Source organism: Isoptericola sp. NPDC056578, from assembly GCF_042793275.1.
Taxonomy (GTDB): domain Bacteria; phylum Actinomycetota; class Actinomycetes; order Actinomycetales; family Cellulomonadaceae; genus Isoptericola.
Window position 1 is genome coordinate 66,399 of the sequence record NZ_JBHTVC010000002.1, and the last position, 55,388, is coordinate 121,786.

The following is a 55,388-nucleotide window of genomic DNA, read 5'->3' on the forward strand; positions in this document are numbered from 1 at the left end:
ATCCCGCGGCGCCGCTGTGTGTGTCGGCTTCTCTGCGCCCCCCCCGGGGGGGGGGCGCGGCGGGGCCCCCCCCCCCCCCCCCCCCCCCCCCCCCCCGCCGGGATCCGGCAGAACGGGCACTGCGCCACCGAGCCGTCGGCGGGCTTGTCCTGACCGCCGATGTAGACCATGCGGTGCGGGGTCCACAGGCGCTGCAGCCCGTCCTCGGGCGGGCCGAAGCCGGCCGCCGGGACGGTCGTCGAGCCGGGTTCCTCGCCGTGCTCCTCGTGGTGGCCGGTCATGCGCCCCCCGCTCAGACCTGGGCGCGGTCGCGCACCGCCGCGACGATGCGCTCGATCGCGTCGGCGACGGGCACACCGTTCTCCTGGGTGCCGTCGCGGAACCGGAACGACACGGCCCCGGCCTCGACGTCCTCGCCCCCCGCGATGAGCACGAAGGGCACCTTCTCCTTGGACGCGTTGCGGATCTTCTTGCCGAAGCGGTCGTCGGACAGGTCGACCTCCGCGCGGATCCCGCGCGCCGTGAGCTGGGCGACGACGTCCTTGAGGTAGTCGTCGAACGCCTCGGCGACGGGCACGCCGAGCACCTGCACGGGCGCGAGCCACGCCGGGAACGCGCCCGCGTAGTGCTCGATGAGCACCCCCATGAACCGCTCGATCGAGCCGAACTTGGCGGAGTGGATCATCACCGGCTGCTGCTTGGTGCCGTCCGCCGCGGTGTACTCGAGGCCGAAGCCCTTGGGCTGGTTGAAGTCGTACTGCACCGTGCCCATCTGCCAGGTGCGGCCGATCGCGTCCTTGGCCTGGACGGAGATCTTGGGCCCGTAGAAGGCGGCGCCGCCCGGGTCGGCGACGAGCTCGAGGCCCGAGGCGACCGCGACCTCCTCGAGCACCGCGGTGGCCTTGGCCCAGTCCTCGTCGGTGCCGACGAACTTGTCCTTCTTCTTGTCGTCGCGCGTGGACAGCTCCAGGTAGAAGTCGTCGAGACCGAAGTCGCGCAGCACCGAGAGCATGAAGTCCAGCAGGTGCTTGACCTCGGCCGGCGCCTGCTCCGGGGTGACGTACGAGTGGGAGTCGTCCTGGGTCAGGCCGCGCACGCGGGTGAGGCCCTGCACCACCCCGGACTTCTCGTACCGGTACACCGACCCGAACTCGAAGAGGCGGATCGGCAGCTCGCGGTAGGAGCGGCCCCGGCTCGAGAAGATGAGGTTGTGCATCGGGCAGTTCATCGCCTTGAGGCGGTAGCGGCCGTGGTCGCCGACGTCCTCGAGGTCCAGCGGCGGGAACATCGTGTCGCCGTAGTACGGCAGGTGGCCCGACGTGTAGAACAGCTCTTCCTTGGTGATGTGCGGCGTGCCGACGTAGGAGAATCCCTCCTCGATGTGCCGCTGGCGGACGTAGTCCTCCATCACCCGCTTGATCACGCCGCCCTTGGGGTGGAACAGCGGCAGGCCCGACCCGACCTCGTCGTGGAACGAGAACAGGTCCATCTCGGAGCCGATGCGGCGGTGGTCGCGGCGCTCGGCCTCGGCCAGGCGCTCGAGGTACGCCTTGAGCTCGTCCTTGCTGGGCCAGGCGGTGCCGTAGACGCGCTGCAGCATCGGGTTCTTCTCGCTGCCCCGCCAGTACGCGGCCGCGTTGCGCATGAGCTGCACGCCGTTGCCGATGAGCCTCGTGCTGGGCAGGTGCGGCCCGCGGCACAGGTCCTTCCAGACCACGGTCTCGCTCTCGCGGCCGGCGCCGCGGACGTTGTCGTAGATCGTCAGCTCGCCGCCGCCGACCTCGACCGACGACCCGTCCTCGTCCGACGAGCCGCCCTTGAGGCCGATGAGCTCGAGCTTGTAGGGCTCGTCGGCCAGCTCGGCGCGCGCCTCGTCCTCCGTGACGACGCGACGGCGGAAGGTCTGGCCCTCCTTGATGATGCGCGCCATCGTCTTGTCGAGGGCCTTGAGGTCCTCGGGGGTGAACGGCGTGGCCACGTCGAAGTCGTAGTAGAACCCGTCGGTCACGGGCGGGCCGATGCCGAGCTTCGCGTCCGGGTTCACCTGCTGCACGGCCTGGGCCAGCACGTGCGCGGCGCTGTGGCGCAGCACGGCGAGCCCGTCGGGCGAGCCGATCGTCACCGGCTCGACGACGGTGCCGGGCGCCAGCTCGCGCGAGAGGTCCAGCAGCTCGCCGCCGACGCGCATCACGACGACGTCCTTGCGGCCCGCGAAGAGGTCCGTGCCCGTCGTCGGCGTCTGCACCGTCACCGTGTCCTGGATCTTGTCCTGCGCGGCGTCGTCGGGGTTCGGTGGCATCGGCGAGGCGACGTCGGACACGTGCTGCTCCTTGCGGGTCGTGGGCGCTGCGGACGGGCACGGGCAGCACCTGGGCGGGACCGCCCGGGGCTGGGCGCCGGGCACGGTCGTGGGGCGCCACCATCGGTGACGCCCCACGATCGTACTCATCCGCGGGCCCCCGGCCCGCGCCACGCGCCGTCGGGCCCGCGCAGACGCCCCGGTCAGACGCCGGGGCGGGCGGCGGGGCCGTCGTCGTTGCGCTTCTTGGCCTCCGCGGCCGCCTTGTCGACGTAGCCGTCGACGTTGTCCGGCGTCCGCTTCTTCACCTCGGCCGCCGCCTTGTCGATGTTCTCGTCGGTGGCGAGGTCCTTGATCTTCTCCTTGGCCTTGTCGAACAGGCCACCCAGGCCCGAGCTCTCGCTCATGCTGCTCCCCCTCCGGCGCCGGCCGGCCCGGTGCCGTCCGGCCGCCGTCCAGACCACCACGGTCGTCGCGCACGCGCGACCCGGGCGGGCCGTCGTCCGAGCATCGTCGTGGGAGCACCGTCACCCGGGGAATCTTTGTGAAGGACTTCACAAGAATCGTCGGTGCAGGTCAGGCGATGTGGTCATACCATAGAGACAGCGCCAGACCCGGCGCAGTCCAGACCGGCCGCGGACCACGCGACCCGGCACCCGGAGGGGACCATGACCACCACCCGCACCACCCAGCGACCGGTTCGCATCGTCGGCCTCGTCGCCCTGATCGCCGGCATCCTGATGATCGGTGCCGGAGCCGCCACGTGGGCGACGGTGAGCACGCAGCTCGCCGCCCAGGACATCACCGTCTCCGAGGACGCCGCGTTCCTCGGCGGAGCGACGGTGGACGGCCCGCTCACGGCGTACGCCCAGGCGCAGGTCATCGACAAGCACGCGCTCGAGGCCACGGGCGGCCAGACCTACGCCCAGCTCGAGCAGGACGACCCGCTGCGCGCCACCGCGATGAACGCCTCGTTCCTGCGGGCCTCGCTGTTCACGTCGGTCGTGGCCTACGGCGTGAGCGCCCTGGTGATGGGCCTCGGCGTCCTCTTCGGTCTCATGGGCTGGTCGCTGCGCCGCCTCGCCGCGGAGCCGGCCGTCGCCACCGCGACCGTCCCCGCCGCCACCGCCAGCCCGGCGCGCGGCCGGCTCAACCCGGCCGTCTGACCCGGCCGTCTGACCCGGTCGACCTCGCCGCCCGCGGCGACACCCCACGGCCCGCCCTCCCGACCCCGGGACGGCGGGCCGTGGTGCGTCGGCGTCACCCGCACCGTCGTGGGCCACGCCGTCGTGCGCCACCATGGACCGGTGCCCGTCGTCCCGCCACCCGACTCCCCCGACTACCCGAGTGCCGCGCGCACCGCGCCGACGCTGGCGGCGCTCGACGCGCACCTCGTGGAGTGCCGGGCCTGCCCGCGCCTCGTCGCCTGGCGCGAGGAGGTCGCCCGCGAACGGCGCGCCGCGTTCCGCGACGAGCACTACTGGGGGCGCCCCGTCCCGGGCTTCGGCGACCCCGCCGCCCGCGTCGTGGTCGTGGGGCTCGCCCCCGCGGCCCACGGCGCGAACCGCACGGGCCGGATGTTCACCGGCGACCGCAGCGGCGACTTCCTGTTCGCCGCCATGCACCGCACCGGGTTCGCCAACCAGGCCACGTCGGTCGCGGCCGACGACGGCCTCGAGCTGCGCGACATCCGCGTCACCGCCCCCGTCCGCTGCGCGCCGCCGGAGAACAGGCCGACCCCCGAGGAGCGGCGCCGCTGCGCGCCGTACCTGGCGCGAGAGCTGGAGCTCGTGGGCTCCGGCGTGCGCGTCGCCGTGGCGCTCGGCGGCATCGGCTGGCAGGCGCTGCTCACGACGCTCGCGGAGCAGGGCTGGGACGTGCCGCGACCCCGGCCGCGGTTCGCCCACGGCGCCGAGGTGACGCTCGGACGCAGCGCGGACGGCACCGCGGCGCCGGGCGCGGGCCCCACCCTCACCGTGCTGGGCTGCTTCCACGTCTCGCAGCAGAACACGTTCACCGGTCGCCTCACGCCGGACATGCTGGACCACGTGCTGCGTCGTGCCCGCGAGCTCGCGGACGCCTGAGCGGCGACCAGTTCGTGCGGGGGTCGTGCGGGAGGCGTGCGAGCGGTCGGGGCGCGCGAGAAGACGGGGCTCGTGTCCGGGGCTCCGGCTAGGGTCGCGGCGTGACCGTGACCATCCTGACCGGGCCGCCCGGCGCGGGGAAGACGACCGTGGCCGCGCTGCTCGGCGCCGCGACGGACCGCCCCGCCGTGACCCTCACCACCGACACGTTCTACCGGTCGATCACCACCGGGTTCGTGCCGCCGTACCTCTCGGGGTCGCAGCGCCAGAACGAGGTCGTCGCCGAGGCGCTCGTCGCGGCGGCGACGGCCTACGCCCGGGGCGGCTACGACGTCGTGCTCGACGGCGTCGTCGGCCCGTGGTTCCTGCCCCCGTTCCGGACCGCGGCCGCGCGGGAGGGCTGGGACCTCGCGTACGTCGTCCTGCGGCCCGCCCTCGACGCCACGCTCGCGCGCGCCACCGGCCGCGCGGACGCCGAGCTGCGCGACCCGGCCGCCGTACGGAGCATGCACGCCGCGTTCGCCGACCTCGGCGACCTCGAGCCGCACGCCCGCGACACGACCCACGAGGAGCCCGCGCTCACGGCCGCGGCGGTGCGCGCGGCCCTGGACGACGGCGCGTACCGGCTCGCGCCCGACGCGACGCCCGACGAGACGCCCGACGACCGTGTCGACCCGCCCCTGCGGGCGGACGAGGCCACCACGCTGCGGGCGTACCTGGGTTACCACCGCGACACGCTGCGGCGGAAGACCGCCGGGCTCACCGCCGCACAGCTGCGCACGCCGCTGCCGCCCAGCACGATGACGCTCGGCGGGCTGCTCAAGCACCTCGCGTACGTGGAGTCCAACTGGTTCGTCGAGGTGTTCGACGGCGCGCCGGCCATGCCCCCGTTCGACACCGCCGACTGGGACGCCGACCGCGACTGGGAGTGGCACAGCGCGGCGGACGACTCGCCGCAGGACCTGCGCGGGCTGTTCGACGCCGCCGTCGCGGCGGCCGACCGGTCGATCGACGCGGCGCTCGCGACCTCCGGGCTGGAAGGCACGTCGACCCGCGAGTCGAGGCGGCCCGGCGAGGGCGCGTTCAGCCTGCGCTGGATCCTCGTGCACATGATCGAGGAGTACGCGCGGCACAACGGTCACGCCGATCTGCTGCGCGAGGCGCTGGACGGCACGACCGGCGAGTGACCCGCCCCGCCCGCCGGGTCAGGCGGGCGCGGAGCGGGCCCGCTCCCGGGCCTCGCGGCGCGGCCGCAGCAGGAACTGCTCGGTCGTGTACCCCACGACGACCGCGACGATCACGACCGGCGCCATCCCCGACGCACCCGACCCCAGCAGCATGACCACCAGCACCGTCGAGGAGACGGGGAACGGCAGGGTCGCCGCCGTGGCCGCGCCCATGCCGGCCGCCAGGGCCGGGACCGCGCCGTACCCGGGCAGGTCGGCGGCGAGCACCCCGGCGGCGGCCCCCAGCAGGACCGCGGGGAAGATCGGGCCGCCGCGCAGGGTGCCGAGGGACACGGCGTAGGCGACGCCCTTGAGCACGAGGAGCGCCACCAGCGCCCCCGCCCCCCAGGCCGCCGGGTCGGCCGCGAGCGTCGGGAGCAGCGCCTGCCCGGAGAGCGCGACCTCCTCGGGCGAGCGGCCGGTGGCCAGCGCGTAGGCCGCCGCGCACACGGCGACCACGAGCGCCCCGAGGACGGCCGCGGGGAACGGGCGGGACGCCGCCCGCCTTGCGACCCCTTCGCCCAGGCGGTGCACGAGCCGCACGACGACGGCGACGAGCACGGCGACGGGCAGGGTCCACAGCACGTCGCCGACGTCGGGCCGGGCGGGGGCGTCGACGTCGGGCAGCGTCAGCGACGCGATCTCGAGGCCCGTCCACGTGCCCATGCCGGTGAACACGAGGGCGCCCACCCCGGAGGCCGCCAGGGAGGGGAGCACGACGGCCGCGAGCCGCGCGCCGGCCAGCCCGGTCAGCGCCGAGGCCTCGACGACGAAGACCGCCCCGACCACGGGGCTGCCGAAGATCGCCGACAGGGCCGCGGCGGAACCCGCCACCGCGATGACCTGGCGCGCCGGGTCGCCGAGCTTGTCGTCCCACGGCCGCACCAGGACCAGGGCCAGCGCGGCGCCGATCGCCAGCAGCGGCGCCTCGGGGCCGAGGGCGACGCCGAGCGGGAGACCCGCGAGCGCCGCCAGGAGCACCCCGGGGACGTGGGACGCGGGCACGGGCCCCAGGCTCAGGCCGTCGACGGGCACGTGCCCGCCGTGCCCCGGCAACGAGCGGACCGCGACCCCGACCGCGACGCCGGCGACGGCCAGCCACGGCAGGGGCCACCACCAGGGCGGTCCGTCGAAGCCCCACGCCTCCGGGAGCGTCTCCCACACCAGGTGGGTCAGCTCGTGCAGGACGGCGAGGAACAGGAAGGCCGCCACCGACACGGGGATGCCGAGCAGCGCGCAGACGCCGAGGAACCGCGCCCACGGACGACGCGTGGTCGGGTTCTCGGCGTTGGCGTCGGCGGCGGTCACGGTTGCTCCTCGAGGTGCGCGGGTCGCGGGCGACGGCGCTCGCTCAACCGAGCAGCTTGGCCTTGGCCGCGGCGAACTCGGCGTCGGACAGGATCCCCGCGGCCTTGAGGTCGCCCAGCTGCTTGAGCTTCGCGATGAGGTCGTCCTCCGCGGGCGCGGCGGGCGCCGCGGCGACCTGCGCCTGCTGCTGGGCGTAGGCCTGCTGCTGGGCGTACGCCTGCTCCTGCGCCTGCTGCGCCTGGTACTGCTGGGACTCGTACTGCTGCTGCTCGCGCGAGGCGGCGCGGCGGTTCATCGCCCTGCTGGTCGCGTTCGCCGTCCCGGTGATCACGGCCGTGCGGGCCATCGTGCCGATCAGCCCGGGCCGGCCCATCCGTCGCAGAGGGGGCATGTCAGTTCTCCTTCTCGATCTCGTCGGTGAGCGCGTCGATCGCCTCGGCCGGCACACGCGTCCAGTCGAGCACCTGCCCGCCGGCGCCGCGCACGGCGGCGCCGAGGCCGCGTGCCCACGCGTGCTCGAACACGAGCATCCCGACCGCGGAACCGGGGGCGAGCTCGTCGGCGATGTCGTCGACGTCCTCGGCGGCGAGCAGCCCGGCGGGCTCTCCCACGATGCGCGCCAGCTCCTCGGCGCCGCTCTCGCTCGCCTCGAGCCACTCGACCGAGCCGTCGTCGCCCTTGCGCACGACCAGCGCGTCGAGCACGTCGATCGTGCCGGCGTCGACGAGACGCCCCAGCTCCGCGAGGATCTCGCCCTTGAAGTCGCTCCGGGGGAACTCGATGAGCACGAGCTCCACGGGTCCGGTGGGTCGCATGTCCTGCCTCTCGGTCGGCGTGTCGGCGAGGGTGCGGACTCGCCGACGCCGCCACCCGTGCCCGTCCTGCGGACACTGTGGCACCGCTGCGGACGGTCCGCATGCCGGGCGGCACAAGTCACCCCGCGTCACCTTCCCGTGGCCGAAGTCGCAGGTCATCCGACCCGGCGGGCCGGATCGCGGCGACCGTCAGGCCGTGCCCGCGCCGCACGACCCCCGCACCGTGAGCCGCGGCAGCAGCGCGACGTGCCGGGGCGACCCCTGCACCCCGGGCACCTCGCCGCCCTCGTCCCCCACGATCCGTCCGACGAGCACGCGCAACGCCTCCCGGCCCAGCTCGCGGCGGGGCGGCGTGACCGTCGTGAGCGGCACGACGGCGAGCTCGGCGTTCTCGTCGTCGTACGCCACCACCGCCAGGTCCTCGGGCACGCGCACGCCTCGGTCCAGGGCCGCCTCGACCAGGCGCGCGGCGTGGTCGTCGGTGTGCACGAGGACGGCGCGCGTGCCCGTCTCGCGGCACCGGTCGAGGAACGCGGACAGCTCGCGCCCGAGACCGGCCGGGTCCCCCTCTCCCTTGGGCAGCGACACGTCCGGGCCGGGCTCGACGCCGAGACGGGCGACCGCCGTCGCGAACCCCTCGCGCACGTGCGGGGCCGTCGGCGTCCGGTCGTAGACCGCCAGGCCGATCCGGCGGTGCCCGAGCCCGGCGAGGTGCTCCACCGCGAGCACGGCCCCGTGGGCGTGGTCGGACCGCACCTGGTCCAGCTCGCTCAGGGCGGTGAGGGCGTCGACGCGCCGCTCGACGACGACCACCGGCACGGGCACCGACCGCAGCCAGGCCGCGAGCTCCTCCGGCGACCGGTCCCGGGTGGTGGGGGCGACGACGATCCCCTGCACGCCCAGCCCCACCAGACGGTCCACCTGCGCGGCCTCCACCTCGGGCCGGTAGTGCGAGACCCCGAGCACGAGGCGGACGTGCAGGCTGGGGGCCAGCGCCTCCATGCCGCGCACGAGCGGTGGGAAGTGCACCGTGGAGCTCGGCACGACGACGCCGACCAGCACGCGTGCGGCCTGCGGCTCGCGCGCCGAGCGCAGCGCCACCGCGCCGCCGTGCACGCGCGCCAGCCGCCCCGCGCGGTCGAGCTCGACGATGTCGCGGCGGATCGTCACCTCGGCGACGCCGAGCGCGGCGGCCGCCTCTGCCGAGCGCACGCTCCCCCGCAGCTCCAGCTCGCGCAACAGGTACTCGTGCCGGGCCGTGGGCAGGTGCATGGGGCCTCCTTCGTCGTCGAGCGGGTCGGTCGGGCAGCAACCTAGCGGACGATCCGGCGCCCGATGTCCGGGGATGATCGAAAATGACCGGACCTTCCGTGAGCCGTCGCGCCTGGGCGAGGATGCCGAGGTGACACCCGCCGCGACGCCGCCCCGCACCTTCAGCACGACCGACGCCACGACGGGAGGGACCACGGGTGCCCCGGCGTCCGACCCGCGCCTCGCGCCCGCGCGGCGCTGGACGCGTGACCGGTGGCTCGCGACCGCCGACGGCCTGCTCGACGCCGTCCGGCCCTACGCCTCCCCGGGCGGCGCGCTGATCGCGCTGCCCGGGCCGGTCAGCGCGTCGGGCGTGTGGAGCGACGGGCTCGAGGGCTACGCGCGCACGTTCCTGCTCGCGGCGTTCCGGCTGCGCGGCGAGGACGGTCGTGACCCCGCGGGCCTGATCGAGCGGTACGCGGCCGGGCTGCGGCACGGCACCGACCCGGCCGGCGACGAGCGCTGGCCGCGGGTCGACGAGCGCCGGCAGGCCGTGGTGGAGGCCGCGTCCGTGGCGATCGGGCTGTCCGAGACGCGGCCCTGGCTGTGGGACCGGCTCGACGACGGCACCCGGCAGCGCACGGTCGACTGGCTCTCCGGCGTGGTCGGGACCCGCGGGTACACGAACAACTGGCTGTGGTTCCAGAACGTGATCGAGGCGTTCCTGGCGAGCGTCGGCGGCCCGTGGGCGCAGTCCGACCTGGACCACAACGCCGAGACGGCCGAGTCCCTGTACGTGGGCGACGGCTGGTACTCCGACGGGCGCGGCCGCGGCGGGCGGCGCCAGAACTTCGACCACTACGCGGGCTGGGCCTGGCACGTCTACCCGCTGCTGCACGCGCGGATCCAGGGCCGCCCGCTCGAGCGCGTGCACGCCGACCGCCTGCGCGCCTACCTCGACCAGGCCCGGCACCTGGTCGGCTCGCGCGGGGCGCCGATGCTGCAGGGCCGCTCGGTGACCTACCGGCACGCCGTGCTCGCCCCGTTCTGGGCGGGCGCGGTCGCCGACGCGACGCCGCTGTCCCCCGGCGCGACCCGCGCCCTCACGGCCGCGGTGGCCGAGCATTTCGACGCCGCGGGCTCCGTCGACGACCGCGGGCTGCTGCCGGTCGGCTGGCACCGCCGCTACGACCGCGTGCGCCAGCTCTACACCGGCGGGTCGTCGCCGTACTGGGCGAGCAAGGGGTTCCTCGGCCTGCTGCTCGGCGCCGACCACCCGGTCTGGACGGCCGCGCCCGAGCTCCCCGAGGCCTGGCAGGAGCCGCACGCCGTGGCTCTCCGGGCGCCCGGGTGGCTGGTGAGCGCCACCCCCGCCGACGGCGTCGTGCGCCTGCTCAACCACGGGTCCGACCGCGCGATCGAGCACGCGCTGACCGTCCGCGGCGACGACCCGTTCTACCGGCGCCTCGCCTACTCGGGGGTCACGTCGCCCCAGCTGGCGGCGGGCGACGTCGCCGCGCCGCTCGACTCGCACACGGCGCTCCTCGACACGGGCGGCCTGCCGTCCCACCGCGACACCGTCGAGCGCGTGCACCTGGACGACGCCGTGGCCGTGTCCCGCTCCCGGGTCTGCTGGCTCGACGTCCCCGGCCGCGGTCCCGACGGCGAGGGCCCGGACGACGGGCAGGGCGACGACGCCGGGTGGGCGGGCCTGCGGCTCGGCCCGGTGCTCACGACCGCCTCGGTGGTGCGCGGGCCGGACGAGGTGCGGCTGGCGTGGTGGACTCCCGCGACGACGGCGGCCCCCGGCCGGGCGCCGGCGCCGGGCACCACGGCCGAGGACCTCGACCGGGACGCCGCGTGGCCCGTCGACGCCGGCCCCTGGCGGCTGCACGTGGGCGGCTGGCCGCTCGCCGCGGCGAAGGACGGGGCGCTGCACGTCGAGCGGAGCGCCGACCGCTCCGGCACCCTGGTCCGGGTCGTCCGCGACGACGGCACGTCCTCGCACGTGCGCGCCCTGCGCGTCGCGGTCGAGGACGGCGGCGCACCGGTCCCGTCGCCCGGCACACCGGCCGAGACCTCGCTCGACGTCGTCGGCGCGGTGCGCCGGGCCGGGTCGGACCCGCTCGGCGCGGCGTCCGCCGTGCCCTGGCTGCGCACGTCGGCACCGGTCGCGGCGGGCGAGGTGGTCGCCGCCCTCGTCGTCCTCACGGGCGAGGACGGCGCCCGGCACAGGCCGGCGCCCGCCGTGCGGGTGCGTCGCGGCGCCGACGGCGGCCCGCCCGCCGCCGTGGAGGTGCGCTGGCCCGACGGCCCTGTCGACGCCGTACCGACGGGCTCGGCGTCGTGACGCGGCTGCGCGCCGCCTTCGCCATGCGGCACGCCGACCTCGTGTCCGAGCTGTTCGACGACGCCGCGGTGGCCAGGCTGCGCACCGTCGCCGACGTGGCCGAGGGCGTGCTCACCCCGGACCTGCTCGCCCGGGCCGGCGAGCGCGGGCGGGGACCGACCGGCGGAGTCCTCGGGGACGTCGACGTGCTCCTCACCGGCTGGGGCGCACCCCGGCTCGACGACGCGCTGCTGCGGCGCGCGCCCCGGCTGCACGCCGTCGTGCACGCCGCCGGGTCGGTGAAGCCGCTCGTCACGCCCGCGCTCTGGGCGCGCGGCGTGCGGGTGTCCAGCGCCGCCGCGGCCAACGCGCGCCCGGTGGCCGAGTACACGCTGGCGACGGTGCTGCTGGCGGGCAAGCGCGTGCTCGAGGCCGCGGACGCGTTCGGGGCCCACCGCCGGTTCGACGGCTGGGACCTCCCCGACCCGCTCGGGAACCACGGCCTGACGGTCGGCGTCGTCGGCGCGTCGCGGATCGGCCGGCAGGTGATGCGGCTGCTGGAGCCGTTCGACGTCGACCTGCTGCTGCACGACCCGTGGGTCGACGCCGACGGGGCGCGCGCCCTCGGCGCCACGGCCGTGTCGCTCGACGACCTCGCGCGGGCGAGCGACGTCGTCACCGTGCACGCCCCCGACCTGCCGGAGACGTACCGCATGATCGGCGCGCGCCAGCTCGCTCTCATGCCCGACGCGGCGACGCTGGTGAACACGGCCCGGGGGCGGCTCGTCGACACCCCGGCGCTGACACGGGAGGTGGTGTCCGGCCGGCTGCGCGCCGTCCTCGACGTCACGGACCCCGAGCCGCTGCCCGCCGACCACGCCCTGTGGGACGCCCCCGGGGCGCTGCTCACGCCGCACGTCGCCGGGTCGTTGGGCAACGAGCTGCGCCGCCTCGGCGACCTCGCCGTGGGAGAGGTGGAGCTCCTCGCGGCCGGGGCACCGCTCGGGCACGAGGTGCTCCCGGAGCAGCTCGGCACCACCGCCTGACCGGGCACGCCCGAAGGATCGCCGGGCCGTCGGGTCCGGTTTTGCACGTTTCACGATCGGTTGCTCGCTCTCCTCGCACGATGGGCACGTCCACCGACGGACAACGCACCCACCGTCACGAAGGAGTGACCCATCGTGGTCGACGTCAGCCGCCGTACCGTCCTCACCTCCGCCCTCGCCGCCGGCGCGGTCGCCGCGCTCAGCGCGCGCACCGCGAGCGCCGCGCCGGCCACGGCCGCGGTCCCGCTCGTCCCCACCGGGCACGACCCGGTCGACGTGCGCTGGCTGGAGGGCGGCGCCCCCGCCGCCCTCGCCGGCGGCGCCACCTGGGGCGTGCCCTGGCCGCGCGGCGCGCTGGCCGGCGACCAGACCTTCGCCCTGGCCACCGCGGCCGGAGAGTCCGTGCCCGTGCAGACCTGGCCCACCGCGTGGTGGCCCGACGGGTCGGTGAAGTGGACCGCGCACGCGGTGAGCGAGTCCGCGCCGCGGGCCGACACCTACCGGCTCGCGCCGGGCACCCCCGCGCAGGGCGCGCACACGATCACCGTGCAGGAGAACCCGGGCCGCGTCGTGGTGGACACCGGCGTCGTGCAGGTCGAGTTCGGACGGCAGGGCGACAAGATCGTCCGGGCGATCCGTCGTGGGCGCGACGTGATCGCCAAGGACGGGCGGCTCGTCGTCCAGCGGCAGGACTCCCCCGACACCGACCGTGGCGCGAAGCTCGGCTTCGAGGAGTTCGCCGGAACGGTCGAGAAGGTCACCGTCGAGCAGTCCGGCCCGGTGCGCGCCGTGGTCAAGGTCGAGGGCAGGCACCGCAAGGGACGCCGCGACTGGTTGCCGTTCGTGCTGCGCTTCGCCCTGTTCGCCGGGTCGGACGGCATCCGGCTGGTGCACACGTTCTTCTTCGACGGCGACGAGGACAAGGATTTCGTCACCGGGCTCGGCGTGCGGTTCACCGTGCCGATGCGGGGCGAGCTGTACGACCGGCACGTCCGCTTCGCCGGCCCGGACGGCGGCGTGCTCGCCGAGGCGGTGCGCGGTGTCACGGGGATGCGCCGCGACCCGGGCGAGGCGGTGCGCACCGCCCAGGTCGAGGGACGGGCGCTGCCCGACCCGGCCACCTGGGACCAGCGGGTCACCACCCGCCTGAAGTGGATCCCCGCCTGGGGCGACCACAGCCTGTCGCAGCTGACCGCCCACGGGTTCGAGATCCGCAAGCGCACGGGTGCGGGGCACTCGTGGATCCGGTCCGACTCCGGCACGCGCGCGCCCGGTCTCGGCTACGTCGGCACGCCGTCCGGCGGGCTCGCCTTCGGGATGCGCGACTTCTGGCAGCTGCACCCCACGGAGCTGGAGATCACCGGCGCCGCGACGGACGAGGCCGACGCCACGGTGTGGATGTGGTCGCCGCGCGCCGAGGCGATGGACCTGCGCTTTTACCACGACGGCATGGGCCAGGACACGTACCCCGAGCAGCTCGACGCGCTCGAGATCACCTACGAGGACTACGAGCCGGGGTTCGGCACCCCCTACGGCGTCGGGCGCACCACCGAGCTGATGTTCTGGGCCCTGGCCGCCACGCCCACCGCCGCGCGGTTCGCCGAGCTCGCCGCGGCGACCGCCACCCCGCCCCTGCCCGCGAGCACACCGCAGCACCACCACTCCGCGGGCGTGTTCGGGTCCTGGTCCCCGGTCGACCGGTCCACGACGGCGAGGTCGACCATCGAGGACCGCCTCGACGCGATCCACCGCTACCACCTGGAGCAGGTGGACCAGCGCTCCTGGTACGGCTTCTGGGACTACGGCGACGTCATGCACTCCTACGACGGCGACCGGCACCAGTGGAAGTACGACGTCGGCGGCTACGCCTGGGACAACTCCGAGCTGTCGACGGACCTGTGGCTCTGGTACCACTACCTGCGCACCGGCGACGCGCAGGCCTTCCGCTTCGCCGAGGCCATGAGCCGGCACACCGGCGAGGTCGACCAGTACCACCTGGGCGAGTGGAAGGGGCTGGGCACCCGGCACGGCGTGCAGCACTGGGGCGACAGCGCCAAGCAGGTGCGCATCAGCAACGCGAACTACCGGCGCTTCGCCTACTTCCTCACGGGCGACGAGCGCTCCGGCGACCTGCTGCGCGAGCTGGTCGACTCCGATCGCACCTACCTGGTCCTCAACGCGGGCCGCAAGGTGGACGGCTCCACGGGCGAGTACGACCCCGACCCGACGGCGCTCCCGCTGAGCAAGACCACCGACTGGGGCGCCATCGCCGGGGCGTGGCTCACCGAGTGGGAGCGCGGGGGCGACCCGCGGGCCCGGGAGCGGCTGCTGGCGAGCGCGCGGTCGATCGCCGCGCTGCCCAACGCGTGGGTGCAGGCCGGCTCCACCTACGACCTGGAGACGGCGACGTTCAGCTCGGGCCCGGAGAAGGCGGTGGAGGTCGGCAGCCTCAGCTCCGTGTTCGGCCTGATCGAGGTCATGACGGAGCTGCTGGACCTGGTGGACGAGCCGGAGGTCGAGGCCCGCTGGGTCGAGTTCTGCCGCCTGTACAACGGCTCCAAGGCCGAGCAGAAGGAGGCGACCGGCTCGGACTGGGGCAGCCTCAACCTCAAGCAGTCGTACTCCCGCGCCACCGCGTACGCCGCCGTGCGGCTCGACGACGACGCGCTCGCTGCGCGCGCCTGGAAGGAGCTCGCGACCGGGCACGCCGGCTACCCCGACGACATGGACTGGGGCACGCACCGGGTGGAGCCGCCGGCCGTGCTCCGCGCGGTCGACGAGGCCGGCTTCTCGTCCAACGCGTCGGCGCAGTACGGGCTCGCGGCGATCCAGTGCCTCGCCCTCGTCGGGGAGAAGCTGTCGTGAGCGCCGCACCGCGTGGACGCCGCGCCGCGGCGCTCCTGCTCGCCGCGGCCGCCGTCGTCACGGGAGGCCCGGCCGCCTCGGCGAGTCCGGCGGCCGACGCCGGGCGGCCGGGCCTCGGCGGCCCCCGGCCAGACGCCGCGCTGCTCGAGGCGTGCACCGGCACCGCCCCGGTCGTGTGCACCTACCCGGACCTGCCGCCCGGCCACTACGACGTCACCGTGATGCTGGGCGACCGGCACGGCCCGGCCGGCACCGAGGTGCAGGCCGAGGCCCGGCGCCTCATGGTCCCCGCCGTCGACACCGCCGACGGCGAGCTCGCGAGGCGCACGTTCACGGTCAACGTGCGCGACCCCGAGAGCCAGCAGAACCAGCCCGCCGGCGAGGGCACCCCGGGCCTGACGCTCACGTTCACCGGCGACGCGCCGCACGTCGCCGGGATCGGGATCCGGTCCGCCGACGTCCGCACCCCGCGACTCGCCCTGCTCGGCGACTCCACCGTCACCGACCAGGGCGGTGCGCCCTACACCGGGTGGGGCCAACGCCTGCCCGCGCACCTCCGGCTCGGGGTGAGCGTCGTCAACCACTCCGGCTCCGGCGAGAGCACGGTCTCCGTGCTCGCCAAGCCGGAGATGTTCGACGCCCTGGTGCCCCAGCTGCGGCCCGGCGACGTCGCGCTCGTGCAGCTCGCGCACAACGACAAGACCACGACCGCCGAGCAGTACCGCGCCAACCTGACCGAGATCGTCACCCGGGTGCGAGCCACGGGAGCGACTCCCGTGCTCGTCACCCCGATCGTCCGGCTCCGGTTCGACGGCGACCAGCTCGACTCCGCCGGCCTCATCGAGACCGCCGCGGGCAGCCTCCCGCAGCACGTCCGTGACGTCGCCGCCGACCTCGACGTCGACCTCGTCGACCTCACCGCGCTGAGCGAGGAGCTGGTCGAGGGGCTCGGACCCGTCGACGCCCAGCCGATCTACCTGGTCCGGCAGAACGGCGACCGCACCCACACCTCGTGGTACGGCGCCGGCGTCTACGCCGACCTCGTGGCGCGCGAGCTGCGTCGGCTGGGGCTGGTGCCGGAGCGGTACTGGCGCTGAGCCCTCGTGCCCACGTGGCTCAGATCCGCCCGCGCACCGGCGTGGTCGCGGCGTCCGTGCCGTCCTCGGGCATGACCATCTCGGCGCGCACGCCGAGCAGCCGCACCTCGCGGCCGGGCTCCAGCCCGGCCGCGAGGTCGAGCACCGCGGCGGTCACCTCCTGCAGGGAGCGCGTCGGCGCCGGCAGCTTCCGCGACAGCGTCCTGGTGAAGAACGGCGCGTAGCGCACCTTCAGCCCCACCCGGAAGACGGCCCGCCCCTCGGCCTCGGTGTCGGCGTGCGCCTGCGCCGCCAGCTCCCGCAGCGCCGCAGCGACCTGCTCGGGTGTCGTGAGGTTGCGCTGGTACGTCGTCTCGCGGCTGTGCCCGCGGGCCACCCACGGGGTGTCGTCGACGACGGCGGAGCCCTGCCCGCGGCCCAGCTCCCCGTACCAGGCGCCCAGGCGCGGCCCGAGCTCGCCGACCAGGACGGCCTCGTCCGCGGCGGCGAGCCGCGCGACCGTGTCGATACCGTGCGCCGCGAGCCGCTTCGACACCTTCGCTCCCACGCCCCACAGGTCGACGGTCGGTCGCTCCCCCATCACGTCGAACCAGTTCTCGGCGGTGAGCCGGTACACGCCCGCCGGCTTGCCGAACCCGGTCGCGATCTTCGCGCGGACCTTGGTGTCGCCGATACCCACCGAGCAGTGCAGCGAGGTCGCGTCGAGCACCGCCCGCTGCACGAGCCGGGCGAACCCCTCCGGGTCCTCGCCGTCGTACCCGAGGAACGCCTCGTCCCAGCCGAGGACCTCCACCACCGTGCCCAGCCCGCGCAGCGTCTCCATCACGTGGGCGGAGGCCTCCTCGTACACCGGGCGGTCCACCGGCAGGAGGACGGCGTCCGGCACCTTGCGGACCGCCGCACGCAGCGGCATCCCCGACCGGACGCCGAACGCCCGCGCCTCGTACGACGCGGTGGAGACCACCGCGCGCTCCGTCGGGTCGCCGCGCCCGCCGACGATCACCGGCCTCCCCGCGAGCTCCGGACGCCGCAGGATCTCGACCGCGGCCAGGAACTGGTCGAGGTCGACGTGCAACACCCAGCGGAAGCTGCGCGGGCCCATGCCCCGAGTCTGCGTCACCGCCCTGCGGGTGACGAGCGGGCGAAAACCGCGGCCCCGCGCATCCGGCGCCCCGACGACGCCTCTCTCCCAGGGCGACCAGCCCCGGGTCGCACCACCCCCTGGAAGAGAGCACCACCATGTCCGTCTCCACCCCGACCCACCGCCCGACCCACCGCCCGACCCACCGCCCGACCCACCGCCCGACCCACCGCCCGACCGCCGGCGTCCCCGCCCCCGGCGCCCCCGCCGACCCGGCCGCGCGCCGCCTCCCGAACGCGCTCGCCGAGCAGGTGGCGCTGCGGCTCGACGTCGCCGTCACCGCCCTCGCCCGGTTCCTCACCCGGTGGTCCGTCCCGGCGCTGCGCGTCGCGCTCGGGCTCGTGTTCCTCGGCTTCGGCGTCCTGAAGTTCTTCCCCGGCGCCAGCCCCGCCGAGCAGATCGCGGGCCGCACCGTCGAGACGCTCACCCTCGGGCTCGTCCCCGCCGCGACCGCCGTCGTCCTGGTCGCGGTCATGGAGACCTTCATCGGCCTCACCCTGGTCAGCGGGCGACTGCTGCGCGTGGGCCTGGTCGTCCTCGCCGTCGCCATGGTCGGGATCCTGTCGCCCGTCGCACTGTTCGGCGACGAGCTGTTCGGGCACGGCATGACCCTGCTCGGGCAGTACGTGCTCAAGGACGTCGTCCTCGTGGCCGGTGCGGCCGTCGTCGCCTCGTGCGCACTCGGGGCCCGTCTGCGGCTCGAGGCGTGAGCGGACCGCCGCACCCGCCCCGCGTCATCGTCGGAGGGCCGCCGACCACCGGTCAGCGGCCCTCCGGCACGCCGTCCTGCGCCGCCCGGCCGTCCCCGCGCCGCCGGTCGTCCGCGCGGCGGTGCGCGTCGATCGTCGGCCCGTGCCGCTCGCCCCACCCCGCCAACGCCGCCAGCGGCACCAGGAGCGACGCACCCAGCCCCGTCATCGCGTACTCGACGCGCGGGGGCACCTCCGGGTAGACGGTCCGCGCGACCAGCCCGTCCCGCTCGAGGCGCCGGAGCGCCACCGCGAGCAGCCGGTGGGAGATGCCCTCGACCCTGCCGAGCAGCGTCGTGAACCGCACGGGCCCGTCGCCGAGCTCGGCCAGCACCGTCAGCGACCACTTGTCACCCACGCGGTGGAAGAGCTCCCGGACCCTGCGCCGGTCGTCCTCGCCCGCGCACGCCGAGCCCGCCGCACCGTCCCAGGTCCCCGCGCCGTCCCAGATCTCCGCGCCGTCCCCGATCTCCGTGCTCGCCATGCTCGCTCCGTCCCGATCCGCACCCCGGGGTGCGTGACGCACTTCATGGTGCGGGTGGCCGACCGGGCATAGGGCACCGGTCACCGGAGGTTCCCGCCATCGACCACAACACGTCGGGGCGACCGAGATCGTCCCGACCCGACGGAAGGCGCACCATGACGACGATCGCGATCATCACCGGCAGCACCCGACCCGGCCGCTACAGCGAGCGCGTCGCGCGCTGGGTGCTCGACGTCGCGGGACGGCGCGACGACGCCCGCTTCGAGCTGGTCGACCTCGCCGAGCAGGACCTGCCCCACCTCGACGAGCCGGTCCCCGCCTCGGGCGGGCAGTACGCCGGCGAGCACACCCGGCGGTGGGCGGCGACCGTCGCCCCGTTCGACGGCTTCGTGTTCGTGACCCCCGAGTACAACCACTCGGTGCCCGGGGTCCTCAAGAACGCCCTCGACTACCTGTACGCCGAGTGGAACGACAAGGCGGCGGGGTTCGTCGGCTACGGCGTCCTCGGCGGCGCGCGGGCCGTGGAGCACCTGCGCCTGGTCGCGGCCGAGCTGCAGCTCGCGACGGTCCGCACGCAGGTGGCGCTGTCGTTCCACCACGACTTCCGCGAGTACCGCGAGCTCGACCCGGAGCCCCGGCAGCGCGCCGCGCTCGACGAGCTCCTGGACCAGGTGGTGGCCTGGTCGGACGCCCTCGCGCCGCTCCGCGCGGCGCGGGCGGCGGCCGCCGCGGCCTGACCGACCCGTCGGGGAGGACGCGGCGCGGTCGACCGTGGACCGCGCCGCGTCCGGATCGTGAGAATTCTCGGGAGCAGCCTGGCGTTCTGCGAAACGGCTGCTATACCTCCGCCCCAGGTCAAGAGCCCCAGCGCGAAGCCCCGGCTGGCTGGGCAGCAACCCCACGTCACGGCGGGGTGCTCCGGAGGATGACCAGGCCGCCGGCCGGCCCGTCCGCGGGCCGAGACGCCGCGCGGCAAGCGTGATCGACGGACTTGCGAGGTACACCCGATGACCGAACCCACCCGCCCCTCCGCCGCCTCCGTGGTGGTGGTCTCCGGCAACCCGCGCGAAGGCTCGCGCACCCTGGCCGCGGCCGAGGCCGCCGGGCGCCGCGTCGCCGAGCTGCTCGGCACCACGGACGTGGCGACGATCGAGCTCGCGGCGTTCGCGGGCGAGATCCTCACGGCCGCGCACCCGGCCGCCGACGAGGCGAAGGACCGCCTGGCGCGCGCCACGGTCGCCGTCGTCGCGACCCCCGTCTACAAGGCCTCCTACACGGGTCTGCTCAAGGCGTTCCTCGACCTCTACGGGCCGGACGGCCTGGCGGGCGTCGTGGTCGTGCCGCTCGTCGTGTCCGGCAACCCGGCGCACGCGCTCGCCGGCGAGGCGCACCTGCGGCCCGTCCTCGTGGAGCTGGGTGCCGTCGTGCCCACCCGCACCCTGACCCTCACCGAGGCGCAGCTGCCCGACCTCGGCCAGGCGCTCGACCCCTGGTTCGCCCGCTGGGCGACGCCGCTGCGGCGCGCCGCCGGCGTACCCGCCGCGCCGGCCGCCACCGCCACGGCCGCCACGACCACCACCACGACGGACGCCACCGCCGCCGAGCTGACGGGAGCCGCCCTGTGACCACGGAGCACACCCACGCGCACACCGACCTGTCCGCCCTGTCCGAGATCGAGGAGCTCCTGGCCCAGCAGGACGAGCCCCAGCTGTCCCCCGACGAGTTCAAGACGGTCTTCCGCCAGCACCCGGCAGGCGTCGCCGTCGTCGCGCTCGCGCACGAGGGCCGCCCCGTCGGGTTCACCGCCACGTCCGTGATCTCCGTGTCCGCCGCGCCGCCGCTGCTGGCGTTCTCGCTGGCGTCCACCTCCTCGTCGTGGCCCGCCGTCTCGGAGGCCAGCACGCTCGCGATCAGCTTCCTCGCCGACCACCAGGACCACCTCTCCGCCCGGTTCGCGACGAGCGGCATCGACCGCTTCGCGGACGGCGGCTGGACGGCCCTGCCCTCGGGCGAGCCCGTGATCGACGGGGCGGTCTCGTGGGTGCGGGCCCGGGTGGTGCAGCGGACGCCGGTCGGCGACAGCTACCTGGTGTCCCTGCGCGCGCTGCAGTCCGGGTCGGACGACGCCTCGCCGCTCGTCTACCTCGACCGGACCTACCACCGGCTCGGCGACGAGTCCCAGATCTGAGAGGCGGCCCCCCGCACCATGACCACCCTGACCTCTCCCTTCCTCGTGGGGCTCGACGTCGACGGCGCGGGCGCGCACCCCGCGGCCGTCACGAGCACGGGGATCGCCGTGACCGAGCTCGTCTCCGCCGCACGGCTCGCCCGCACGGTGCGGCGCGCCGAGCACGCCGGCGTCACCTTCGCCACGTTCGCCGACGCCCTGCTGCCCGCGGTCGCGGGGTCGCCCGCCTCCGCGCGGCTCGACGCCGTCACCCGCGCGGCGTTCGTGTCCCGCACCACCACCGCGATCGGCCTGGTGCCCCAGGTGCCGACCACCTACCCGGAGCCGTTCCACGTGGCGGCCCAGCTCGCGTCCCTCGACATCGCGGCCTCCGGCCGGGGCGGCTGGCTCGCCGGCACGACCCGCACCCCGGAGACGGCGGCCGCCTACGGCCGCGACGACGTCGCCGACCTCGCCCGCGAGGCCCGCGACGTCGTGCAGGTCGTGCGCGACCTGTGGGACTCGTGGGAGGACGACGCCGTGATCCGCGACGTCGCCACCGGCCGCTACGTGGACCGCGACCGGCTGCACCACGTCGACTTCGTCGGCGAGAGCTTCGCCGTCAAGGGCCCGCTCATCACGCCGCGCCCGCCCCAGGGTCAGCTCGTGGTGCTCGCGGCGGCCGCCGACGTCGCGCCCTCGGTGCGCGCCGAGCCCCTGGTCGACGTCGCGCTCGTCGGCGGCACCGACGTCGCCACCGCCCGCGCGGCGGCACGCGCAGCGACGGCCGCGGGGACCGGCGGGCCCGACGGCGCCGCCCGGGCGGTGCTCGACCTGGAGGTGGTGCTCGACGCCGGCGACCGCACCGCGACCGCCCGGCTCGCCGAGCTCGACGCCGCCACGCCCTCGGAGGCGCGCACCGGCTGGGGCACGGGCGCGCTGCGGTACACCGGCGACGCCCCGGGCCTCGCCGGCCTCCTCGCCGAGCTCGCCGCGTCGGGCGACGTCGCCGGCGTGCGGCTGCTGCCCGCCGTCCTCGACGCCGACCTGCCGGTGCTCTCGGGCGACGTGCTGCCCGCGCTGCGCGCCGCCCGGCTCACCGCGGCGCCCCGCGCGGGCACCACCCTGCGGGAGACGCTCGGGCTGCCGCGCCCCGCGAACCGCCACGAGACCCGACCCGACGCCGGCACCCGGGCGCGGCGCGCCGCCCCGACCGCCGTCGCGACCGCCTGAGGAACTCCGATGACCACACCGACGACACTGCACGCCCCCGACGCGCCGATCACCCGCCCCCGCGCGCAGGTGCACTTCGGCGTCTTCTTCCAGGGCGTCAACCACACCACCATCTGGTCCGACCCGGAGTCCGGGTCGCAGACGGACTTCGCCTCCTTCGAGCGCGTGGTCCGCACCGCCGAGCGCGGGCTGTTCGACGCGTTCTTCCTCGGCGAGGGCCTGCGCCTGCGCGAGACCCGCGGCCGGATCCACGACCTGGACGTCGTGGGCCGCCCCGACGCGATCACCCAGCTCGCCGCGCTGGCGGCGATCACCGAGCGCATCGGCCTCGTCGCCACCCAGAACACGACGTATCACGACCCTGCCGACCTGGCCCGGCGCCTCGCGAGCCTCGACGTCCTGTCCGGCGGGCGGGCGGCGTGGAACGTCGTGACGACGGACAACGCGTGGACCGGCGAGAACTTCCGCCGCGGCGGCTACCTCGACCACGCCGACCGCTACGAGCGGGCCGCCGCCGTGCTGGCCGTCGCCCGCGGGGTCTGGGACGCGTTCCCGGACGGCCCCGACGGCGACGTGGCGCGGGTGAACGTGCCGGGCGCCGACCTGCGCACCCCCCGCGACCTGGTGCTCGACGTCACCACGCCCCGCAGCCCGCAGGGCCACCCGGTGATCTTCCAGGCGGGCGACTCGCCCCAGGGGCGCGACTTCGCCGCCGCGCACGCCGACGTCATCTTCTCCCGGCACGGCGCGGTGCTCGCCGACGCGCTGGAGTTCGCGGCCGACGTGCGCCGCCGCGTCGTCGCCGCCGGACGGCCGGAGGACGACGTGAAGATCTTCCCGGGCACCGCGATCGTCGTCGGCGACACCCCGGCCGAGGCCGAGGAGAAGGCGCGCTGGGTGCGGCACGCCCAGGTCACGCCTGCCACCGCGCTGTCGATCGTCGGCAACATCTGGGGCGAGGACCTCTCGTCGTACGACCCGGACGGCCCCCTGCCCGCGCACGACCCGGTGGTCGAGGAGCTGGGCGGCGAGCGCGGCTCCGCGACCACGGGGGCGCGCACGCACGAGGTCGCCCGGCAGTGGCGCGCCCTCGCCGAGGCGGAGCACCTGTCGATCCGCGAGCTGGTGATCCGCAACGCGGGCGAGCGCGGCTTCACCGGCACCCCCGGCGCCGTCGCGGACGAGCTGACCCGCTGGGTGCGCACCGGCGCCGTCGACGGGTTCAACCTCAGCCCGTGGATCGTGCCGTCCGGGCTGGACGACGTCGTCGAGAAGGTGGTGCCCGCACTGCAGGAGCGCGGGGCCTACCCCACCGCGTACGAGGGCGTCACGCTGCGCGAGCACCTCGGGCTGCGCGAACCGCTCACCCGGCGAGCCCGGGGGCGGTCCGCGACCGTCGACGCCGACAGCGAACCGACGCTCGTTCCCACGCCCTGAGCACGTACTCTGCGACGGCAGACCAGGAGGCGACATGACCACGACCACCACGCCGGACGCTCCCGCCGGCACGCTCGGCACCGCGTCCGAGGCCGTCCTCGACAACCCGCGCTGGTCGTCGCTCACCGGGGCGCACGCGCACCTGGCGGAGGGCAACGAGCTGGTGCTGCGCTACCCCGCCGACGTGTCCCCGTTCGCCGCGGTCCGGTCGTGGGACGACCCGGACGTCTGGGACGCGATCGTGGACGTCGCCGGCCACGGCGCGGAGTTCCCGGGGCCGCCGGCGGACGTGGCACTCCCCGCGGGCTGGGAGCGGGCCTCGCTCCACGAGGGCGTCCAGCTCGTCGAGACGGACCGGCTGACCACCCGCCCGGACGACGAGGCGATCGTGCTCGGCGCCGACGACGTGCCCGACATGCTCGCCCTCGTCGAGCGCTCGCGGCCGGGCCCATTCCTGCCGCGCACGTACCTCATGGGCCGCTACGTCGGGTTCCGGCGCGACGGACGCCTGGTCGCGATGGCCGGCGAGCGGCTGCAGCCGGAGGGCTGGACCGAGATCAGCGCCGTGACGACCGATCCCGACCACCGCGGCCAGGGCCTGGCCACCCGCCTCGTGCTCGACGTCGCGCACCACGTCCGCGAGCGCGGCGCCCGGCCCATGCTGCACGCGGCGGGGAACAACGCGAACGCGATCCGGCTCTACGAGAACCTCGGGTTCCGGCTGCGCGCCCGCACCGCGTTCGGCGCGATCCGCACGCCGCTCGCCTAGGGCGTGACCGAGGGCCGTGCGGGGTGGCGAAGGAGCCGGTTCCGGCGGAACGGGTGCCCTCGTCCCTGCGGACCGGTGCAAGTCCTCGACGTGTGACGACACCAGTGTGGTGAGGGCGCCCGTGCTGGACCACAGACGCCTGATGACGGCGACGAGAGCGGGGCGGCGGATGCGCGGGCGCGGGATGTCGAGCGTGGCCTTGCTGACGGTCGGCGTGGCCGTGCTCGCGGGGTGCCAGACGGCACCCGGGCCGAGCGTCGACCCCGACGTCGTCGTCGCCCGCTACGAACCGACGGGCGCCGGAGGTGACCAGGCCCTCCTCCGAGGCCGGGTCGCCGCGGTCCACGGGTGCATCGTCGTCGACGACGAGTCCTCGGACACGGTCTACACCGTGATCTTCCCTGCGGAGGCGCCGATCCCGCCTCTGGGCGAGGACGTCGAGCTGGTGGGAGGGGCGCACGACCGGTTGCCTGACGGCGTGACGACGAACGGCTGCGAGACCGCGCCGTTCTGGCTCGTGTCTGCCGACGCGTGAGGGTGTGCATGCCGGCGCGGTACGGGCTCGGCGGTGCGTAGGCTCGGGCGATGAGCCTTCTTGCTGCAGAGCACGCGCTGCACGCCGCCCAGCGCGCCGGAGACGTCGACGCGCTCGAGGCGTTGCTGCACCCTCGGTGCGTCGGGGCGGGCCCGGACGGATCCGTCTTCTCCAAGCACGACGACCTCGAGAGCTACCGCTCCGGCTTCCTGCAGATCACCCGCCTGGAGGAGGAGTCGCTCGAGGTCCAGGAGGACGTCGCGAGCGGGACGACCCGGCTGGTCGCCGCCGTGGACGCGATCCAGGGCGGCACCGCCGTGTCCGCGCGGTTGGTCTACACGCGCCTCTGGGTGCGTGCCGACGAGGGGTGGCGGGTGCTGGCTGCCACGCTCGCGCCCGCCGCCGAGCCGGCCTGACCGGCCCGGCGGCCGCTCGGGCGTGCAGCGCTCAGGCCTCCAGCAGGTCGGGCTGCGGGTGCCGCACGCCCTGCACGGCGCCGCGCGGGATGGCGGCGGAGATCGCCGCCAGGTCGTCGGGCCCCAGGTCGAGCGACGCGGCGGCGACGTTCTGCTCCAGGTAGCGCAGGCGCTTGGTGCCGGGGATGGGCACGATGTCCTCGCCCTGCGCGAGCAGCCACGCGAGGGCGAGCTGTGCGGTGGTGACCTCCCGGGCGGCGGCGAGGTCCTCCAGCGCCCGCACCAGGGCGCGGTTGTGCTCGAAGGCCTCCCCGGCGTAGCGGGCGTGCTTGCGGCGCACGTCGTCGGCGGCCAGGTCGGTCACCTGGTCGACCGTGCCGGTGAGGATGCCGCGCCCGAGCGGGGAGAAGGGCACGAACCCGATGCCGAGCTCGCGCAGCGCGGGCAGGACGGCGTCCTCGGGGTCGCGCGTCCAGAGCGAGTACTCGCTCTGCACGGCGGTGACCGGGTGCACGGCGTGCGCGCGGCGCACCGTGTCCGCGCCCGCCTCGGAGAGGCCGATCGCGCGGACCTTGCCCGCCGCGACCAGCTCGGCGAGCGCGCCGACGGTCTCCTCCACCGGCACCTGCGGGTCCACCCGGTGCAGGTAGTACAGGTCGAGGTGGTCCGTGCCGAGCCGGGCGAGCGACCGGTCGATCGCGGCGCGCACGTACTCCGGGCGCCCGTCGACGGGGCGACCGTCGGGATGCTTCCCGAGCCCGAACTTCGACGCCAGCACGATCCGCTCGCGCTGCGGGCCGAGCACCCGCCCGATGAGCTCCTCGTTGCGACCGGCGCCGTACACGTCCGCCGTGTCGATCAGCGTGACGCCGAGCTCGAGGGTGCGGCGCAGCACGGCCTCGGCCTCCGCGGCGTCGGCCGGGCCGTAGGAGTCGGCCACCGACATGCCGCCGAAGCCGACGGCCGAGACGGTGAGGGCGTGGGCGCCGGAGCCCAGGGTGCGGGTCGGCAGTGCGCGCGTGGGCAGGGTGCCCGTGGAGGGTGTCGTCATGCGCGCAGCCGACCACCCCCGCGGCGGCCCCGCAAGGCCGGCGGCGCGCCTCTCGGATGCTGGACGCCCGGCCCCGCCGATGGGCGTCGCCGCCGGTGTCAGCCGGCGGTGTCAGCCGATCGAGCGGCGGTGCCGCTCGGCCAGCTCCTGGTACTCGATCGCGTTGCGGCGCACGCGCTCGGCGCCCTCGGCGTCGAGCGGCCCGCGGTCCTTGGCGGGGACGCCCACGGCGAGGTGCCCGGCGGGGATCTCCTGCCCCTCGCGCACCAGCGCCCCGGCGGCCACGAACGCGCCCTCGCCCACGACGGCGTGGTTCAGCAGCGTGGCGCCCATGCCGACCAGGCTGCCGTCGCCCACGGTCGCGCCGTGGATGATCGCGCCGTGCCCCACGCCCACCCCGGCGCCGATGGTCGCGGGCACGCCGGTGTCCGTGTGCACCACGCAGTTGTCCTGGATGTTCGACCCCTCCCCGAGCACGATGGCGTCCATGTCGCCGCGCAGCACGGCGCCGTAGAACACGCTGGCGCGCGGCCCGATGCGCACGCGACCGATGATCGTCGCCGTCGGGGCGACCCACGCCGTGGGGTCGATCTCGGGGGTGTGGCCGTCGAAGGGGAGCACCGTCGCCATGACCCGGACCCTACCGTCGTCACACGCCGGCGGCCGTCACCTCCGCCCGGGCGGAGTCTGCGCGCACGGGCGCGGGCAGCCCCAGGTTGTCCCGCAGGGTCGAGCCCGAGTACTCGGTGCGCAGCGACCCCCGCTCCTGCAGCAGCGGGACCACGCGGTCGACGAACTCGTCGAGCCCGGTGGGGACCAGGTGCGAGCCGAGCACGAACCCGTCCGACCCGTCGCGCTGCACGAAGTCGTCGAGGGCGTCGGCGACCTGCGCGGGCGTGCCGACGAAGCTGCCGCGCGTGAACTCCTCGATCGCCGTCTGCCGCAGCGAGAGCCCCTCGGCCTGCGCCCGCGCCCGCAGGCGGGCGACCGTGGCGGGCCGGTCGGCGTGGATGAGCGCCCGCCCCGCGATGAACGGGGGCGCGTCCACGAGGGGCTCGACGTCGGGCAGCGGGCCCTCGGGGTCGTACCCCGACAGGTCGCGGTTCCAGATCTGCTCCAGCAGGATCTGCGCCGTCCGGCCCGGCACCTGCTCCTCGCGCACCCACCGGGACCTCTCGCGGGCCTCGGCCTCGGTGTCCCCCAGCACGAAGGACGCGCTGGGCAGGATCTTCAGGTGGTCGGGGTTGCGCCCGAGCCGCGCCGCCCGCGCCTTGACGTCCACGTAGTACTCCCGCGCCTCCTCGAACCTGCCGTACGGCGAGAAGATCGCGTCGGAACCGGCCGCGGCGAAGTCCCGCCCCTGCGGGGACACCCCGGCCTGCAGGATCACGGGGTGGCCCTGCGGCGGCCGCGGGACCCCGAACCGCCCCGCCACGTCGAACTGGGGACCGGAGTGCCGGAACGCGCCCGCGTCGCGCGGGGCGAACACGCCCGCCTCCTTGTCGATCACCAGGTCGTCGTCGGCCCAGGAGTCCCACAGCTCGCGCACCGTGGCCAGGGTCTCGGCCGCGCGCTCGTAGCGCTCGGAGCGGTCGAGGAAGCCGCCGCGCCGGAAGTTGGCCCCCGTGAAGGCGTCGAAGCTCGTCACGACGTTCCACGCCGCGCGCCCGCCCGAGAGGTGGTCCAGTGAGGCCAGCTGGCGGGCCAGCTCGTACGGCTCGTTGAACGTCGAGTTGATCGTGCCGGCGAGGCCCAGGTGGTCCGTCACGGCCGCGAGGGAGGCCAGCACGGTGAACGTGTCGGGGCGCCCGACGACGTCCTGGTCGAAGACCTCGCCGTCGCGCTCGCGCAGGGCGAGCCCCTCGGCGAGGAAGAAGAAGTCGAAGCGCCCCCGCTCGGCGGTGCGCGCCGTGTGCTCGAACGACGAGAAGTCGATCTGGCTGCCCGCCTCGGGCAGGTGCCACAGGGTGTGGTGGTTCACGCCGCCCAGGTAGGCGCCGAGGATGATCTGTTTGCGGGGCTTGTTCTCGGGGATGCTCATGGTCGGGTCCTCTCGGTCGGCGGTGTCACGGTCGGCGGTGTCACGGTCGGCGATGCCACGGTCGGCGCTGCCAGGGCCGTCTCAGACGGCGGCGAAGCGGTTCGAGACGTCGGCGGGCAGGCCCAGCAGCCCGCGCAGGGTGGCGCCGTCGGCGTCGTAGGAGGTGCGCGCGAGCCCACGGCGCCGCAGCTCGGGCAGCAGGTCGGCGGTGATCGCGTCCAGGTCGTCGGGCAGGACGGCGGGCCGCAGCCGGACACCGTCGTACCCGAGCCGCACCCACGCCTCCACGACGTCGGCGACCCCGGCCGCGCTGCCCACGACGACGCGCACGTCGGTGACCCACGGCCCGCCGGCACGGTCGTCCAGGCGCGCGAGGCGGTCCGCGCCGCGCTCCCCCGGGGTGTCCAGCACGACGGCGAGGTCCGCGACCACACGCAGCGGCTCGCCGGTGCGCCCGACGCGCTCCTCGGCCGCGCGCACGTCGGCGAGCACGGCCGGGGCGCCGGCGTCGTCCGCGGGCGTGACGAACACGACGTCGCCCGCCCGGGCGGCCGCCTCGTACGGGATCGCGGCGTGCGCGAGCAGGGTCACGACGGGCTGGCCCTGCGGCGGGCGCGGCGTGATCGACGGCCCGCGCACCGAGAACCAGGGCGTCTCGGCGTCGACCCGGTGCACCTTGTCACGGTCGATGAACCGGCGCGTCGCGGCGTCGCGGATCTCGGCGTCGTCCTCCCACGAGTCCCACAGCGCGCGCACGGTGTCGACGACGGCGACGGCCTCGTCGAACAGGTCGGCCACGTGCTCGGCTCCGCGCACCGCGAGGAAGTCCTCGAACGCGGCCTCGGGCACCTCGCGACGGCCGGTCAGGGCCGCGTCGGCGGCGCCCGCCGACACCCGCACCTGCCAACCCGCGCGCCCGCGGCTCGTGTGGTCGAGCGTGGCGAGCGCCTTGGAGACGTGGAACGGCTCGGTGTGCGTGGTGGTGACCACCGGGACGAGGCCGACGTGCCGGGTGGCGGGGGCGACCCGCGCGGCGACCAGCTCGGCGTCGAGCCGCACCCGCACGCGGTCGACGCGCTCCCCGTCCGGGTCGTCGTACGGCACCGTCGGCAGGCCGAAGCTGTCCTCGAAGGTCACGAGGTCGACGAGACCGGCCTCGGCACGCCGGGCGAGGTCCACCCAGTAGTGCGGGTCGGTCAGGGCCTCGGGGCGGGCCTCCGGCTCCCGCCACGCGGCCGGATGCCAGCCCGCGCCGTCGAGGGCGACGGCGACGACCGGTCGCGCGGCCGACGGGATGCTGTTCGGGGTGGTGGTGCTCGACATGTGCTGCTCCTCGAAGTCTGCGTCGATGTCCGTGCCGCCGCGGGGCCCGGGACCCCGGGGCGATGACGGCCGGTCCCGGTGGCGGGAACCTAGGTCCGCGGCGCGCGGCGCCCCAGGGTTCCGGCCGAGCGTCTCTTCAGGTGAGACGGTCGGCCCGGCAGGCCGGCGGCGGACGCCCCGGCCGCCACGGTCAGAAGCTGCGGAGGTTGGCGCGCAGGCCACCCTCGGCGTGCTCGGTGCGCAGGATCCCCCTGCGGCGCAGGATCGGCACCAGCTCGTCGAGCGTGCGGTGCACGGTGACCGCGTGCAGGTCGCCCCACAGCAGCACGCCGTCGTTGCCCCACTCGCCGAGCTCCTCGATCAGGTCGGCGAGCTCGTCGGCCGTGCCGACCCACCCGCTGCGGTCGGCGATCCGCCCGGCCCGCGCGAACGCGGTGAGCAGGGCGCGCAGCGGCGTCGTCGCGACGTCGTGGTCCCCCACGAGCCGCCGCACCGACCCGTGCGACACGTGCTCGCCGAACGTCCCCGGCGGCAGCGGCGCGTCCAGGTCGAGGGCGGTGAGGTCCGTCTCCAGGTCGCTCGACTGCTGCTCGGCGACCCGGAGCAGGGTCGCCTCGTCAGGGCGCGCCGAGGCAGCGACCACCCGGTCCGCCTCCTCGGGGCTGGACACCAGCACGGGCTTGATCGCGAAGAGCACCTTGACGTCCTCGGGCGCCCGCCCCGCGTCGCGGGCCGCGGCGTGCACCTTCGCCCGGTAGGCGCGCACGCCCTCCTGGGTCAGCGGGGCCAGCGCGAGCTGCACGTCGCTGTTGGCCCCGGCGAACCCGAGGCCCCGGGCCGACCCGCCGGGCGAGACGATCGCGGGCTCGTCCCCGTCCGGGAACGGGATCGCGTTCAGCGGCCCGTCGAACGCGTAGTGCTCGCCGCGGTACCGCACCGGCCGCAGCCGCGACCCGTCGGCGTACCGGCCGGTCACCGGGTCCGCGACGAGCGCGCCGTCGTCCCAGCTGCGCCACAGGTCGCGCACCCCCGCCAGCCACTCCTCGGCCCGGTCGTACGCGGCGTCGTGGGACAGCGGTGGCGCGTCGGAGAAGTGCCGCGCGCTGCCGACGTCCGTCACGACGTTGATCCCGAGCCGCCCGCCGGACAGGTGCTGGAGCGAGGCGAGCTGCCGCGCCGCGGTGTACGGCAGGACGGCGGCCGGGTTCACGGTCGGCACGACGCCGAGGTGCCGCGTCGCGGCGAACAGGTACGGGGCCAGCAGGAGCGGGTCGTGCTTGGGCCCGCCGAACGCGGCGCGCACCCGCAGGTCGAGCGTCTCGGGCCCGCCGAGGGACGGCGCGTCCTCGATGATCAGCAGGTCGAGCCCGGCCTGGTCCAGCGCCCGCGCGGACTCCTGGTAGAGGTCCGGCCGGGTCCAGTCGTAGCCCCACCCGAGGGAGTCGTGGCCCCAGCCGTGCGGGCCGAAGCCGCGCGCGAGGAACCAGCCGAGGTGCTGCAGCCGGGTCATGCCGCCACCGCCTTGAGGCCGCGCTCGAGGTCGTCCAGGAGGTCGGGCAGGTCCTCGATGCCGACGGACAGGCGCAGCGTGCCCGGGTGGACGCCCTGCGCGGCCTGCTCGGCCGGGGTGCGCAGCACGTGGCTGGTGCTCGCCGGGTGCAGCACGAGGGAGCGCACGTCGCCCACGTGCGTCATGTGCGTGACGACCCCCAGGCCCTCGACGAACCGGCGCGCCGCCGACGCGCCGCCGTGGAGCGTCACCTGCAGGACGGCGCCCTGCCCGTCGGGCAGGTAGCGGCGCGCGAGCCCGTCCGACGGGCTCGCGCCGAGGCCCGGGTAGTCCACGTGGTCGACCTCCGGCCGCCCGTCGAGGAACCGCGCGACGGCCAGCGCGTTCGTGCTCTGCCGTGCCACGCGCAACGAGAGCGTCTCGACGCCCTGCCCCACGAGGAACGCGTTGATCGGCGACGGGGTCGGCCCGAACCGCGGCGCGACGCTCTCGCGGAGGTAGGCGATCCGGGCCCGGCCGCCGTGCCGCTCGACGAGGCTCGCCGCGCCCAGCCGCGACGGGGCGACCAGGTGCGGGTACAGCCGGCCCGACGCCTCGGCGTCGAACGTCCCGGCGTCGACCACCACCCCGCCCAGCACCGACCCGTGCCCGGCGAGGAACTTGCTCGCGGAGTGCACCACGACGTCGGCGCCGTGCTCGATCGGGCGCAGCAGGTACGGGGTGGCCAGCGTGTTGTCGACGACGAACGCGAGACCGCGGGCGTGCGCGACCCGCGCGATCGCGGCGAGGTCGTGCACGTCGCCGCGCGCGTTGGGGATCGACTCCAGGAACACGACCCGGGTGTCCGGGGTGATCGCCCGCTCCCACGCGCCGACGTCCGCCGGGTCCGCGACGAAGTCGGTCTCGATCCCGAGGCGGGGCAGGTTCTCCAGGAACAGCCCCCGCGTGCCCTCGTAGAGGCTGGGCGAGGCGAGCACGCGCTGGCCCGCGCCGACGAGGCCGAGGAGCGTCGTCGTGATCGCCGCCTGGCCCGAGGCGAGGAACAGCGCCTCGGCACCGCCCTCCAGGCGGGCGATCCGGCGCTCGACGGACTCCGTGGTCGGGTTGCCGTGGCGCGTGTACGCGTATCCCTCGCCGGCGCCGAAGTGCGCCTCGGCGTCCTCGTAGCCGGCGAACCGGAACCCCGCCGTGAGATGGATCGGGGTCGCTCGAGGGCTCGCGCTCCCGGGGCCGTCGCCCTCGGAACCCCCGGCGTGGACCTGTGTCGTCGTGAACCCGTGGGGCCGGGTCGGGTCGGTGGGGTGCGTCTCGGTCAGGGTCGTCAACGTCGTCTCCAGGAGAACCGTGCTTACCCCCGCGCGGTCGCGCAGCGGTCAGGTCGCTCCCGGGGCACCCCGTCACGTCGAAGGGTTGCCGGCCAGCCAGCCGGGCCTTGGCACTGGCGCTCGTCACCTGGGGCGCAGGGAAGCCGACGAGGGCGCGGCCGTCAACCCCGGTCCGGCGCGGTCTCGTATGCCGGACCCGCACGTGCTGTCCCAGCTACCGCAGCGACCTGACGAAGCAGACGCTCGACTCGGGCGGGTAGGGCGGGTACGGCGGGATCCGCCGCCACCCCTCGCGCTCGTAGAGCGCGACCGCCTCCGGTTGCAGCACACCGGTCTGCAGCCGCAGCTCGCCGATCCCCCGCTCCCGCGCCGAGCCCTCCACCGCCGTCAACGCCGCGGCCGCCAGGCCGCGCCGCCGGTGGGCGGGGCGCACGAAGAGCCGCTTGACCTCGTACGTCACCGCGTCGGTCGCCGCGTCCGGCGTGCCGAGCCGGCGCAGCGACGCCGTCGCGACAGGCTCGTCGCCGACGAGGGCCAACCAGGTCACGAGGACCTCCTCGGCCGTCGGCACGACCTGGAGGCCGCCGGGCGCGCGCGCCGCGAACAGGCGGGCCCGCTCGGCGCGCAGGGCGGCGTAGCGGGGCGCGAGGTCCGCGTCCATGGCGTCCCGGAGGGCGGCCACGCGGGGGTCGTCCCATCCGGTGGCGACCCATCGCGCCGGTCCCGGCGGGCCGTCCCCGGGAGTCGCGGGGCCGGGGACCCTGGCGGTGGCCGTTCCCATGCCCGCCCTCAGCGCAGGAACGTCGTGACGACGTCGTGCAGCGCGGCGGTGGTGAGCTCGAGGGAGGCGACGTCGACCCGCTCGTCGTTGCCGTGGAACAGCCCGCGCCACGCGCCGGGGTCCCAGTCGGCGCTGAGCAGCCCGAAGCCGTAGGCCGGGACGCCGCGGCGCCGGTAGAACCGCCCGTCGGTGCCGCCCGTGCCGAGGGTCGGCACCACGGGGGCGCCCCCGGTGCGGGCCGACACCGTCCGCTCGATGACGCGGTACAGGTCGTTGTCCGTGGGCGACAGGGAGGGCTCGCCGAACCGGTCGCCCACGATCTCGACGTGCTCCGCCAGGTCCCCGAGGGTCTCGGTGAGCAGCGCCTCGACGTCGCCGGGCCGGGTGCCCGGCAGGACGCGGATGTCGAGCGTGATCTCGGCCAGGCCCGGGATGACGTTCGGCTTGGACCCGGCGCCGATGACGGTCGGGGCGAGCGTCGTGTGCGTCGTGGCGTGCGCGACCGCGCCGAGGGCGCCGAGCCGCGGGAGCGCGTCGTCGAGCCGCTCCGGGTCGAGCAGGGCGGCGCGCAGGTCGGGCTCCGGCGCCAGCGCGTCCACGTACCGGCGCCAGAGGTCGCCGACGACGACGGGGCCGCGGGCGGCGGCGATGCGCCGCACCACCTCCGCGGCGATGACGATGGCGTTCCTGCTGCCCCACGGCCCGGAGCCGTGCCCGGGCCGGCCGTGCACGCGCAGCAGCCGGCCGGCGCCGCCCTTCTCCCCCACGGCCAGCGTCCGCGCCCCGAGCGGCCCCACGGGCACGCCGCCGGACTCGGTGAGCACGTGGTCGGCCCGCACCAGGTCCCACCGATGGGTGGTGAGCCAGTCGACCCCCCACACGCTGCCGTGCTCCTCGTCCGCGACGGCGGCGAGCAGCAGGTCGCCGCGCGGCGGGCGGCCGGAGGTCGCGAGCGCCCGCGTCACGACGGCGTAGGCCGCCGTGAGCCCGAGCATGTCGATCGCGCCCCGGCCCCAGACCCAGCCGTCGACGAGCTCGGCCCCGAACGGGTCGCGGCTCCAGCCGTCCGGCTCGACGGGGACGACGTCGGTGTGCCCGACCAGGCCGAGGCTCGGCGCCGTCGGGTCGGTGCCGTGCACGCGCGTGACCAGCGACGTGCGCCCGGGCTGCGGCTCCACCCGCTCGAGCTCCAGCCCGGCGCCGTCGAGGAAGTCCGCGATGGTCTCCGCGTTGCGGACCTCCTGGCCCGAGCCCACCGTGCCGTCGTTGACGCACGCGTTGCGGATGAGCGCCCGCAGCAGCTCGACCGTCTGGCCCGCGAGCACCTCCTCGGTCGTGAGCCGCCGCCCGCCGCTCGTGGGCGCCGCCGTCGTCGTGGACGTCGTCGTGGAGGTCGTCGTGGTCGTCATACCGTCTCCAGCCTCTGCACGGCCCGGCGGCCGGGGATGGCCGCGACGAGCTCGCGCGTGTACTCCTCCTGCGGGTCCAGCAGGATCTGGTCCGCCGCACCCTGCTCCACGAGCCGGCCGCGGCTCATCACGCCGACCTGGTCGGCCACCTGCCGCACGACCGCGAGGTCGTGCGAGATGAACAGGTACGCGAGCCCGTGCTCGGCCTGGAGCCGCACCAGCAGCTCGAGGATCTGCGCCTGCACCGAGACGTCGAGCGCGGACACGGGCTCGTCCAGCACGACGAGCTCCGGCTGCAGGGCCAGCGCCCGCGCGATGGCGACGCGCTGGCGCTGCCCGCCGGACAGCTCCCGGGGGCCGCGCCGCAGCACGTCGGCCGGCAGCGCGACGTCCTCGATCAGGGCCCGCGCCCGGTCGGCGCGCTCCGCGCGATCGCCCACGCCGTAGGCGCGCAGCGGCTCGGCCACGATCTGCTCCACCGTGAACCGGGGGTCGAGCGACGCGTACGGGCTCTGGTACACCACCTGGAAGCCCCGTCGCAGCGCGCGCAGCTCCCGTCCGCGCGCGTCCGTGATGTCCTCGCCGCGGAACACGACGCTCCCGGCCGTGGGCTGCTCGAGACGCAGCGCCAGGCGCGCCGTCGTGCTCTTGCCCGAGCCGGACTCCCCGACCAGGGCGTAGGTGCGGCCCCGCCCCACCGCGAGGCTCACGTCGTCGACCGCGACGAGGGTGCGGCGCTCCGCCCCGCGCGGCAGTGGGAACTCCTTGCGGACGCCGTCGAGCGCGAGCACCGGCGACGCCGTGCCCTCCGCGGAGGACGGCGCCGGCTCCGCGCGCCGCTCGGCGTCGGGGGCGGGGCCGCGGTCGCCGCCGACGACGACGAGGCGCGAGCTCGCCAGGCTCGGCGCGGCCGCCAGGAGCGCGCGCGTGTACGGGTGCTGCGGGTCGGCCAGCAGGCGGGCGGCGGGGCCCTCCTCGACCACCAGTCCCTGCTCGAGGACCACGATGCGGTCGGCGCGGTCGGCGGCCACCCCCAGGTCGTGGGTGATGAGCAGCACCGCGGTGCCCGTCTCGCGCACGAGCGAGTCGAGGTGGTCCAGGATGCGGCGCTGCACGGTGACGTCGAGGGCGCTGGTCGGCTCGTCCGCGACGATCAGGCGGGGCCCGGCCGCGATGGCGATCGCGATGAGCACCCGTTGACGCAGGCCGCCCGAGAGTTGGTGCGGGTACTGGCGCGCCCGCGCCGCGGGGTCGTCCACGCCGGCCTGGCGCAGCAGCTCGACGGCGCGGACCTTGGCGTCCGCGCGGCGCGCCAACCCGTGGATGACGAGCACCTCGGCGACCTGGTCCCCCACCCGGACCACCGGGTTGAGGGAGACGGTCGGGTCCTGCGGCACCAGGCCCACGTGGCGGCCGCGCACGTCCTGCCACTCCTTCGCCGTGAGGTCGGAGAGGTCCCGGCCGTCGAGCCGGATGCGGCCGGCCGTGACCTCGCCGCCGCGGGGAAGCAGGTGCAGGGCGGCGTGCGCCGTCGTGCTCTTGCCCGAGCCGGACTCGCCGACCAGGGCCACCACCTCTCCCGCCCCGACCCGCAGGTCCACGCCCCGCACGGCGGGGCGGGTGCCGCCGTCGGCGGCCCGGTAGGCCACCTCGAGGCCGCTGATCTCGAGCACCGGGGTCTGGGGCGCGGGCGCCTCCGCCGCCGGCGGGCGTGCTGCTCCGGTCACTGGTCCTCTCCCGACTTCTCCAGGGCCCGCGACACACGGTTGGCGGCGAGCACGACGGCCACGATGACGAGCCCGGGCAGGGTGGTGAGCCACCACGCGGTGGCGAGGTAGTCGCGCCCGCCGGAGACGAGCGCGCCCCACTCGGGCGCTGGTGGCGGCGTGCCGTAGCCGAGGAAGCTCAGCGCGGACACGGCCAGCACGGCGGTGCCGAAGTCGAGGGCGACGAGCGCCAGCACGGGGCCGGAGGAGTTCGGCAGCACGTGGCGCCCGAGCACGGCGGGCCAACGTAGCCCGGACGCCCGGGCCGCCTCGACGTACACGGAGGTCGACACGCGCAGCACCTCGGCCCGCATGACGCGGGCGAAGGTCGCCACCGAGCCGATGCCGACCGCGATCGCCACCTTGACCGGCCCGAAGCCGAGCGCGGTGATGATCGCCAGGGAGAGCAGGATGCTCGGGATCGCGAGGAGCACGTCGACGAGCCGGCCGATCACGTCGTCCACCCAGCCGCGCAGGAAGCCCGCGAGCAGGCCCAGCAGGGACCCGAGGACGAGGCCGACGACCACCGCGAGCGCCGTCGTGCGCAGCGTGAGCGACGCGCCGTGCACCACCCGGGCGTACACGTCGCGCCCTAGGTGGTCGGTGCCGAACCAGTGCGCGCCCGACGGCGCCTGCAGCCGGTCGGCGGGGACGCCGCCCAGCGGGTCCTGGGCGGTGAACGCCTGCGGCACGACCGCCCAGGCGGCGACGAGCAGCAGCACGGCCACCGCGACCAGCAGCCCCGGCCGTCGCAGCACGTGGCGGACGGCGCGGGCCGCGCGCCGGGGTCGGCCGTCGCGCGCCGCGCCGGCGGCGGGCGCCGGGACGGGAGCGGCGGCCCGGGCCGCGGGCCGGGAGAGGGTCTGGAGCGTCATGCGGTCACCGCCGTGGGTCGCCTCGTGCGGGCCCGGCGCGGGGCCCGCACCTGGATCCTGGGGTCGAGCAGGGGGTAGACGAGGTCGACCACGAGGGTGACGACGACGAAGACGAGCGCCGAGAGCACGACGATCGCCAGGACCACGGGCACGTCCTGCTGGTTGACCGACTGCACGGTGAGCCGGCCGAGCCCGACGCGGGAGAACACCGTCTCGGTGACCACGGCGCCCCCGAGCAGGCCGCCCACCATGACGCCGAGCACGGTGAACGCCGGGATGGCGGCGTTGCGCAGGGCGTGCGCGAGGTGCACCCGGGTGCGGCTCGCGCCCTTGGCCCACGCCGTCTCGACGTAGGGCTCGCCGAGCGTGCCCCGCAGGGAGCGGGACAGGATCTGGGCGAGCTGGGCCCCGGCCGGGACGGCGAGCGTGATCGTGGGCAGCACGAGGCTGATCGCGCCGTCGTTGCCGATCGCCGGGAACACCGGCACCCGGAACGAGAACCACTGCAGCAGCACCAGGCCCACGAAGAACGTGGGCAGCGCGACCCCGAGCGGCGGCAGCGCGGACAGCGCCTGGCGCAGGAACCGGGCCCGCGGGAAGACGCTGGCCACGGCGACCGCGGTGCCCCCGACGACGGCGACCACCAGCGCCGTGCCGGTGAGCTTGAGCGTCTCGGGCAGGGCCTGTGCGACGAGCGTGGTCGCGGGGGCGCCGCTCACGTAGGAGGTGCCGAAGTCGCCGGTCAGCGCGGCGAGCAGGGCGGCGCCGTACTGCACGAGGACCGGGCGGTCGAGCCCGTACTCGGCCCGCAGCGCGGCCAGCTGGGCCGGGTCGACCTGGCTCACCTCGCCGCCACCGGACGCGACCAGGGCGGCCGGGTCGCTGGGCAGCAGGTAGAGGACGAAGAACGCGACGGTGAAGGCCGCCCAGAGGACGAACACCCCCTGCCCGGCGCGCCGCAGCACGTAGCGGGTCATCCGGTCACTCCTCACCCGCGCCGTCGGTGACCCAGGCGTCGTAGAAGTCCAGGCGCGAGGACGCCTCGAACGTCAGGCCCTGGACGCGGTCGCTCGCGGCGATCGTGGTGGACAGCTCGTAGACGGGGATGGCGTGCCCGCGCTCGATGAGGAGCCTGGACGCCTCGGCCACGAGCTTCTTCCGCTCCTCGGGGTCGGTGGCCGCGGCGGAGTCGTCCAGGAGCTGGTCGACCTCCTCCGCGTCGCGCTGGTTGATGTTGCGCGCGTTCGCCGAGAAGATCGTGCGCAGCACGTCGGCGTCGGAGCGGGTGAGGTTGTAGTAGTCGAAGTCGAAGTCGCCGGCCTCGTTGGCCGCCTCCTTCTCGGCGACGGTCACGTGCTTGAGCTGCAGGTCGACGCCGATCTGGCGCAGCTGCTGCTGCACGAGCTCGAGCGGCTCGGGCACCTGCCAGAACGTCACGGTCGTGGTGAGCTTCTGCCCGTCCTTCTCCCGGATGCCGTCGGCGCCCTCGACCCAGCCGGCGTCGTCGAGGATCTTCTTCGCGCCCTCGGGGTCGTAGGCGAGCAGGTCGTCGGCGCCCTCGAACAGCGGCGTCGAGTGGGAGAGCACACCCGTGGCCGGCTGGTCCTGCGGCGTCAGCACGGTGTCCACGATCTGCTGCCGGTCGATCCCCTTGACGAGCGCGGTGCGCACGGCCTCGTCGGCGGCCAGCGGGCTGGACTCGTTCGGGAAGAGGTTGAACACGACGCCCGGGTTGGCGCGGTACTGCAGCCAGAACCCGTTGCCGTCGAACTGCGGCAGGTCGACGGCGTTCAGCGCGGCGGTGGCGTCGATCTGGCCGGACTGCAGGGAGCCGGTGCGCACGCCGGCCTCGGGGATGACCTTGAAGGTCACGGTGTCGAGGTAGGCCTCGCCGGTGTGCGCGTTCGCCTCCGAGCCCCAGGCGTAGTCCTTGACCTTCTCCAGGACGATCTCCTGGTCCTGGGTGTAGGTCTGCACGGCGAACGGCCCGGAGCCCACGTACTTGCCGGCGCAGCGGTCCTCGGCCGACAGCTTCGCCGAGCCGGGCGACAGCAGGCCGAGGGAGAACGTCGACGTGGCCTGGAGGAACTGCGCGCTGGGCTCGTCGAAGTCGACGGTCACGGTGTTCTCGTCCACCACGGTGGTGCCCGCGTAGCCGACCAGGTACTGCGACCCGAGCGACGCCACGGCGCCGAGGTCGACGATGGCGTCGAAGTTGGTCTTGACGGCCTCGGCGTCGATCGGGGTGCCGTCGGCGAAGGTGGCGTCGTCGCGCAGGTGGAACGTGTAGCTGGAGGCGTCGTCGTTCACCTCCCAGCTCTCGGCGAGCCAGGGCAGGATCTCGCCCGACTCCGGGTCCTGGGCGGTCAGGGAGGCGACGGTCTGCCGGGCGGCCGCGATCGCGTCGTTGTTGCCGACCTGCTGCGGGTCGATGCAGTGCGAGTCCACCGTGATGGCGAACGTCAGGTCGCCGCCGGCGACGGGCTCGGCGTCGGCCGACGCGCCGGTACCGGTCGCGTCGGCGCCGCTCGAGCAGGCGCCCAGCAGGAGGCCGGCGGCCGAGGCGGCCGCGGCCAGCCCGAGGGTCCGGCGGCGGTGGGTGCGAGGGGTGGTGGTCATCGCGTGGCGTTCCTCGTGGTCGTGGCGGGTCGTCCCGGCCCCGGCACGCTGCCGGGACCCGGTGGACGACCGGAGCCGTGCTTACCCCGCCGCGGGCGCGGCAGGGTCAGGTCGTTCCCGGAGCACCCCGTCACGTCGAAGGGTTGCTGGCCAGCGAGCCGGGCCTGGGTGCTGGCGCTCGTCACCTGGGCGGCAGGGAAGCCCTCCCGGCCGCGGGAGTCAAGGGTCGGGCGGGTCGTCTCACATCACGGACCGGTGCGGGCGCCTCGGGCCGCGTCCGGACGCACGACGGCCCCGCCCGTCGGGGTGACGGGCGGGGCCGGTGACACGGTGGCGGCGAGGGAGCCGGTGGCGGTCTCCGCCGCGCTCAGCGCGCCGCGGGGCTCAGCCTCTTGCCCAGCAGGTACAGCTCGCACCCGAGGCACAGCCCGACGACGGCGTTCAGCCCGGCGGCCACGAAGGCGAGGCCGGCGGCCCAGGGCACGGCGGCGAGCACGCCCGCCAGCCCGAGGACCACGCCGACGCCGGTGACGACCAGGCCGACGAGCTGGGCGAACCGCGGCGGCCGCGGGTCCTCGAGCTCGGCGGGCGGCGCGAGCCGGGGGCGGACGAGCGTCTTGAAGAGCCAGCCCTGCACCGTGCCCTGCGCGCCGCGCACGGCGCCCAGGAGGAACCCGGCCGCCACGACGGCGAGCAGCACGAGGCCGGCGGTGCTCGCCCCGAGGAGCACGACCACGGCGAGCAGCAGCGCCGTGATCCCGGCGCCCACGCGCGGCCCCCGCGGGTCGATGCCGGCCGGCGCCTGCGTGGTGGTGGTCTCGCGGGTCATCGTCGCCTCCTGCGGCGGGTCGGGTCAGGCGGTTCGGTTCGGGTCAGGCGGGTCGGGCGGTTCGGGTCAGGCGACGCCGGCGGGTGCCGGGAGGGCGGCGGCCAGCGCCTGGCGCGCCTGGGCGGGCGACATGCCGCCGCTGCTGCGGGCGGCCTGCGCCCCGGTGGCGTCGAGCACCAGCACCGTCGGGGTGCTGAGGACGCCGAGCTCCCGCACGAGGTCGAGGTGGTCGTCGACGTCGAGCTCGTGGTGCTCGACGCCGGCCTCGCGCTCGGCGAGGCCGCGCAGCACGCGGGCGGTGGCGCGGCACGGGGCGCACACCTCGGCGGACAGCTGGACGAACGTGGCCCGCTCCCCCAGCCGGACGCCGCGGGCCGCCCAGTCCACGCCGGGGTCCCGTCGGGCGGGGGTCGTGCGGACGCGGCCCTGGCGCGCCTTCCAGAGCGCACCCAGGACGACGGTCCCGAGGACGAGCACCCCCAGCACCACGAGCTGGGTCGGCTGCACGGTCATGGTTCCCTCCCTCGCCACGGTCGACGTCCGCGGCCATTCTCCTCGTCGCCCACCATCCGGTCGACGGGGTACCCGCATGGCGGACACCTCGTCGACCGGATCGCGGAGCTAGGCAGGCACCGCCGCCACGCGGTCGCCGGGGTGCCCCGCCGCGGTGAACCCGGCGGCCCGGCGCGCGTCGTGGGGACCCCAGAGCGTCGTCGACACCTCGGCGCGCACCAGCGGCGCCACCTCGGCGGCGAACCGGCGCAGCACGTCCTCCTGGTGGGACGGCTCGAGCAGGTGGTTCACCGACACCGACTGCAGCACGTGCCCGAAGGTCCCGTGGTAGTCGAGGATCTTCTCCGCCACCCGCTCCGGCGAGCCGACCAGCGCGGGCCCGCGCTCCACCGCGTCCTCGATCGTCTCGAAGGCGAGGGCCTTGCCCACGTGCGTCGCGGGGTCGTAGCCCCGGGCCCGCAGCCGCGCGACCTGCCCCTCGTACAGCGGGCGGTACTCCTCGATCGCCTGCTCGGTGGTGTCGGCGAGGAACAGCCCGCCCGACCCTGCCCCGACGAACCCCTGGGCCGGGTCGTGCCCGGCCGCCGCGTACCGCTCGCGGTACCGGTCGATGAGCACCCCGTAGCTCTCCCGCGGCTGCAGCGCGTTGGCGCTGACGATCGGGTCGCCCCAGCGGGCGGCCAGGTCGACGGCGAACTCGCTCGTCGCGGAGCCGTGCCAGATGCGGAACGCCCCCGCGTAGGGCCGCGGCAGCGTGGTGGCGTGCTCGAGGGCGTGCCGGTGGCGGCCGGACCACGTCACGTCCTCCTCCGACAGCAGCAGGCGCAGCAGCTCGTAGTTCTCCTCGAGGTACTCGTACTGCCGGGCGATGTCGAGGCCGAGCAGCGGGTACTGCAGCTCCTCGTTCCCCTTCCCGATGACGATCTCCAGCCGCCCGCGGGAGAGCTGGTCGACGGTCGCGAGGTCCTCGGCCACCCGGATCGGGTCGAGCAGCGAGAGCACGGTGACGCCGGTGGACAGCAGGATGCGCTCGGTCCGGGCGGCGACGGCGCCGAGGATCACCGTGGGCGCGGACGACAGCACGTCGCCGGCGTGCCGCTCCCCCACGGCGAACGAGTCGAAGCCGAGCTCCTCGGCCAGCACGGCGTGCTCGACGACGCGCGCCAGCCGGTCCGCGGGCGGCACCGTCTCCCCCGTGACGGGATGCGGCGGGTTGAAGACGATGTCGAGCAGCTGGAAGCGCATCAGGCGACGCGCTCCTCGGCGCCGGCCGTCGCCGTCTCGGCCGCGGCACGGTCGCGCGCGGCGACGCCCTCGCGCACCAGCGGGATGACGTACCGGCCGAAGTCGATCGCGTCGTCGAGCAGGTCGTAGCCGCGGGCGGAGATGACCCGCACGCCCAGGTCGTAGTACGCGAGCAGCGCCTCGGCGACCTGCTCGGGCGTGCCGACCAGCGCGTTGGAGTTGCCGGCCCCGCCGGTGGCCTTGGCCGTCGCGGTCCACAGCGCGGTGTCGTACCGCTCGCCCTCGGCGGCGATCTCGAGCAGCCGCTGCGACCCCGCGTTCTCCGGCCGGTCGATCGGGTGCCGCCGGGAGAGCTGCCCGCCGAGCTCCGCCTTGCGTGCCTCGATGCGGTCCAGCACGCGGTGCGCCTTCTCCCACGCGAGCTCCTCGGTGGGGGCGACGATCGGGCGGAACGCGGCGTGGATGCGCGGCGGCGTCTCCCGGCCGGCGGCAGCGGCCTCGGCGTGCACGCGGTCGATCTGCTCCTTCGTGCGCGCCAACGGCTCGCCCCAGACGGCGTAGATGTCGGCCTCGGCCGCGCCGACCCGGAACGCGGCGTCCGAGGAGCCGCCGAAGGAGACCGTGGGCACGTGGCCCTCGAACGGCTTCGCGTCGAGCACGAAGTCCTCGAAGTCGTAGAACTGCCCGTGGTGGTCGAACGCCTCCGGGCTGGTCCACGCCTGCTTGACGATCCGGATGTACTCGTGGGTGCGCGCGTACCGCTCGTCCTTGGTGAGCCGGTCGCCCTCGCGCCCCTGCTCGTGGTCGTTGCCGCCGGTGATGAAGTGCACCGACAGGCGTCCGCCGGAGAGCTGGTCGAGGGTGGCGAACGTCTTCGCGGCGTACGTGGGGTACGAGACGTTCGGGCGGTGCGCCAGCAGCAGCTCGATGCTCTGCAGCCTCGCGGCGGTGTGCGCGGCGAGGGCCGCCGGCTCGGGGCCGGAGGACCCGTAGGCGAACAGCACGCGGGTCCAGCCGTTGTCCTCGTGGGCGCGCACGATGCGCTCGAGGTAGGCGGGGTCGAACGCGGCGGTGGTGCGGGCCGACGTCTCGGAGGCGTCGTTCGTGGTGGCGATGCCGAGGAACTCGACGGGCATGGGGGTCTCCTTCGCAGGGTACGGCGGGCGCGAGCGGGGCGGTCAGGCGCCGGCGGCGGGGTCGTCCGCCGGGGCGGTCGCCGGCAGTCCGGCGTCGCGCCAGGCGGGGAACCCGCCGTCGACGTGCGTGACGTCGGTGTAGCCGCGGGCCGCCAGAGCGGCGGCGACCGGCCCGGAGCCGTTCACCGACCCGCACACGACGACGACCGGGGTGTCGAGCGAGACCGCGGGCGCGCCGGCCGGGCCGAAGAGGGCGTCCAGGTCGTCGCGGTCGACGAGCGTGGCCCCGGGGATGTCGCCGGCGGCGGCGCGGCCGCGCGCCGACCGCACGTCGACCAGCAGGGCACCGTGCTCGACGCGGGCGCCGGCCGCGCGGGCGTCCTGCGGAGGCGGGGCCGTCGCCGCGTCCTTCGCGGGTGTCGTGCCGGTCGTCGGGTCGGGCGTGGTGGTCTCGGACGTGGTCATGAGGTCCTCCTCGAGGGTGGTCGGTACGAGGTCAGTGCGAGGTGGCCAGGGCGGGCACGCGGGGCGCCTCGCCCTCGGTGGCGCCCCACGCCTGGGCCAGCAGCGCGAACGACCGCTGCCGGTCGGCGGGGTCGTGCGTGGCGGTGGTGACGAGCAGCTCGTCGGCCCCGGTGACGCGGGCCAGCGTCTCCAGGCGGTCCACGGCGGTCGCCGGGTCGCCGACGACGCGCGTGTCCACCCGGTCGGCGACCACCGCGCGCTCCGCCTCGGGTCGCTCCGCCCAGGGCGTGGCGTCGGCGGGGCGGGGGTAGGCGATCGCGCCGTCCGTCCCGCGGCGGATGGAGAGCACCCAGTCGGCGAACGGCGCCGCGAGCTCGCGGGCGCGTTCGGTGGTGTCGGCGACGAGCACGTCCGCGGAGACGACGACGTACGGCTCGGCGAGGACCCCCGGCCGGAAGGCCGCCCGGTACGCGGCGACGGTCTCGAGGGTGTTCGACGGGCTCACGTGGTAGTTCGCCGCCAGGGGCAGGCCGAGCTCCCCCGCCACCCGGGCGCTCTCGCCGCCGGAGGACGCGAGCACCCACAGGTCGAAGGCGGCGTCCTGCACCGGCGGTGACACGTACCGGCGCCCGCCGTCGTCGGTGTAGGTACCCGCCCGCAGCCCGAGCACGAGCTCGACCTCGGCCCGGAAGCTCGCCGGCGTGCGCGAGGCCCCCAACACCGCGGCCTGGGCGAGCGCCCGCTCGCGCAGCACGGAGTCCCCCGCGGTCGGCGGGGCCGGGGGCACGTACAGCCCGTCGACGACCCGCGGCCCGCCTGCCGCGGCCGCTGCCGGGGCCGGACGCGTGGCGCGGCCGCCCTGCGGCGGCGTGAACGCCCGGCCCAGGCCGAGGTCCACCCGCCCCGGGTGCAGGGCGGCGACGGTGCCGAACTGCTCGGCGGCGACGAGGGGGCTCGTGGTGCTCAGCAGCACCGCGCCCGAGCCCACGCGGATGCGCTCGGTGCGGGCGGCGACGGCGGCCGCGAGCACCGCGGGCGAGGCGGAGCCGACCCCGGGCGACAGGTGGTGCTCGGCGTACCAGACCCGGCGGTAGCCGAGCCGGTCGAGGTCGACGGCGAGGTCGACGGCGTCGCGCACCGCCTGCGCCCCGGTGCGGCCCTCGGGCACGAGCGCGAGGTCGAGGACGGACAGGGGCACCCTGCTGGTCGGGGTCGCGGCGGGGTCGGTCATGGTGGTCTCCAGGTCGCGGGTGGTGCGGCGTCGTGCGGGTCGAGCGGTGTCGTGCGGGTCGTGCGTGGTGCGCGCGGACGGTCAGCGCGACGGCAGGCCGAGGGCCGTGAGGGCCTCGCGCAGGCGCTCGCGGCCCTTGAGCGAGCCGCCGCCGCGCAGCCGGTCGACGACCCGCTGCGACCACGACCCGTCGAGCCGCTCGTCGCGGTAGAACGCGTCGATGCGCGGCGCGTAGTCGGCGACGTGCGCGACTCGCCCTTCGTCGTAGGTCTCGCGGTGCAGGACGGCGTCCTGGGGCAGGCGCGGCTTGACGCGCGGGGCATGGTCGGGGTCGGGGTGCCCGACGGCCAGCCCGACGACGGCGACCGCCCCGGGCGGCAGGCCGAGCTCGGCGGCGAGGTCCTCGGGGTGGTTCCGGACCGCGCCGACGTACACGGTGCCGAGGCCGAGCGACTCGGCGGCCACCACCGCGTTCTGCGCGGCGAGCGCGGCGTCGAGGAAGGCGACGACCGTCGTCTCGAGGTAGCCCGCGGCCTCGAGCTCGACGCCGTCCTGCGCGCCCAGCTCCCGGGCGCGGGCCACGTCGGCCACCCACACGAGCAGCAGCGGCGCGTCGCGCACGTGCTCCTGGTGCCCGGCGAGCGCGGCCACCCTCGCGAGGCGGTCGCGGTCGGTGACCGCGACGACGCTCCACAGCTGCAGGTTCGACGACGACGGCGCGGACTGCGCCGCCGCGACGACGGTGGGCAGCACCCACGGCTCCAGCGGCCCCGGCAGGAACGCCCGGACGGAGCGATGACCCAGCTGGACGTCGAGGGCCGCCGGGCCGCCGGCCGGCGCACCGGGGTGCGCCGCGCCGTGCGACGTGGCGAGCGCCCTCGTGAGGGCCGAGGCGACGCCGGGCGCGGCGTCGTCCGCGTCCTCGGGTCGCACACCGTAGCGGGCGGCGACCCGCGCGCGGGCCCGCAGCTCCCGCAGGTCCGCGGCCACCCGCGGCGTCGTGGGACGGGCGGGGCGGGGCCTGCCGGGGGGTCGCGGGACCGCGACGGCGGACGGCGTGGTGTTCTCGGTCACGGGCACTCCTCGATTCGGGGACGGGTCAGGGGACGGGTCGGGCGGTGCGGACGGCCGGTGCCGTCACTCCGTCTTGGGCAGGCCCGGCGGGTTGGTCTCGGGCTTCTCGACGGCCTCGGTCTCCAGGCCCCAGCGCTCGAGCACCTGGGAGTAGGTGCCGTCGTCGAAGGCCTGCTGCAGGGCCGCGGTGACGGCGGGCGCGAGGTCGTTGCCCTTCTTGGTGGCGACGGCGATCTGCGCGGTGTCGGGCCAGCCGCCGTTGAGCGTGCCGACGACGGCGAGCTCGTCGGGCGAGATCTTGGCCTGGTACGCGAGGGACGCGTTGGGGCCGACGTAGACGTCGAGGCGACCGGACTTCAGGGCGAGCAGGACGTCGGAGAGCTGCTCGTAGTACTCCGGCTGCCCGCCGGCGATGGGCTCGAGACCCTCGGCCACGTTCTGGTCGTTCCACTCGAGCAGGATCTTCTCCTGGTTGGTGCCCGAGCCGACGCCCACCCGCAGGCCCGCGACGTCCTTCCGCTCGGTGATCTCGGAGACGTCGGAGCCGGCCTTGGTCAGCCAGCCCAGCTCGTCGTTGCGGTAGGAGGAGAAGTCGATCGTCTCCTTGCGCTCCTCGGTCACGGTGACGTTGGAGATGACGGCGTCGACGTCGCCCGACTGCAGCGCCAGGGGCCAGTCGGCCCAGGCCTTGACCTCGAGGCGGAGGTCCTTGCCGAGGCCGTCGGCGACGAGCTGCGCGATGTCGGTCTCGTTGCCGATCGGGGTCTTGTCGTCGTCGGCGAAGAAGCCGAGCGGCGGTGCCGCGCCGGCGCTGACGGCGACGACGAAGTCGTCCTTGTCCGCGAACGCGTCGGGCAGCAGGCCGACGGCCTCGGCCGACTCGGTGGACCTGATGCGGTCCTGGTCGGGGCTGGTGCTGACCTCGAGCCCGGCGGCGGCCGCGCCCTCGGAGCTGGTGCCGGCGGGCGCCTCGACGCCGTCGTCGGTGCCGGCGGCCTCGGGCGCGGAGGTGCTCACGCCGGCGCACGCCGTGAGGGCCAGCAGGGGGACGGTGGCGAGCAGGGCGAGCGCGCGGGCTCGACGGGTCGGTGCGGTCATGGGTGTCTCCTGGGACGGGTGGGCGGCCGGGGCCGCGGGTGAGGTGGTGCCGGAAGGGCGCGGGGACGCCGGGGAGGTCAGAGGACCTTGTCGAGGAACGCGCGCGTGCGGTCGTGACGCGGGCGGGAGAGCAGCTGGTCGGGCGGCCCCTGCTCGACGACGACGCCGCCGTCCATGAAGACGACGTTGTCGGCGACCTCGCGGGCGAAGCCGATCTCGTGGGTGACGACGACGAGGGTGGTGCCGGTGCTCGCCACGTCCTTGATGACCTCGAGCACCTCGCCGACCAGCTCGGGGTCGAGGGCGGACGTGGGTTCGTCGAAGAGGAGCACGCGGGGCCGCAGCGCGAGGGCGCGGGCGATCGCGACGCGCTGCTGCTGTCCGCCGGACAGCTGGCGGGGCCGCGCGTCCGCCTTGTCGGCGAGCCCGACGCGGGCGAGGAGCTCGCGCGCCTCGGCCTCCACCTCGGCACGGGGGCGGCGCTGCGCCGACAGCGGCGCCTCGACGACGTTCTCCAGCACGGTGAGGTGCGGGAACAGGTTGAAGCTCTGGAAGACGAACCCGATCCGGGTGCGCTGCCCGAGGATCTCCCGCTCCTTGAGCTCCTGCAGCACCTCGCCCCGGCGGCCACCGCGTCGCGCGTGCCGACGGCGGTAGCCGACGAGGTCGCCGTCCACCGTGACGAAGCCGGCGTCGACCTTCTCGAGGTGGTTGATCGCGCGCAGCAGCGTGGACTTGCCCGAGCCCGACGGCCCGAGGACGACGGTCACGGTGCCCGGCTCGAAGGTGAGGTCCACGTCCCGGAGCACCTCGAGGGTGCCGAAGCTCTTGTGGAGGCCGTGCACCTCGACGCGTCCCGCAGCATTGTCCGGCGCCGTCGTGGGCCCCGTCGTGCGGGTCGTCGTGCGGGTCGTGGTGCGGGTCGTGGTGGCGGTCATGCGGGGCCTCCCGAGGTGCGGGCGGTGCGGGTGAGGACGCCGACCCGCGCGCGGGCCGCGAACGCCGGCGGCACGTGCGGGGGCACCGGACGACCGGTCAGACGGGCCGCGGTCACGGCGGACGACCAGCGCAGCCGCTGCAGCGGGGTGGGCGGCAGGGTGCGCACGGCGCCCTTCGCGTAGTGCCGCTCCACGTAGTACTGGACGATCGTGATCAGCGTGGTGAGGACCAGGTACCAGATCGCCGCGACGATGAGGAGCGGCACGACCTTGCCGTTGCGGCCGTAGATGACGGACGCGATGTAGAACAGCTCGCCGTACGCCAGGACGTAGACGATCGAGGTGCCCTTGAGCAGCCCGATCACCTCGTTCACCGCCGTCGGGACGATCGAGCGCATCGCCTGCGGCAGCACGATGCGGGTCACCTGGCGGCGGCGCGGGATGCCGAGCGAGGCGGCGGCCTCCTGCTGCCCCTGGTCGACGCTGAGGATGCCGGCGCGCACGATCTCGGCGGAGTACGCGGCCTGCGAGAGCCCCAGGCCCAGGATGGCGGCGCCGAACTTGTCGATGACGCCGAGGGTGTCGAACCAGAGGAACTCCGGCCCGAAGGGGACGCCGAGGCTCAGGTGCGGGTACAGGTAGGCGAGGTTGTACCAGAGCAGCAGCTGCAGCAGCAGCGGCACGGACCGGAACACCCACGTGTACGCCCACGACACCCCGACGAGCAGGGGCGAGCGCGACAGGCGCATGAGCGCCAGCACCGTGCCCAGCGCGAACCCGACCACCGACGCCGCGGCCGTGAGCCGGATGGTCGCCCAGGCGCCGGACAGGATCGAGGGCCAGGTGAGGTACTGCGCCACGACGTCCCACTCCCACCGGTCGTTGGTGAGCAGCGAGCTGACGACCATCGCGAGCAGCACGGCCACGCCGGCGGTCGCGACCCACCGGCCGGGGTGGCGGGCGGGGACGATGCGCAGGTGCGAGTACGGGGAGTCCCCGGCGTCCGGCGCGGGCGACGGGAGCGCCGGGGCGGGTGCGCCCGCGGTCCTGACGGCGGTCATCGCGGCGCCCTCTCCCCCGCGGTGACGGCGAACGGGACGTGGTTCCCCGGCGGCGGGGCAGGGCACGTGCCGTGGTCGCTGAAGGCGTACGGGAGGTTGACGGCGTCGTTCAGGTCGAGCCGTGCCACGCCCGCGCCGCCCGGGGTCAGGGACCCGGAGAGCTCGGGGCGCGCCACCCGCCAGGGCGCGACGCCGGGGGCCTCGTCGCTGAACAGCAGCGTCGGCGCGCCGCCCGGCCCTCCGGTGAGCACGAGGGTGACGGTCCGGTCGCCACGGGTCAGGTCCAGCTCGCCGACCGCCTGCAGCCGGTGCACCAGGCCGGGGCGGGCGGCACCGACCACCAGGTCGCGCGGAGTCTCGTAGAGCCGGACGGGCGCCTCCACCTGCCACGACGGGTCGTGGTCGAAGGCCGGCACCCCGGCGAAGTCGAGGCGGGTGCGGGCGTGCGGGTCGCGCAGCCGGATCGCGAGGCGGCCGGTGCGCCGCACCAGCTCGATCGCCACCGCGGCCGTCTCGCCCGCCGCGACCCCGTCGGCGTCCTGCCGGGCGCCGTCGGCACCGCCTGCACCGTCGACGGGCTCGCGCCCGGCGGGCAGGAACGTGCCCAGGACGACGCTGCCGCCCTCGGGGACGTCGCCGTCGTACGCGCCGTCCGCGACCTCGGGGCCCTGCACCCGGGGGCCGTCCGCCTCCCCCGGACGCAGGTGCGCGCCGGCGTCGTCCGCCAGCCACAGCCCGGGCACGCCGGGCAGCGGCTCCGGTCGCGACGGCAGCCAGTGGTAGGCGGCCAGGCTCAGCCAGCCGTGGGGCGCGGCGAGGTCTCGCTCGCGGTCGGCCCGCCGGCGCGCGCGCCGCTCCGCGGCGGGGTCGGCGGCGGGGTCGGCGGCAGGGTCGGCGGCAGGGTCGGAGAGGCGGACGCGCGGTGCGTCGGTGACGGTCATCGGGGACCTCCGGTCACGAGAGGACGAGCAGCGTCGCGGTGGGCTCCGACGACGCGGGCGGCGGGGGCGACGCGGCGCGCGTCGGGTCGGGCGGTCACGCGCGCACCAGCCGGGGGTCGGCGGTGCGGCCCGCGCGGGCCCGCGGCCGGGAGTGCGCGGGAGCGGGGGCGGCGACGGCCGTGGCGGCCGGGTCGACGTCGGGCAGCCCGAGCGTCGCGCGGAGCGTGCGCGGCGCCGGGGACGCCACCGCCCGCACGCCGTCGCGCACGAGCCGCGGGAGCACGCCGTCGACGAGGGCGTCCAGGTCGGGGCCGAGGGACGAGGGCCGCAGCAGGAACCCGTCGGACGCGCCGGCGTCCCGCCAGTCGACGATGGTCTCGGCGAGGTCGTCGGGGGTCCCCGCCACCACCAGCAGCCCGCCGGAGATCTCCGGGCCCTCCAGGGCCTCGACCAGCTCGAGCCGCGCCTGCGCGCTGGCCCGGTCCTCGGCCAGCACGACGTAGGCCTCGGTGAGCACGCGCAGCGTGTCGGGGTCGCGACCGGCGGCCTCGGCCGCGTCGCGCAGCCGGGTGCGCAGGTGGATGGCGCGCGCCGGCGCGGTGGCGGCCACGCGGGCGACGTCCGCCGTCCGGGCGGCGAGGTCGATCGCGGCCTCGCTCCGGACGGAGACGACGACGGGCGGCCGGCCCTGCCGCGTCCCGCCCCCACGGTGGGCATCGGCGGCCTGGCCCTCGGCCGGACGGTGCCGGCGCACCGCGAACCGGATGCCGTCGTGGTCCACGCGGAACCGTCCTTCGTCGTCCACGGCGACGGCGCCGGCGGCGTCACCCGCGGCCCCGGTCGCGAGCCCGTCCCAGTGCCGCACGACCTGCGCGGCGACGCCGCGGGCCTGCGCCGCCCAGGCGTCGTCCTGCACGACGGCGCCGGCGGGGAGGCCGACCTGCCACCCGGCCCGGCCGGAGCTCGCCTGGTCGACGCGGGCGACGGCCTGGGCGACGTGCGCCGGGTCCACGTGCGCGGTGTCGACGGCGGCGACCAGCCCGGCGCGCCTCGTGTGCGGCGCCACCCGCGCGGCGGCGACGGCGGCGTCGAGCCGCCCGGTCACCTGCCGCCGCCCCGGGTGCAGCAGGAAGCCCTCGTCGAGGGTGACGAGGTCGAGGCCACCGTCGTCGGCGGTGCGCACGAGCTGGACGAAGCGCTCGCCGTCGAACGACCGGGGCTGCACGATGCCGCGCGCCCGGTGGACGCCGGGGCGGGCGCCGGCCGCCGTGAGGTCCACACCGACGACGAGGGGGGACGGGGCGGTGCCGGGCGTGGTGGGCAGCGCGGGCGTGGTGGTCGGGGAGTACGGCACGTCGGCTCCGATCGGGGCGCGGCGGGCGGGCGCGCTCGGGCGCGGGTCGTGGACCCACGGGTGCGCACCGCCGCCGGGAGGGCAGGGGAGGAAGGCCCGCCGGGAGCGGCGGGCGGGGGCCGTCTGCGGCCGGGCCCGGCAGGAGCCGGGCCGTCGAGGAGGGGCGTCCGCCGCGGGGCGGCGGACGCTCAGGCCGCGATCAGCGGCGTCGACACCACGCCGGGGTGGACATCGGCACGGACATCGACACGGACGTCGACATGGACATCGACATGGCCGTCGGCATGGACATCGGCGAGGCGGACGGCACGTGCCGGGTCCGGGACGACAGGGGGCGCGTGCTGATCGCGTCGCGGTGCATGCTCGTCCTCTCCTGCTCCCCGCCGGGGCGGGGTTCGCGTGTTGCCGTGCCGTCGGCGACGGCCGGCCTGGTCCTCACCCGGGGCACCCACCCGCGCTGGGGGTTGCCGTCCGACCAGCCGGGGCTTCGCGTCGGAGCTCGTGACCACCCGGGACGGCCGGACGCGCCGCCTCACGGCGCCGCGGTCGTCCGACCCGGTGCGCAGGAACGTAGGTGCCCGACAGGGGGGTGTCAACGGTTCCCCCCGCACGTCTCGGATACTGAACAGATCCGACCGGATTTATCGGATACTCGGTCACGCAGGAATCCCGTCTACCGTGGGACGCGTGAGCCAGGACGCGAGGCACGACCCAGGGCAGCACGCCGCACACGACGCGGAGCACCGCTCCCCCGACGCCGCCGAGATCAGGGCGCTCGTGGACGACCTCCGACGCCTGGTGCTGACGTACAAGTTCGGGATCGACGAGGTCATGACCAAGATCTCGATCCTGCGCGACGAGTTCCGGCACATGCAGAACTACAACCCCGTCGAGCACGTGGGCTCGCGCCTCAAGTCGCTCGAGTCGATCGTCGCCAAGTGCCGCCGCAAGGGCATCCCGCTGACTCCCGAGGGCGTGCGCGAGCAGATGTTCGACGTCGCCGGCGTGCGCGTCACGTGCAGCTTCGTCTCGGACCTCTACAAGGTGCGGGACATGCTCACGAACCAGGCCGACCTCACCGTCCTGGAGGAGCGGGACTACATCGCGCACCCCAAGGCGAACGGGTACAAGTCGCTGCACCTCATCGTGCAGGTGCCGGTCTACCTCTCCGACCGCGTGGAGCACGTGATCGTCGAGATCCAGCTGCGCACCATCGCCATGGACTTCTGGGCCAGCCTGGAGCACAAGATCTACTACAAGTACGAGCGGGACGTGCCGCGCCACCTCACCGACTCCCTCAAGCTCGCCGCGGACGTCGCCGCGTCGCTCGACAGCTCGATGGAACGTATCCACGAGGAGGTCAAGGCGATCGCCGGCGCCGACGAGCCGGTCGAGCGCCGCGACTCCCTGCTCAGCCCCGAGGAGATCTTCCACAACTTCTGGGGCGCGGCTCGGGCGGAGCGGCTGACCCTGCGCACCACCCGCGACGACTGACCCGACGACTGGCCCGACGACTGCCCCGCGGCGGTCAGCCTGGCCCGGCCGTGCTCGCGCGCACCACGAGCTGCGGCTCGCACGTCACGAGCCGGTGCCGGTGGGCCTCGGCGCCCGTCACCAGCTCCTCCAGCAGGAGCTTCACCGCCTCCCGGCCGACGGCCTCCCCCGGCTGCCGGACGGTCGACAGCGGGACGGCGGAGTCCCACGCGGCGCGGTTGTCGTCGTAGCCGATGATCGCGACGTCGTCAGGCACCCGCAGCGAGGACGACAGCAGCAGCGACTGCAGCACGCCCACGGCGAGCAGGTCCGCCGCGGCGACGACGGCGTCGGGGCGCTCGCGCGGGTCGCGCAGCACGAGGTCGTCGCCCACCCGCCGGCCGTCCTCGACCTGGACGTTCCCCGTCTGCTCCACCTCGAGCACCACGCCCGGGTGCTCGGCGACGGCGCGCTCGACCCCCAGCAGACGGTCCCGGACCGGCACGAGCTCGGTCGTGCCGGCGAACAGCAGCCGCCGGCGCCCCTGCTCGACGAGGTGCGTCGCGGCCAGGTACCCGCCCAGCTCGTTGTCCGGCACCACCGAGCAGACGTCCGAGTGGTCGCCCGGCGCGTCGACGACGACGAGCGGGACGCCCGGGGCCGAGCGGTGCAGGTCCTGCGTCGAGCCGTGGTTCGCCGCGACGAGGATGCCCGCCACGCGGTCCTCGACGAACAGGTCGACGTACGTGCGCTGCTTCTCCTCCGACATGTCGGAGTTCGCCAGCAGCAGGCTCAGGCCCGCCCGGCCGGCCTCCTCCTCGGCGCCCCGCGCGATGTCCAGGAAGTAGGAGTTCGCGAGGTCGATGATCACGAAGCCGAGCGTCGAGCTCCGCCCGGCCGCCAGCGAGCGCGCGACGCCGTTGCGGACGAACCCGAGCTCCTGGATCGCCGCCTCGACCCGGGCGCGGGTCGCGGGCGTGACGCGCACCGTGCCGTTGAGGACGTTCGACACCGTGCCCATCGACACACCGGCGGCGCGCGCCACGTCCGAGATGCTCGGGGACGAACGTCTCACCGGGGTCGTCGCTCCTCGGGCCGGTGGGTGGGGACGAGACGAGGTTACCCGCGCTCACACCGCGAGCTCGTCGACGGGCGGCACGAGGACGTCGCGCATGTCGCCCTCGCGCCACTCGGCCAGCAGGCGGTGGAACGCGACGGGGCCGGGGCTGTACGACGTCGGGGTCGCGCGCCGCGTGCCCTCGCCGTTGTAGTAGCCGGGGGTGCACTCGGCGAGGAAGGACGAGTTGTCGACCGCGACGTCGAGGATCGTGTCGCACCACGCCTGCTCGGCCTCCGCCGTCGGCTCGACGTACCGCGCGCCGGTCTTGGCCGCGCGGGCGAGGACGGCGGCGAGATGCTCGGCCTGCTCGGTGAGGATGTGCACGAAGTTCACCGAGTTCGCGTTCTGCATCGCCCCGAGGTGGAACAGGTTCGGGAAGCCGTGGGAGAAGAAGCCGTGCAGGGTGCGCGGCCCGCGCCTCCAGGCCTCGAGCAGCGAGGTCCCGCCGCGCCCGTGCACGGGCATCGTGCCCGAGACGACGCCGGAGACGCCGACCTCGAACCCGGTCGCGAAGATCACGCAGTCGACCTCGTACTCCGCGTCCCCCACGACGACGGACGTCTCGGTCATGCGCGTGATGCCGCCGTGGTCGGCGGTGTCGACCAGGGTGACGTCGTCCCGGTTGAAGGCCTGGAGGTACTGGTCGCTGAAGCCCGGGCGCTTGCACATGTACCGGTACCAGGGCTTGAGCGCCTCGGCCGTGGCCGGGTCGGCGACCACCTCGTCCACGCGCGCCCGGATCAGGTTCATCTTCGCGAAGTCGGCGAGCTCGTCGCGCCGCTCCCGCTCGGCGGGGTCGAGGGTCGTGTCGACGGCACCGGTGATCATCTGCCGCTGGAGCCGCGCGGTGGACGTCCAGCCGTCGCCGACCAGGTCCTCGGCGACATCCTCGCCCGAGAGGATCGCGAGGAAGTTCTCCATCCGCTCGCGCTGCCAGCCCGGCCGCAGCGAGGCGGCCC

At 75.6% G+C, this 55,388-nt stretch carries 52 protein-coding genes, 1 pseudogene and 4 riboswitches (1 of these 57 only partly in view); of the genes and pseudogenes, 17 read left to right on the plus strand and 36 right to left on the minus strand.

All coding sequences use genetic code 11. From position 1 onward, the window contains the following. Positions 1-78: 78 nt before the first annotated feature. The 3 genes and pseudogenes from ACFQ80_RS01265 to ACFQ80_RS01275 form a co-directional block, all read right to left on the minus strand. A pseudogene (locus tag ACFQ80_RS01265) lies at positions 79-281 on the minus strand (hypothetical protein); the annotation flags it as partial. An 11-nt stretch (positions 282-292) separates the two neighbouring features. Continuing rightward, entirely contained in the window at positions 293-2,320 is a 2,028-nt protein-coding gene (gene thrS, locus ACFQ80_RS01270; RefSeq protein ID WP_430551193.1) for a threonine--tRNA ligase, read from the minus strand. A gap of 182 nt (positions 2,321-2,502) precedes the next feature. Continuing rightward, positions 2,503-2,706: a hypothetical protein gene (locus tag ACFQ80_RS01275; protein WP_430551192.1), complete on the minus strand. Its 204-nt coding sequence runs from the start codon at positions 2,704-2,706 to the stop codon at positions 2,503-2,505. 261 nt (positions 2,707-2,967) lie between these two features. On the opposite strand from ACFQ80_RS01275, the gene ACFQ80_RS01280 reads away from it, so the two are divergent. The 3 genes from ACFQ80_RS01280 (at position 2,968) to ACFQ80_RS01290 (ending at position 5,570) form a co-directional block, all read left to right on the plus strand. Continuing rightward, positions 2,968-3,465, plus strand: coding sequence for an aromatic ring-opening dioxygenase LigA (locus ACFQ80_RS01280; protein ID WP_430551191.1), 498 nt, complete (start codon positions 2,968-2,970; stop codon positions 3,463-3,465). A gap of 141 nt (positions 3,466-3,606) precedes the next feature. Further along, on the plus strand, positions 3,607-4,383 hold the full coding sequence (locus ACFQ80_RS01285; RefSeq protein ID WP_430562257.1) for a uracil-DNA glycosylase: 777 nt from the start codon (positions 3,607-3,609) through the stop codon (positions 4,381-4,383). Positions 4,384-4,484: 101 nt separating this feature from the next. Further along, positions 4,485-5,570 carry a DinB family protein gene (locus ACFQ80_RS01290; protein WP_430562258.1) on the plus strand — a complete coding sequence of 362 codons (1,086 nt, stop codon included), beginning with the start codon at positions 4,485-4,487 and terminating at the stop codon, positions 5,568-5,570. 18 nt (positions 5,571-5,588) lie between these two features. Here ACFQ80_RS01290 and ACFQ80_RS01295 read toward each other — a convergent pair whose 3' ends face one another. The 4 genes from ACFQ80_RS01295 to ACFQ80_RS01310 all read right to left on the minus strand — a co-directional run bounded on the left by ACFQ80_RS01295 (position 5,589) and on the right by ACFQ80_RS01310 (position 9,004). Further along, the gene (locus ACFQ80_RS01295) at positions 5,589-6,917 is read right to left on the minus strand and encodes a chloride channel protein (protein WP_430562259.1); all 1,329 of its coding nucleotides are present in this window, start codon (positions 6,915-6,917) and stop codon (positions 5,589-5,591) included. Between the two features lie 43 nt (positions 6,918-6,960). Beyond that, complete coding sequence (locus ACFQ80_RS01300) at positions 6,961-7,308, minus strand: SHOCT domain-containing protein (RefSeq protein ID WP_430551187.1); 348 nt, start codon at positions 7,306-7,308, stop codon at positions 6,961-6,963. A gap of 1 nt (position 7,309) precedes the next feature. Beyond that, on the minus strand, positions 7,310-7,732 hold the full coding sequence (locus tag ACFQ80_RS01305) for a DUF6325 family protein (RefSeq protein ID WP_430551186.1): 423 nt from the start codon (positions 7,730-7,732) through the stop codon (positions 7,310-7,312). A 189-nt stretch (positions 7,733-7,921) separates the two neighbouring features. Further along, the gene (locus ACFQ80_RS01310) at positions 7,922-9,004 is read right to left on the minus strand and encodes a substrate-binding domain-containing protein (RefSeq protein WP_430562260.1); all 1,083 of its coding nucleotides are present in this window, start codon (positions 9,002-9,004) and stop codon (positions 7,922-7,924) included. Positions 9,005-9,134: 130 nt separating this feature from the next. On the opposite strand from ACFQ80_RS01310, the gene ACFQ80_RS01315 reads away from it, so the two are divergent. The 4 genes from ACFQ80_RS01315 (at position 9,135) to ACFQ80_RS01330 (ending at position 16,320) form a co-directional block, all read left to right on the plus strand. Next, complete coding sequence (locus tag ACFQ80_RS01315) at positions 9,135-11,333, plus strand: DUF2264 domain-containing protein (protein WP_430562261.1); 2,199 nt, start codon at positions 9,135-9,137, stop codon at positions 11,331-11,333. Beyond that, complete coding sequence (locus tag ACFQ80_RS01320; protein ID WP_430562262.1) at positions 11,330-12,358, plus strand: hydroxyacid dehydrogenase; 1,029 nt, start codon at positions 11,330-11,332, stop codon at positions 12,356-12,358. The genes ACFQ80_RS01315 and ACFQ80_RS01320 overlap by 4 nt, the downstream gene beginning before the upstream one ends. 135 nt (positions 12,359-12,493) lie before the next feature. Then, positions 12,494-15,223, plus strand: a complete 2,730-nt coding sequence (locus ACFQ80_RS01325) for a Tat pathway signal sequence domain protein (protein ID WP_430562263.1) — start codon at positions 12,494-12,496, stop codon at positions 15,221-15,223. After that, positions 15,220-16,320: a GDSL-type esterase/lipase family protein gene (locus ACFQ80_RS01330; RefSeq protein ID WP_430562264.1), complete on the plus strand. Its 1,101-nt coding sequence runs from the start codon at positions 15,220-15,222 to the stop codon at positions 16,318-16,320. The genes ACFQ80_RS01325 and ACFQ80_RS01330 overlap by 4 nt, the downstream gene beginning before the upstream one ends. A gap of 19 nt (positions 16,321-16,339) precedes the next feature. Here the strand turns inward: ACFQ80_RS01330 and ACFQ80_RS01335 are convergent, their stop codons facing one another. Beyond that, complete coding sequence (locus ACFQ80_RS01335; RefSeq protein WP_430562265.1) at positions 16,340-17,422, minus strand: DNA polymerase IV; 1,083 nt, start codon at positions 17,420-17,422, stop codon at positions 16,340-16,342. Between the two features lie 137 nt (positions 17,423-17,559). On the opposite strand from ACFQ80_RS01335, the gene ACFQ80_RS01340 reads away from it, so the two are divergent. Further along, positions 17,560-18,171: a DoxX family membrane protein gene (locus tag ACFQ80_RS01340; protein WP_430562266.1), complete on the plus strand. Its 612-nt coding sequence runs from the start codon at positions 17,560-17,562 to the stop codon at positions 18,169-18,171. Positions 18,172-18,223: 52 nt separating this feature from the next. Here the strand turns inward: ACFQ80_RS01340 and ACFQ80_RS01345 are convergent, their stop codons facing one another. After that, positions 18,224-18,694, minus strand: coding sequence for a winged helix-turn-helix transcriptional regulator (locus tag ACFQ80_RS01345; RefSeq protein ID WP_430562267.1), 471 nt, complete (start codon positions 18,692-18,694; stop codon positions 18,224-18,226). Positions 18,695-18,849: 155 nt separating this feature from the next. On the opposite strand from ACFQ80_RS01345, the gene ACFQ80_RS01350 reads away from it, so the two are divergent. The 8 genes from ACFQ80_RS01350 to ACFQ80_RS01385 all read left to right on the plus strand — a co-directional run bounded on the left by ACFQ80_RS01350 (position 18,850) and on the right by ACFQ80_RS01385 (position 25,251). Beyond that, entirely contained in the window at positions 18,850-19,431 is a 582-nt protein-coding gene (locus ACFQ80_RS01350) for an NADPH-dependent FMN reductase (protein ID WP_430551177.1), read from the plus strand. 116 nt (positions 19,432-19,547) lie between these two features. Further along, positions 19,548-19,679: riboswitch (SAM riboswitch) on the plus strand. Between the two features lie 22 nt (positions 19,680-19,701). Beyond that, the gene (locus ACFQ80_RS01355) at positions 19,702-20,319 is read left to right on the plus strand and encodes an NADPH-dependent FMN reductase (protein WP_430562268.1); all 618 of its coding nucleotides are present in this window, start codon (positions 19,702-19,704) and stop codon (positions 20,317-20,319) included. After that, positions 20,316-20,882, plus strand: coding sequence for a flavin reductase family protein (locus ACFQ80_RS01360; protein WP_430551175.1), 567 nt, complete (start codon positions 20,316-20,318; stop codon positions 20,880-20,882). Before ACFQ80_RS01355 ends, ACFQ80_RS01360 begins: the two co-directional genes overlap by 4 nt. A gap of 18 nt (positions 20,883-20,900) precedes the next feature. After that, positions 20,901-22,094, plus strand: a complete 1,194-nt coding sequence (locus ACFQ80_RS01365; RefSeq protein WP_430562269.1) for an LLM class flavin-dependent oxidoreductase — start codon at positions 20,901-20,903, stop codon at positions 22,092-22,094. A gap of 9 nt (positions 22,095-22,103) precedes the next feature. Further along, on the plus strand, positions 22,104-23,531 hold the full coding sequence (locus ACFQ80_RS01370; protein ID WP_430562270.1) for an LLM class flavin-dependent oxidoreductase: 1,428 nt from the start codon (positions 22,104-22,106) through the stop codon (positions 23,529-23,531). A 34-nt stretch (positions 23,532-23,565) separates the two neighbouring features. After that, complete coding sequence (locus ACFQ80_RS01375; protein ID WP_430562271.1) at positions 23,566-24,300, plus strand: GNAT family N-acetyltransferase; 735 nt, start codon at positions 23,566-23,568, stop codon at positions 24,298-24,300. A gap of 142 nt (positions 24,301-24,442) precedes the next feature. Beyond that, complete coding sequence (locus tag ACFQ80_RS01380) at positions 24,443-24,835, plus strand: hypothetical protein (RefSeq protein WP_430562272.1); 393 nt, start codon at positions 24,443-24,445, stop codon at positions 24,833-24,835. Between the two features lie 50 nt (positions 24,836-24,885). After that, the gene (locus ACFQ80_RS01385) at positions 24,886-25,251 is read left to right on the plus strand and encodes a nuclear transport factor 2 family protein (RefSeq protein ID WP_430562273.1); all 366 of its coding nucleotides are present in this window, start codon (positions 24,886-24,888) and stop codon (positions 25,249-25,251) included. A gap of 31 nt (positions 25,252-25,282) precedes the next feature. On the opposite strand, the gene ACFQ80_RS01390 is transcribed toward ACFQ80_RS01385, so the two are convergent. The 25 genes from ACFQ80_RS01390 to ACFQ80_RS01510 all read right to left on the minus strand — a co-directional run bounded on the left by ACFQ80_RS01390 (position 25,283) and on the right by ACFQ80_RS01510 (position 52,197). Continuing rightward, positions 25,283-26,302 (minus strand): aldo/keto reductase, encoded by a 1,020-nt coding sequence (locus ACFQ80_RS01390; protein WP_430562274.1) that lies wholly within the window; start codon positions 26,300-26,302, stop codon positions 25,283-25,285. A gap of 111 nt (positions 26,303-26,413) precedes the next feature. Continuing rightward, positions 26,414-26,932 carry a gamma carbonic anhydrase family protein gene (locus ACFQ80_RS01395; protein ID WP_430551168.1) on the minus strand — a complete coding sequence of 173 codons (519 nt, stop codon included), beginning with the start codon at positions 26,930-26,932 and terminating at the stop codon, positions 26,414-26,416. A gap of 19 nt (positions 26,933-26,951) precedes the next feature. After that, complete coding sequence (locus ACFQ80_RS01400; protein ID WP_430562275.1) at positions 26,952-28,343, minus strand: NtaA/DmoA family FMN-dependent monooxygenase; 1,392 nt, start codon at positions 28,341-28,343, stop codon at positions 26,952-26,954. Positions 28,344-28,424: 81 nt separating this feature from the next. Then, positions 28,425-29,666 carry an LLM class flavin-dependent oxidoreductase gene (locus tag ACFQ80_RS01405; protein ID WP_430562276.1) on the minus strand — a complete coding sequence of 414 codons (1,242 nt, stop codon included), beginning with the start codon at positions 29,664-29,666 and terminating at the stop codon, positions 28,425-28,427. 190 nt (positions 29,667-29,856) lie between these two features. Then, entirely contained in the window at positions 29,857-31,176 is a 1,320-nt protein-coding gene (locus tag ACFQ80_RS01410) for an LLM class flavin-dependent oxidoreductase (RefSeq protein WP_430562277.1), read from the minus strand. Next, a complete protein-coding gene (locus tag ACFQ80_RS01415; protein ID WP_430562278.1) occupies positions 31,173-32,501 on the minus strand; it encodes an O-acetylhomoserine aminocarboxypropyltransferase/cysteine synthase family protein in 1,329 nt (442 codons plus the stop codon). Before ACFQ80_RS01415 ends, ACFQ80_RS01410 begins: the two co-directional genes overlap by 4 nt. 14 nt (positions 32,502-32,515) lie before the next feature. Beyond that, positions 32,516-32,629, minus strand: a riboswitch (SAM riboswitch). Positions 32,630-32,715: 86 nt separating this feature from the next. Beyond that, on the minus strand, positions 32,716-33,183 hold the full coding sequence (locus ACFQ80_RS01420; protein WP_430551163.1) for a GNAT family N-acetyltransferase: 468 nt from the start codon (positions 33,181-33,183) through the stop codon (positions 32,716-32,718). A 107-nt stretch (positions 33,184-33,290) separates the two neighbouring features. Further along, entirely contained in the window at positions 33,291-34,691 is a 1,401-nt protein-coding gene (locus tag ACFQ80_RS01425) for a M20/M25/M40 family metallo-hydrolase (protein ID WP_430562279.1), read from the minus strand. Beyond that, positions 34,688-36,418, minus strand: a complete 1,731-nt coding sequence (locus ACFQ80_RS01430) for a dipeptide ABC transporter ATP-binding protein (RefSeq protein WP_430562280.1) — start codon at positions 36,416-36,418, stop codon at positions 34,688-34,690. Before ACFQ80_RS01430 ends, ACFQ80_RS01425 begins: the two co-directional genes overlap by 4 nt. Then, positions 36,415-37,332: an ABC transporter permease gene (locus ACFQ80_RS01435; RefSeq protein WP_430562281.1), complete on the minus strand. Its 918-nt coding sequence runs from the start codon at positions 37,330-37,332 to the stop codon at positions 36,415-36,417. Before ACFQ80_RS01435 ends, ACFQ80_RS01430 begins: the two co-directional genes overlap by 4 nt. Then, the gene (locus tag ACFQ80_RS01440) at positions 37,329-38,309 is read right to left on the minus strand and encodes an ABC transporter permease (RefSeq protein WP_430562282.1); all 981 of its coding nucleotides are present in this window, start codon (positions 38,307-38,309) and stop codon (positions 37,329-37,331) included. Before ACFQ80_RS01440 ends, ACFQ80_RS01435 begins: the two co-directional genes overlap by 4 nt. Positions 38,310-38,313: 4 nt before the next feature. Next, positions 38,314-39,951, minus strand: coding sequence for an ABC transporter substrate-binding protein (locus ACFQ80_RS01445; RefSeq protein ID WP_430562283.1), 1,638 nt, complete (start codon positions 39,949-39,951; stop codon positions 38,314-38,316). Positions 39,952-40,023: 72 nt separating this feature from the next. Next, a riboswitch (SAM riboswitch) is annotated at positions 40,024-40,137 on the minus strand. Positions 40,138-40,318: 181 nt separating this feature from the next. Continuing rightward, complete coding sequence (locus tag ACFQ80_RS01450) at positions 40,319-40,780, minus strand: DUF4395 domain-containing protein (RefSeq protein WP_430562284.1); 462 nt, start codon at positions 40,778-40,780, stop codon at positions 40,319-40,321. A 66-nt stretch (positions 40,781-40,846) separates the two neighbouring features. Further along, positions 40,847-41,293 (minus strand): thioredoxin family protein, encoded by a 447-nt coding sequence (locus tag ACFQ80_RS01455; protein WP_430562285.1) that lies wholly within the window; start codon positions 41,291-41,293, stop codon positions 40,847-40,849. A gap of 108 nt (positions 41,294-41,401) precedes the next feature. Continuing rightward, entirely contained in the window at positions 41,402-42,538 is a 1,137-nt protein-coding gene (locus ACFQ80_RS01460; protein WP_430551153.1) for an LLM class flavin-dependent oxidoreductase, read from the minus strand. After that, on the minus strand, positions 42,538-43,674 hold the full coding sequence (locus ACFQ80_RS01465) for an LLM class flavin-dependent oxidoreductase (protein WP_430562286.1): 1,137 nt from the start codon (positions 43,672-43,674) through the stop codon (positions 42,538-42,540). Before ACFQ80_RS01465 ends, ACFQ80_RS01460 begins: the two co-directional genes overlap by 1 nt. Before the next feature lie 42 nt (positions 43,675-43,716). Beyond that, the gene (locus ACFQ80_RS01470) at positions 43,717-44,139 is read right to left on the minus strand and encodes a rhodanese-like domain-containing protein (RefSeq protein ID WP_430562287.1); all 423 of its coding nucleotides are present in this window, start codon (positions 44,137-44,139) and stop codon (positions 43,717-43,719) included. Positions 44,140-44,170: 31 nt separating this feature from the next. Further along, the gene (locus ACFQ80_RS01475) at positions 44,171-45,370 is read right to left on the minus strand and encodes an LLM class flavin-dependent oxidoreductase (protein WP_430562288.1); all 1,200 of its coding nucleotides are present in this window, start codon (positions 45,368-45,370) and stop codon (positions 44,171-44,173) included. A gap of 81 nt (positions 45,371-45,451) precedes the next feature. After that, a complete protein-coding gene (locus ACFQ80_RS01480; RefSeq protein ID WP_430562289.1) occupies positions 45,452-46,444 on the minus strand; it encodes an NADPH-dependent oxidoreductase in 993 nt (330 codons plus the stop codon). A 63-nt stretch (positions 46,445-46,507) separates the two neighbouring features. After that, the gene (locus tag ACFQ80_RS01485) at positions 46,508-47,542 is read right to left on the minus strand and encodes an ABC transporter substrate-binding protein (RefSeq protein ID WP_430551148.1); all 1,035 of its coding nucleotides are present in this window, start codon (positions 47,540-47,542) and stop codon (positions 46,508-46,510) included. A gap of 77 nt (positions 47,543-47,619) precedes the next feature. After that, complete coding sequence (locus ACFQ80_RS01490) at positions 47,620-48,480, minus strand: amino acid ABC transporter ATP-binding protein (protein WP_430562290.1); 861 nt, start codon at positions 48,478-48,480, stop codon at positions 47,620-47,622. Further along, positions 48,477-49,541 (minus strand): amino acid ABC transporter permease, encoded by a 1,065-nt coding sequence (locus ACFQ80_RS01495; protein WP_430551146.1) that lies wholly within the window; start codon positions 49,539-49,541, stop codon positions 48,477-48,479. The genes ACFQ80_RS01490 and ACFQ80_RS01495 overlap by 4 nt, the downstream gene beginning before the upstream one ends. Beyond that, complete coding sequence (locus ACFQ80_RS01500) at positions 49,538-50,482, minus strand: DUF1684 domain-containing protein (protein ID WP_430562291.1); 945 nt, start codon at positions 50,480-50,482, stop codon at positions 49,538-49,540. Before ACFQ80_RS01500 ends, ACFQ80_RS01495 begins: the two co-directional genes overlap by 4 nt. A gap of 94 nt (positions 50,483-50,576) precedes the next feature. Next, the gene (locus ACFQ80_RS01505; RefSeq protein WP_430562292.1) at positions 50,577-51,836 is read right to left on the minus strand and encodes an LLM class flavin-dependent oxidoreductase; all 1,260 of its coding nucleotides are present in this window, start codon (positions 51,834-51,836) and stop codon (positions 50,577-50,579) included. A gap of 199 nt (positions 51,837-52,035) precedes the next feature. Continuing rightward, positions 52,036-52,197, minus strand: coding sequence for a hypothetical protein (locus tag ACFQ80_RS01510; RefSeq protein WP_430562293.1), 162 nt, complete (start codon positions 52,195-52,197; stop codon positions 52,036-52,038). Positions 52,198-52,229: 32 nt separating this feature from the next. After that, positions 52,230-52,343: riboswitch (SAM riboswitch) on the minus strand. 258 nt (positions 52,344-52,601) lie between these two features. Here ACFQ80_RS01510 and ACFQ80_RS01515 point away from each other — a divergent pair. Continuing rightward, positions 52,602-53,330, plus strand: a complete 729-nt coding sequence (locus ACFQ80_RS01515) for a GTP pyrophosphokinase family protein (protein ID WP_430551270.1) — start codon at positions 52,602-52,604, stop codon at positions 53,328-53,330. A gap of 34 nt (positions 53,331-53,364) precedes the next feature. Here the strand turns inward: ACFQ80_RS01515 and ACFQ80_RS01520 are convergent, their stop codons facing one another. Together ACFQ80_RS01520 and ACFQ80_RS01525 are read right to left on the minus strand one after the other, a co-directional pair. Continuing rightward, a complete protein-coding gene (locus ACFQ80_RS01520; protein ID WP_430562294.1) occupies positions 53,365-54,384 on the minus strand; it encodes a LacI family DNA-binding transcriptional regulator in 1,020 nt (339 codons plus the stop codon). Between the two features lie 54 nt (positions 54,385-54,438). Beyond that, on the minus strand, positions 54,439-55,388 hold the 3' portion of the coding sequence (locus ACFQ80_RS01525) for a flavin-containing monooxygenase (protein WP_430562295.1). Its footprint extends 871 nt past the window's final position; 950 of the gene's 1,821 nt are visible here — the last part of the coding sequence; its start codon lies off the right edge, out of view — the gene reads right to left on this strand; its stop codon occupies positions 54,439-54,441.

What these genes read in the sequence shown, in the direction of transcription:
- ACFQ80_RS01275 (WP_430551192.1), bottom strand. Translation starts at nt 2,706, where the DNA reads ATGAGCGAGAGCTCGGGCCTGGGTGGCCTGTTCGACAAGGCCAAGGAG.
- ACFQ80_RS01280 (WP_430551191.1), top strand. Translation starts at nt 2,968, where the DNA reads ATGACCACCACCCGCACCACCCAGCGACCGGTTCGCATCGTCGGCCTC.
- ACFQ80_RS01300 (WP_430551187.1), bottom strand. Translation starts at nt 7,308, where the DNA reads ATGCCCCCTCTGCGACGGATGGGCCGGCCCGGGCTGATCGGCACGATG.
- ACFQ80_RS01305 (WP_430551186.1), bottom strand. Translation starts at nt 7,732, where the DNA reads ATGCGACCCACCGGACCCGTGGAGCTCGTGCTCATCGAGTTCCCCCGG.
- ACFQ80_RS01310 (WP_430562260.1), bottom strand. Translation starts at nt 9,004, where the DNA reads ATGCACCTGCCCACGGCCCGGCACGAGTACCTGTTGCGCGAGCTGGAG.
- ACFQ80_RS01335 (WP_430562265.1), bottom strand. Translation starts at nt 17,422, where the DNA reads ATGGGCCCGCGCAGCTTCCGCTGGGTGTTGCACGTCGACCTCGACCAG.
- ACFQ80_RS01340 (WP_430562266.1), top strand. Translation starts at nt 17,560, where the DNA reads ATGTCCGTCTCCACCCCGACCCACCGCCCGACCCACCGCCCGACCCAC.
- ACFQ80_RS01345 (WP_430562267.1), bottom strand. Translation starts at nt 18,694, where the DNA reads ATGGCGAGCACGGAGATCGGGGACGGCGCGGAGATCTGGGACGGCGCG.
- ACFQ80_RS01350 (WP_430551177.1), top strand. Translation starts at nt 18,850, where the DNA reads ATGACGACGATCGCGATCATCACCGGCAGCACCCGACCCGGCCGCTAC.
- ACFQ80_RS01355 (WP_430562268.1), top strand. Translation starts at nt 19,702, where the DNA reads ATGACCGAACCCACCCGCCCCTCCGCCGCCTCCGTGGTGGTGGTCTCC.
- ACFQ80_RS01365 (WP_430562269.1), top strand. Translation starts at nt 20,901, where the DNA reads ATGACCACCCTGACCTCTCCCTTCCTCGTGGGGCTCGACGTCGACGGC.
- ACFQ80_RS01370 (WP_430562270.1), top strand. Translation starts at nt 22,104, where the DNA reads ATGACCACACCGACGACACTGCACGCCCCCGACGCGCCGATCACCCGC.
- ACFQ80_RS01375 (WP_430562271.1), top strand. Translation starts at nt 23,566, where the DNA reads ATGACCACGACCACCACGCCGGACGCTCCCGCCGGCACGCTCGGCACC.
- ACFQ80_RS01380 (WP_430562272.1), top strand. Translation starts at nt 24,443, where the DNA reads ATGACGGCGACGAGAGCGGGGCGGCGGATGCGCGGGCGCGGGATGTCG.
- ACFQ80_RS01385 (WP_430562273.1), top strand. Translation starts at nt 24,886, where the DNA reads ATGAGCCTTCTTGCTGCAGAGCACGCGCTGCACGCCGCCCAGCGCGCC.
- ACFQ80_RS01390 (WP_430562274.1), bottom strand. Translation starts at nt 26,302, where the DNA reads ATGACGACACCCTCCACGGGCACCCTGCCCACGCGCGCACTGCCGACC.
- ACFQ80_RS01395 (WP_430551168.1), bottom strand. Translation starts at nt 26,932, where the DNA reads ATGGCGACGGTGCTCCCCTTCGACGGCCACACCCCCGAGATCGACCCC.
- ACFQ80_RS01400 (WP_430562275.1), bottom strand. Translation starts at nt 28,343, where the DNA reads ATGAGCATCCCCGAGAACAAGCCCCGCAAACAGATCATCCTCGGCGCC.
- ACFQ80_RS01405 (WP_430562276.1), bottom strand. Translation starts at nt 29,666, where the DNA reads ATGTCGAGCACCACCACCCCGAACAGCATCCCGTCGGCCGCGCGACCG.
- ACFQ80_RS01410 (WP_430562277.1), bottom strand. Translation starts at nt 31,176, where the DNA reads ATGACCCGGCTGCAGCACCTCGGCTGGTTCCTCGCGCGCGGCTTCGGC.
- ACFQ80_RS01425 (WP_430562279.1), bottom strand. Translation starts at nt 34,691, where the DNA reads ATGACGACCACGACGACCTCCACGACGACGTCCACGACGACGGCGGCG.
- ACFQ80_RS01435 (WP_430562281.1), bottom strand. Translation starts at nt 37,332, where the DNA reads ATGACGCTCCAGACCCTCTCCCGGCCCGCGGCCCGGGCCGCCGCTCCC.
- ACFQ80_RS01440 (WP_430562282.1), bottom strand. Translation starts at nt 38,309, where the DNA reads ATGACCCGCTACGTGCTGCGGCGCGCCGGGCAGGGGGTGTTCGTCCTC.
- ACFQ80_RS01445 (WP_430562283.1), bottom strand. Translation starts at nt 39,951, where the DNA reads ATGACCACCACCCCTCGCACCCACCGCCGCCGGACCCTCGGGCTGGCC.
- ACFQ80_RS01450 (WP_430562284.1), bottom strand. Translation starts at nt 40,780, where the DNA reads ATGACCCGCGAGACCACCACCACGCAGGCGCCGGCCGGCATCGACCCG.
- ACFQ80_RS01455 (WP_430562285.1), bottom strand. Translation starts at nt 41,293, where the DNA reads ATGACCGTGCAGCCGACCCAGCTCGTGGTGCTGGGGGTGCTCGTCCTC.
- ACFQ80_RS01460 (WP_430551153.1), bottom strand. Translation starts at nt 42,538, where the DNA reads ATGCGCTTCCAGCTGCTCGACATCGTCTTCAACCCGCCGCATCCCGTC.
- ACFQ80_RS01465 (WP_430562286.1), bottom strand. Translation starts at nt 43,674, where the DNA reads ATGCCCGTCGAGTTCCTCGGCATCGCCACCACGAACGACGCCTCCGAG.
- ACFQ80_RS01470 (WP_430562287.1), bottom strand. Translation starts at nt 44,139, where the DNA reads ATGACCACGTCCGAGACCACCACGCCCGACCCGACGACCGGCACGACA.
- ACFQ80_RS01475 (WP_430562288.1), bottom strand. Translation starts at nt 45,370, where the DNA reads ATGACCGACCCCGCCGCGACCCCGACCAGCAGGGTGCCCCTGTCCGTC.
- ACFQ80_RS01485 (WP_430551148.1), bottom strand. Translation starts at nt 47,542, where the DNA reads ATGACCGCACCGACCCGTCGAGCCCGCGCGCTCGCCCTGCTCGCCACC.
- ACFQ80_RS01490 (WP_430562290.1), bottom strand. Translation starts at nt 48,480, where the DNA reads ATGACCGCCACCACGACCCGCACCACGACCCGCACGACGACCCGCACG.
- ACFQ80_RS01495 (WP_430551146.1), bottom strand. Translation starts at nt 49,541, where the DNA reads ATGACCGCCGTCAGGACCGCGGGCGCACCCGCCCCGGCGCTCCCGTCG.
- ACFQ80_RS01500 (WP_430562291.1), bottom strand. Translation starts at nt 50,482, where the DNA reads ATGACCGTCACCGACGCACCGCGCGTCCGCCTCTCCGACCCTGCCGCC.
- ACFQ80_RS01510 (WP_430562293.1), bottom strand. Translation starts at nt 52,197, where the DNA reads ATGCACCGCGACGCGATCAGCACGCGCCCCCTGTCGTCCCGGACCCGG.